At 65.2% G+C, this 55,654-nt stretch carries 59 protein-coding genes (2 of these 59 running past the window's edge); 32 read left to right on the plus strand and 27 right to left on the minus strand.

Going from position 1 to position 55,654, the window contains the following annotated elements:
• Window positions 1-1,249, minus strand: the beginning of a protein-coding gene (locus ACVWY6_RS10830; RefSeq protein WP_457537939.1) for an MMPL/RND family transporter. It extends 1,796 nt beyond the left edge of the window; the window shows 1,249 of its 3,045 coding nt (coding positions 1-1,249); it begins with the start codon at window positions 1,247-1,249; its stop codon lies beyond the left edge, outside the window.
• Between the two features lie 152 nt (window positions 1,250-1,401).
• On the opposite strand from ACVWY6_RS10830, the gene ACVWY6_RS10835 reads away from it, so the two are divergent.
• A complete protein-coding gene (locus ACVWY6_RS10835; protein WP_457538588.1) occupies window positions 1,402-1,893 on the plus strand; it encodes a PaaI family thioesterase in 492 nt (163 codons plus the stop codon).
• 82 nt (window positions 1,894-1,975) lie between these two features.
• The gene (locus tag ACVWY6_RS10840) at window positions 1,976-2,542 is read left to right on the plus strand and encodes a TetR/AcrR family transcriptional regulator (protein WP_457537941.1); all 567 of its coding nucleotides are present in this window, start codon (window positions 1,976-1,978) and stop codon (window positions 2,540-2,542) included.
• 31 nt (window positions 2,543-2,573) lie between these two features.
• Here the strand turns inward: ACVWY6_RS10840 and ACVWY6_RS10845 are convergent, their stop codons facing one another.
• The 10 genes from ACVWY6_RS10845 to ACVWY6_RS10890 form a co-directional block, all read right to left on the minus strand.
• Window positions 2,574-4,154, minus strand: coding sequence for an FAD-dependent oxidoreductase (locus tag ACVWY6_RS10845; protein WP_457537943.1), 1,581 nt, complete (start codon window positions 4,152-4,154; stop codon window positions 2,574-2,576).
• Window positions 4,154-5,092, minus strand: a complete 939-nt coding sequence (locus tag ACVWY6_RS10850) for an AurF N-oxygenase family protein (protein WP_243404405.1) — start codon at window positions 5,090-5,092, stop codon at window positions 4,154-4,156. Before ACVWY6_RS10850 ends, ACVWY6_RS10845 begins: the two co-directional genes overlap by 1 nt.
• Before the next feature lie 99 nt (window positions 5,093-5,191).
• Entirely contained in the window at window positions 5,192-7,903 is a 2,712-nt protein-coding gene (locus ACVWY6_RS10855; protein WP_457537945.1) for a fumarate reductase/succinate dehydrogenase flavoprotein subunit, read from the minus strand.
• An 8-nt stretch (window positions 7,904-7,911) separates the two neighbouring features.
• Window positions 7,912-8,691, minus strand: coding sequence for an ABC transporter ATP-binding protein (locus ACVWY6_RS10860; protein ID WP_457537947.1), 780 nt, complete (start codon window positions 8,689-8,691; stop codon window positions 7,912-7,914).
• Window positions 8,688-9,545: an ABC transporter permease gene (locus tag ACVWY6_RS10865; RefSeq protein ID WP_457537948.1), complete on the minus strand. Its 858-nt coding sequence runs from the start codon at window positions 9,543-9,545 to the stop codon at window positions 8,688-8,690. Before ACVWY6_RS10865 ends, ACVWY6_RS10860 begins: the two co-directional genes overlap by 4 nt.
• The gene (locus tag ACVWY6_RS10870; RefSeq protein WP_400725584.1) at window positions 9,545-10,984 is read right to left on the minus strand and encodes an ABC transporter substrate-binding protein; all 1,440 of its coding nucleotides are present in this window, start codon (window positions 10,982-10,984) and stop codon (window positions 9,545-9,547) included. Before ACVWY6_RS10870 ends, ACVWY6_RS10865 begins: the two co-directional genes overlap by 1 nt.
• Window positions 10,985-11,045: 61 nt before the next feature.
• The gene (locus ACVWY6_RS10875; RefSeq protein ID WP_023962513.1) at window positions 11,046-11,273 is read right to left on the minus strand and encodes a 4Fe-4S dicluster domain-containing protein; all 228 of its coding nucleotides are present in this window, start codon (window positions 11,271-11,273) and stop codon (window positions 11,046-11,048) included.
• Window positions 11,274-11,278: 5 nt separating this feature from the next.
• Window positions 11,279-12,019 carry a GntR family transcriptional regulator gene (locus tag ACVWY6_RS10880; protein ID WP_457537950.1) on the minus strand — a complete coding sequence of 247 codons (741 nt, stop codon included), beginning with the start codon at window positions 12,017-12,019 and terminating at the stop codon, window positions 11,279-11,281.
• A gap of 169 nt (window positions 12,020-12,188) precedes the next feature.
• On the minus strand, window positions 12,189-12,803 hold the full coding sequence (locus tag ACVWY6_RS10885; protein ID WP_457537952.1) for a DUF998 domain-containing protein: 615 nt from the start codon (window positions 12,801-12,803) through the stop codon (window positions 12,189-12,191).
• 116 nt (window positions 12,804-12,919) lie between these two features.
• Window positions 12,920-13,657 carry an SDR family NAD(P)-dependent oxidoreductase gene (locus tag ACVWY6_RS10890; RefSeq protein ID WP_031333423.1) on the minus strand — a complete coding sequence of 246 codons (738 nt, stop codon included), beginning with the start codon at window positions 13,655-13,657 and terminating at the stop codon, window positions 12,920-12,922.
• Window positions 13,658-13,816: 159 nt separating this feature from the next.
• Between ACVWY6_RS10890 and ACVWY6_RS10895 the strand changes: the two genes are divergently transcribed.
• From ACVWY6_RS10895 to ACVWY6_RS10905, 3 genes are all read left to right on the plus strand, one after another.
• Window positions 13,817-14,098, plus strand: coding sequence for a DUF3253 domain-containing protein (locus ACVWY6_RS10895; protein WP_457537954.1), 282 nt, complete (start codon window positions 13,817-13,819; stop codon window positions 14,096-14,098).
• A gap of 84 nt (window positions 14,099-14,182) precedes the next feature.
• A complete protein-coding gene (locus ACVWY6_RS10900; protein ID WP_457537956.1) occupies window positions 14,183-14,770 on the plus strand; it encodes a carboxymuconolactone decarboxylase family protein in 588 nt (195 codons plus the stop codon).
• 69 nt (window positions 14,771-14,839) lie between these two features.
• Window positions 14,840-15,499, plus strand: a complete 660-nt coding sequence (locus ACVWY6_RS10905) for a response regulator transcription factor (RefSeq protein WP_099382049.1) — start codon at window positions 14,840-14,842, stop codon at window positions 15,497-15,499.
• Between the two features lie 35 nt (window positions 15,500-15,534).
• Here ACVWY6_RS10905 and ACVWY6_RS10910 read toward each other — a convergent pair whose 3' ends face one another.
• Window positions 15,535-15,903, minus strand: coding sequence for a response regulator (locus ACVWY6_RS10910; protein ID WP_457537958.1), 369 nt, complete (start codon window positions 15,901-15,903; stop codon window positions 15,535-15,537).
• Window positions 15,904-16,074: 171 nt separating this feature from the next.
• Here ACVWY6_RS10910 and ACVWY6_RS10915 point away from each other — a divergent pair, with 171 nt between their 5' ends.
• The 7 genes from ACVWY6_RS10915 (at window position 16,075) to ACVWY6_RS10945 (ending at window position 24,951) form a co-directional block, all read left to right on the plus strand.
• On the plus strand, window positions 16,075-17,934 hold the full coding sequence (locus ACVWY6_RS10915) for a sensor histidine kinase (protein WP_457537960.1): 1,860 nt from the start codon (window positions 16,075-16,077) through the stop codon (window positions 17,932-17,934).
• A gap of 147 nt (window positions 17,935-18,081) precedes the next feature.
• Entirely contained in the window at window positions 18,082-18,903 is an 822-nt protein-coding gene (locus ACVWY6_RS10920; protein ID WP_030170109.1) for an alpha/beta fold hydrolase, read from the plus strand.
• Between the two features lie 50 nt (window positions 18,904-18,953).
• Window positions 18,954-19,694, plus strand: coding sequence for an alpha/beta fold hydrolase (locus tag ACVWY6_RS10925; RefSeq protein ID WP_457537961.1), 741 nt, complete (start codon window positions 18,954-18,956; stop codon window positions 19,692-19,694).
• Between the two features lie 91 nt (window positions 19,695-19,785).
• Window positions 19,786-20,622, plus strand: coding sequence for an NmrA/HSCARG family protein (locus tag ACVWY6_RS10930; protein ID WP_457537962.1), 837 nt, complete (start codon window positions 19,786-19,788; stop codon window positions 20,620-20,622).
• Window positions 20,619-22,328, plus strand: a complete 1,710-nt coding sequence (locus ACVWY6_RS10935) for an MFS transporter (protein ID WP_457537964.1) — start codon at window positions 20,619-20,621, stop codon at window positions 22,326-22,328. The genes ACVWY6_RS10930 and ACVWY6_RS10935 overlap by 4 nt, the downstream gene beginning before the upstream one ends.
• Window positions 22,325-23,449 carry an FO synthase gene (locus ACVWY6_RS10940; protein ID WP_457537966.1) on the plus strand — a complete coding sequence of 375 codons (1,125 nt, stop codon included), beginning with the start codon at window positions 22,325-22,327 and terminating at the stop codon, window positions 23,447-23,449. The genes ACVWY6_RS10935 and ACVWY6_RS10940 overlap by 4 nt, the downstream gene beginning before the upstream one ends.
• Window positions 23,446-24,951, plus strand: coding sequence for a flavin-containing monooxygenase (locus ACVWY6_RS10945; RefSeq protein WP_457537968.1), 1,506 nt, complete (start codon window positions 23,446-23,448; stop codon window positions 24,949-24,951). Before ACVWY6_RS10940 ends, ACVWY6_RS10945 begins: the two co-directional genes overlap by 4 nt.
• A gap of 8 nt (window positions 24,952-24,959) precedes the next feature.
• On the opposite strand, the gene sigJ is transcribed toward ACVWY6_RS10945, so the two are convergent.
• Together sigJ and ACVWY6_RS10955 are read right to left on the minus strand one after the other, a co-directional pair.
• Window positions 24,960-25,877: an RNA polymerase sigma factor SigJ gene (gene sigJ / locus ACVWY6_RS10950; RefSeq protein WP_457537970.1), complete on the minus strand. Its 918-nt coding sequence runs from the start codon at window positions 25,875-25,877 to the stop codon at window positions 24,960-24,962.
• A 31-nt stretch (window positions 25,878-25,908) separates the two neighbouring features.
• On the minus strand, window positions 25,909-26,487 hold the full coding sequence (locus ACVWY6_RS10955; RefSeq protein WP_457537972.1) for a TerD family protein: 579 nt from the start codon (window positions 26,485-26,487) through the stop codon (window positions 25,909-25,911).
• A gap of 82 nt (window positions 26,488-26,569) precedes the next feature.
• Here ACVWY6_RS10955 and ACVWY6_RS10960 point away from each other — a divergent pair, with 82 nt between their 5' ends.
• The 3 genes from ACVWY6_RS10960 (at window position 26,570) to ACVWY6_RS10970 (ending at window position 28,793) form a co-directional block, all read left to right on the plus strand.
• Window positions 26,570-27,364: an SDR family NAD(P)-dependent oxidoreductase gene (locus ACVWY6_RS10960; RefSeq protein ID WP_457537974.1), complete on the plus strand. Its 795-nt coding sequence runs from the start codon at window positions 26,570-26,572 to the stop codon at window positions 27,362-27,364.
• A 159-nt stretch (window positions 27,365-27,523) separates the two neighbouring features.
• Entirely contained in the window at window positions 27,524-28,270 is a 747-nt protein-coding gene (locus ACVWY6_RS10965) for a DUF222 domain-containing protein (RefSeq protein ID WP_457537975.1), read from the plus strand.
• 217 nt (window positions 28,271-28,487) lie between these two features.
• Window positions 28,488-28,793: an HNH endonuclease signature motif containing protein gene (locus ACVWY6_RS10970; protein WP_457537977.1), complete on the plus strand. Its 306-nt coding sequence runs from the start codon at window positions 28,488-28,490 to the stop codon at window positions 28,791-28,793.
• A gap of 31 nt (window positions 28,794-28,824) precedes the next feature.
• On the opposite strand, the gene ACVWY6_RS10975 is transcribed toward ACVWY6_RS10970, so the two are convergent.
• The 4 genes from ACVWY6_RS10975 to ACVWY6_RS10990 form a co-directional block, all read right to left on the minus strand.
• Entirely contained in the window at window positions 28,825-29,700 is an 876-nt protein-coding gene (locus ACVWY6_RS10975; RefSeq protein WP_457537979.1) for a 5-oxoprolinase subunit C family protein, read from the minus strand.
• Window positions 29,697-30,308: a 5-oxoprolinase subunit PxpB gene (gene pxpB, locus ACVWY6_RS10980; protein ID WP_457537981.1), complete on the minus strand. Its 612-nt coding sequence runs from the start codon at window positions 30,306-30,308 to the stop codon at window positions 29,697-29,699. The genes ACVWY6_RS10975 and pxpB overlap by 4 nt, the downstream gene beginning before the upstream one ends.
• Window positions 30,305-31,063 carry a LamB/YcsF family protein gene (locus ACVWY6_RS10985; protein WP_457537982.1) on the minus strand — a complete coding sequence of 253 codons (759 nt, stop codon included), beginning with the start codon at window positions 31,061-31,063 and terminating at the stop codon, window positions 30,305-30,307. The genes pxpB and ACVWY6_RS10985 overlap by 4 nt, the downstream gene beginning before the upstream one ends.
• Window positions 31,064-31,237: 174 nt before the next feature.
• Window positions 31,238-31,444, minus strand: a complete 207-nt coding sequence (locus ACVWY6_RS10990; protein ID WP_457537983.1) for a DUF2510 domain-containing protein — start codon at window positions 31,442-31,444, stop codon at window positions 31,238-31,240.
• 172 nt (window positions 31,445-31,616) lie between these two features.
• Between ACVWY6_RS10990 and ACVWY6_RS10995 the strand changes: the two genes are divergently transcribed.
• Window positions 31,617-32,036: a CoA-binding protein gene (locus tag ACVWY6_RS10995; protein ID WP_023962541.1), complete on the plus strand. Its 420-nt coding sequence runs from the start codon at window positions 31,617-31,619 to the stop codon at window positions 32,034-32,036.
• 12 nt (window positions 32,037-32,048) lie between these two features.
• Here ACVWY6_RS10995 and ACVWY6_RS11000 read toward each other — a convergent pair whose 3' ends face one another.
• Window positions 32,049-33,098, minus strand: coding sequence for a hypothetical protein (locus ACVWY6_RS11000; RefSeq protein ID WP_457537984.1), 1,050 nt, complete (start codon window positions 33,096-33,098; stop codon window positions 32,049-32,051).
• 100 nt (window positions 33,099-33,198) lie between these two features.
• On the opposite strand from ACVWY6_RS11000, the gene ACVWY6_RS11005 reads away from it, so the two are divergent.
• Window positions 33,199-33,951, plus strand: coding sequence for an alpha/beta fold hydrolase (locus tag ACVWY6_RS11005; protein WP_457537985.1), 753 nt, complete (start codon window positions 33,199-33,201; stop codon window positions 33,949-33,951).
• A 12-nt stretch (window positions 33,952-33,963) separates the two neighbouring features.
• Here ACVWY6_RS11005 and ACVWY6_RS11010 read toward each other — a convergent pair whose 3' ends face one another.
• Complete coding sequence (locus ACVWY6_RS11010) at window positions 33,964-35,190, minus strand: cation:proton antiporter (protein ID WP_457537986.1); 1,227 nt, start codon at window positions 35,188-35,190, stop codon at window positions 33,964-33,966.
• A 6-nt stretch (window positions 35,191-35,196) separates the two neighbouring features.
• Window positions 35,197-35,655 (minus strand): acyl-CoA thioesterase, encoded by a 459-nt coding sequence (locus ACVWY6_RS11015; protein WP_457537988.1) that lies wholly within the window; start codon window positions 35,653-35,655, stop codon window positions 35,197-35,199.
• Between the two features lie 140 nt (window positions 35,656-35,795).
• Here ACVWY6_RS11015 and ACVWY6_RS11020 point away from each other — a divergent pair, with 140 nt between their 5' ends.
• The gene (locus ACVWY6_RS11020; RefSeq protein ID WP_457537990.1) at window positions 35,796-36,908 is read left to right on the plus strand and encodes a zinc-binding dehydrogenase; all 1,113 of its coding nucleotides are present in this window, start codon (window positions 35,796-35,798) and stop codon (window positions 36,906-36,908) included.
• Window positions 36,909-37,001: 93 nt separating this feature from the next.
• Here ACVWY6_RS11020 and ACVWY6_RS11025 read toward each other — a convergent pair whose 3' ends face one another.
• Window positions 37,002-37,634 (minus strand): NUDIX hydrolase, encoded by a 633-nt coding sequence (locus ACVWY6_RS11025; protein ID WP_457537992.1) that lies wholly within the window; start codon window positions 37,632-37,634, stop codon window positions 37,002-37,004.
• Between the two features lie 64 nt (window positions 37,635-37,698).
• Here ACVWY6_RS11025 and ACVWY6_RS11030 point away from each other — a divergent pair, with 64 nt between their 5' ends.
• The 3 genes from ACVWY6_RS11030 (at window position 37,699) to ACVWY6_RS11040 (ending at window position 40,176) form a co-directional block, all read left to right on the plus strand.
• A complete protein-coding gene (locus ACVWY6_RS11030) occupies window positions 37,699-38,667 on the plus strand; it encodes an ADP-ribosylglycohydrolase family protein (protein WP_457537994.1) in 969 nt (322 codons plus the stop codon).
• Window positions 38,664-39,173, plus strand: coding sequence for an O-acetyl-ADP-ribose deacetylase (locus ACVWY6_RS11035; RefSeq protein WP_457537996.1), 510 nt, complete (start codon window positions 38,664-38,666; stop codon window positions 39,171-39,173). Before ACVWY6_RS11030 ends, ACVWY6_RS11035 begins: the two co-directional genes overlap by 4 nt.
• A 79-nt stretch (window positions 39,174-39,252) precedes the next feature.
• Entirely contained in the window at window positions 39,253-40,176 is a 924-nt protein-coding gene (locus ACVWY6_RS11040; RefSeq protein ID WP_457537998.1) for an oxygenase MpaB family protein, read from the plus strand.
• 9 nt (window positions 40,177-40,185) lie between these two features.
• On the opposite strand, the gene ACVWY6_RS11045 is transcribed toward ACVWY6_RS11040, so the two are convergent.
• From ACVWY6_RS11045 to ACVWY6_RS11055, 3 genes are read right to left on the minus strand one after another with little or no spacing between them, the layout of a single operon-like run.
• Entirely contained in the window at window positions 40,186-41,415 is a 1,230-nt protein-coding gene (locus ACVWY6_RS11045; protein WP_457538000.1) for a CynX/NimT family MFS transporter, read from the minus strand.
• Window positions 41,412-42,119: a FadR/GntR family transcriptional regulator gene (locus ACVWY6_RS11050; RefSeq protein WP_457538001.1), complete on the minus strand. Its 708-nt coding sequence runs from the start codon at window positions 42,117-42,119 to the stop codon at window positions 41,412-41,414. The genes ACVWY6_RS11045 and ACVWY6_RS11050 overlap by 4 nt, the downstream gene beginning before the upstream one ends.
• 60 nt (window positions 42,120-42,179) lie before the next feature.
• On the minus strand, window positions 42,180-43,640 hold the full coding sequence (locus tag ACVWY6_RS11055; RefSeq protein WP_457538003.1) for a PucR family transcriptional regulator: 1,461 nt from the start codon (window positions 43,638-43,640) through the stop codon (window positions 42,180-42,182).
• Window positions 43,641-43,692: 52 nt separating this feature from the next.
• Here ACVWY6_RS11055 and ACVWY6_RS11060 point away from each other — a divergent pair, with 52 nt between their 5' ends.
• The 9 genes from ACVWY6_RS11060 (at window position 43,693) to ACVWY6_RS11100 (ending at window position 53,212) form a co-directional block, all read left to right on the plus strand.
• Window positions 43,693-44,682, plus strand: coding sequence for an isopenicillin N synthase family dioxygenase (locus ACVWY6_RS11060; RefSeq protein WP_457538005.1), 990 nt, complete (start codon window positions 43,693-43,695; stop codon window positions 44,680-44,682).
• 181 nt (window positions 44,683-44,863) lie between these two features.
• Window positions 44,864-45,859 carry an isopenicillin N synthase family dioxygenase gene (locus ACVWY6_RS11065; protein ID WP_038254560.1) on the plus strand — a complete coding sequence of 332 codons (996 nt, stop codon included), beginning with the start codon at window positions 44,864-44,866 and terminating at the stop codon, window positions 45,857-45,859.
• The gene (locus ACVWY6_RS11070; RefSeq protein ID WP_457538006.1) at window positions 45,859-46,134 is read left to right on the plus strand and encodes a 2Fe-2S iron-sulfur cluster-binding protein; all 276 of its coding nucleotides are present in this window, start codon (window positions 45,859-45,861) and stop codon (window positions 46,132-46,134) included. The genes ACVWY6_RS11065 and ACVWY6_RS11070 overlap by 1 nt, the downstream gene beginning before the upstream one ends.
• 16 nt (window positions 46,135-46,150) lie before the next feature.
• On the plus strand, window positions 46,151-46,561 hold the full coding sequence (locus ACVWY6_RS11075; protein WP_457538008.1) for a VOC family protein: 411 nt from the start codon (window positions 46,151-46,153) through the stop codon (window positions 46,559-46,561).
• Window positions 46,562-46,652: 91 nt separating this feature from the next.
• Window positions 46,653-47,972 carry a uracil-xanthine permease family protein gene (locus ACVWY6_RS11080; RefSeq protein ID WP_023962574.1) on the plus strand — a complete coding sequence of 440 codons (1,320 nt, stop codon included), beginning with the start codon at window positions 46,653-46,655 and terminating at the stop codon, window positions 47,970-47,972.
• Window positions 47,972-49,393 carry a dihydropyrimidinase gene (gene hydA / locus ACVWY6_RS11085; RefSeq protein ID WP_457538010.1) on the plus strand — a complete coding sequence of 474 codons (1,422 nt, stop codon included), beginning with the start codon at window positions 47,972-47,974 and terminating at the stop codon, window positions 49,391-49,393. The genes ACVWY6_RS11080 and hydA overlap by 1 nt, the downstream gene beginning before the upstream one ends.
• A gap of 78 nt (window positions 49,394-49,471) precedes the next feature.
• A complete protein-coding gene (locus ACVWY6_RS11090) occupies window positions 49,472-50,491 on the plus strand; it encodes a TIGR03842 family LLM class F420-dependent oxidoreductase (protein ID WP_030170222.1) in 1,020 nt (339 codons plus the stop codon).
• 25 nt (window positions 50,492-50,516) lie between these two features.
• A complete protein-coding gene (locus ACVWY6_RS11095) occupies window positions 50,517-51,830 on the plus strand; it encodes a M20 family metallo-hydrolase (protein ID WP_457538012.1) in 1,314 nt (437 codons plus the stop codon).
• The gene (locus ACVWY6_RS11100) at window positions 51,827-53,212 is read left to right on the plus strand and encodes an aminotransferase class III-fold pyridoxal phosphate-dependent enzyme (RefSeq protein ID WP_457538014.1); all 1,386 of its coding nucleotides are present in this window, start codon (window positions 51,827-51,829) and stop codon (window positions 53,210-53,212) included. Before ACVWY6_RS11095 ends, ACVWY6_RS11100 begins: the two co-directional genes overlap by 4 nt.
• Window positions 53,213-53,270: 58 nt before the next feature.
• Here the strand turns inward: ACVWY6_RS11100 and ACVWY6_RS11105 are convergent, their stop codons facing one another.
• Window positions 53,271-54,143, minus strand: coding sequence for an aldo/keto reductase (locus ACVWY6_RS11105; RefSeq protein WP_457538015.1), 873 nt, complete (start codon window positions 54,141-54,143; stop codon window positions 53,271-53,273).
• Between the two features lie 156 nt (window positions 54,144-54,299).
• Between ACVWY6_RS11105 and ACVWY6_RS11110 the strand changes: the two genes are divergently transcribed.
• Entirely contained in the window at window positions 54,300-54,758 is a 459-nt protein-coding gene (locus tag ACVWY6_RS11110) for an NUDIX domain-containing protein (RefSeq protein WP_457538017.1), read from the plus strand.
• Between the two features lie 19 nt (window positions 54,759-54,777).
• Here the strand turns inward: ACVWY6_RS11110 and ACVWY6_RS11115 are convergent, their stop codons facing one another.
• Window positions 54,778-55,278, minus strand: coding sequence for a MarR family winged helix-turn-helix transcriptional regulator (locus ACVWY6_RS11115; RefSeq protein ID WP_457538018.1), 501 nt, complete (start codon window positions 55,276-55,278; stop codon window positions 54,778-54,780).
• Between the two features lie 61 nt (window positions 55,279-55,339).
• On the opposite strand from ACVWY6_RS11115, the gene ACVWY6_RS11120 reads away from it, so the two are divergent.
• Window positions 55,340-55,654, plus strand: the beginning of a protein-coding gene (locus tag ACVWY6_RS11120; protein ID WP_023962587.1) for an FUSC family protein. 795 nt of this gene lie beyond the right edge of the window; only the first 315 of its 1,110 coding nucleotides appear in the window; it begins with the start codon at window positions 55,340-55,342; its stop codon lies off the right edge, out of view.

A 55,654-nucleotide genomic window follows, 5' to 3' on the forward strand; every position in this document is an offset into this window, starting at 1 on the left:
ATCCGCGCGTGGAGTCGTTGGCGTAGAGCTGGACCGACTCTTCGTCGTAACTGACGCGCAACAGGGGAACCATCGCTGCCAACGCGATGAGAACCACCATCGACACCGCCACCAGCGGGCCCGAGTGTCGAATGATCGTCGCACCACGGCGGCGCCATCGTCGCTCGGTCGATGCCTTGGGTTCGATGTGACCGCGACGCCCGGCCACGGACATCAGCGCGGGTGTGAGGGTCACCGAGATCGCCATTGCCAGCAGTACCCCGATCGCGGTCGGCGGGCCCGCAGTCTTGAACATCCCGACCTCGGCGAAGATCATGGCACCCGCAGCAGCAGCGATTGTCAGGGCTGAGGCAACCAGGATCGGGGAGACCCGTGCGCTTGCGGTCGCAACGGCAGTGTCTGGGTCTTCACCAGCGCGCCTGGCGTCGTGGTAGCCCGCGATCTGAAAGATCGCGTAGTCGGTTCCGGCGCCCAGTACCAGCGCCGTCATGATGGCGATCGAGAAGTTCGAGATCGACATCAGTTCATTCGCGCCGAGGTACGAGACGATGGGCCGCACGGCGCCGAGTCCGAAGCCGATGGTCGCCAACGGGATCAGGGCTGTGATCAGTGATCGGTAGGCGATCAGCAGCATCAACGTGATCAGCAGTACCGACACTCCCGTGATGATGAGCAGCGACAAATCGATCGAAGAGAAGAGATCGGCAAGGGTGGGCGAGGCACCCGTGTAGTACACCGACAGCCCGTCGGGTTTGGGAATGGAGTTGATCGTCGAACGGATCGCGACCGTGCTGTGGTGTGCACGCGTGCTGCCGACGTCGCCTTCAGCGACCACCAGGACGTTGACGGCCTTGCCGTCCGGACTGAGTGCGGCGGTGCGGGTGGCGGGATTTCCGTACATGTCTAGGACGTAGGCGACGTTTTCGTGATCACCGGACAGAAGCTCTACGAGGCGGCGGTAGTAGTCATCATCTGCTGTGGTGATCCCGCCGTCATCAGCCAGAACCACACTGCCCACAGCAGTCGACGCGGGAGCGCCGAAATCCGTCGACATGTCGCGCAGCGCGTCGACGGACGGCATGTGTTCGGGCAGGAACGCGGCCGATTTCTCCGACACGGTCTGCTCTATCTGAGGGACTGCCAGGTTCAGCCCGACCACCAACGCAACCCAGAAGCCGATCACCCACCACCTGCGGCGTGCGCAGAACGCGCCGGTGTTCCGGAAAAAGGCGTTGGGACCGTGTGACATTGCGGGAGACCTCTTAATAAGTCAATGACCGTTGTTATGTTGTATGGCATAGTAGAGCACGGAGGACGCCGGATCGGAAGTCCTCGTTTGGGCGACCTGCTCGTCGATCAGGGACAAGGGAGAACAAAGTGGCGAACGACAACTTCGCAGAAATGACCGGACTGGAAGTGCTGCAGTGGATCAAAACCGCTGACTTGCAGGACGTTCCATCGATCGGGCGGCTGCTGGGCATGAAGTTCACCGAGGTGGATCTGGGCAAGGTCACGGTGGAGCTCACCACCGCGCCAGACTTCGCCAATCCACTCGGGAGTGTGCATGGGGGTATCGCGGCGACCCTGCTCGACTCAGTGATGGGTTGTGCCGTGCACACAACTCTGCCGGCGGGGGTCGGGTACACAACCTTGGAGTTGGGCGTGAATTACATTCGCTCGGTGTCGACGCAAGGCCGCACGCTGACAGCGACCGGCGAGATCATCCACGTGGGCAAAACCGTTGCGACAGCTCAGGGAAAGGTGCACGACGACGAAGGGCGCCTGGTCGCGCACGCGACCACAACATGTCTGATCCTCAACCCGCGCAAGAACGCCGAAGCGGCAGGATCAGCCGTGGTTGCCACTGCCGGTGCACCTGACGGGCCGTCCTGACCGAACGATCCCGAACTCTGCGCCGTAGCCGTTACGTAGTATTCATTACGACATATGGCTGGCTGCGTCGCGGAGGAGAACAGTGGAGCGTCAGGGCACGCGTGAACGGATGCTGATCGGCGCCGTCGAGGTGATGCGTGAGCGTGGAGCCGCCGGTGTCACCGTGGATGCGGTGCTCGAACGCAGCGGATCGCCGCGTGGCTCGGTGTACTACCACTTCCCGCAAGGGCGTCAGCAGATCGTCGCCGAAGCGCTCGACTATGCCGGCACCACCATCAACGGCGTCATCGAATCGGCTACCAAGCGCGGCTCCATCGCTGCCATCGACACCTTCGTTCGCTGGTGGACCGATCTGCTCGAGACCAGTGACTTTGCCGCGGGATGCCCGGTCGCTGGGGCCGCGGTGGGCGCGGGGCCGGCCGACGCCGAACTGGGGGAGGCGGCGGCGCGCTGGTTCAACGCGTGGATGCTCGGGCTCGAGCGGGTGATCGTCAACGAAGGTGTGTCACGAGCCCGCGCCAAACGTCTCGCCACACTGACACTGTCCGCGCTCGAAGGCGCGGTGATGTTGAGCAAGTCGACCAAATCGACAACTCCCCTCAAGCACACGGCAACCGAGTTGAAAGCCCTGCTGAAAACCCTCACCTGAACTCGAGGTCTCCGAAGGGTACGACGCTCACTCACCGCTTGCGTAGCCCCGCCGCCTTCACCATGTCGGGTACAGACGTGAACTTCACCCGCGGGCGGTTGAGCTCTTCACCTCGCCGCCGTTCGGCGCGGTCGATGGCTCGCACGCCCCGGTAGCCGATCACCGCAGCCTTGCGTTGGCGCAGCAGTGCGTCGAAGTGCTTCTGGCCGTGCGATCGGCCGGACAGCTGGCCCTTCTCCGCGTCGATCAAGAACTCGTCCACCGTCGCTTCGGCGCACACCTTGTTGGCCCCGATGCCACCGGTCGGCCCGCGTTTTGCCCAGCCGAGCACATAGCTGCCCGGGATGACGTGACCGTTTGTGTCGAGTAAGCGGCCATCAACATTGGGGAACACGCCGCGTTGCTGGTCGAACGGCAGGCCGGCGATCGGGGTGGAGCGGTAGCCGATGGATCGCACCACGAGGTCGGCAGCGATGACGTGGGAAGTGGCGCCGGTACGAACCCGGACGCCGCTCACCCACGAATCACCGAGAATCTCCTCGGGAGCCGAGTGGAACCGGAAAACGATGCGACGAGCGGTCGGGTCGGCCACCCCGCTGTCGTCGGAGATGACGCCGGGATCGTTCTCCACCACCACGTCCACACCCGGAATAGAGTTCAGCGCTCGGTATTCGGCCGCGGAGTAGGCAGCGCCGGCCTGGTCGCGGCGGCCGAGTAGCACCACCTCGCGCACATTTTGGCGCCGCAAGACCTCCAATGCCCGGTCGGCGATGTCGGTGGTCGCGAGAAGTTCGGGAGGCGAGACGAGGATCCGGGCCACGTCCAGTGCCACGTTGCCGGTGCCGACAACCACAACGCGTCCGGTGTTGTTGTGGCGCAACACCTGAGCATCGGCGACTGCCGGTGCGGCGTTGTACCAGGCAACCAGATCGGTGGCCGAGGTCGAGCCGTCCAGGTCCTCACCGGGGATGCCGAGCTGCCTGGAGTCGCTGGCCCCCACCGCATAGAAGACCGCGTCGAAATGGTCGGCCAGCTCGGCAGGTGAAACCTGGCCGGCCACAGTGTCTTCGCCGACCTCCACGTTGGTGACCAGGGTGACCCGCGGGTCGCGGTACAGGATGTCGAATCCCCGTAGCACCTTCTTGGTGCCGGGGTGATCAGGTGCCACGCCGGCGCGTACCAGGCCACCGGGGGTGGGCAACTTGTCGATCACCGTGATGTCAGCGGTGGTGCGGTCCAGGAGGCTACGCAACGCGTAACCGCCGGAGGGGCCGGTCCCGACCAATGCAATGCGCTGGCCTGCAGGCAATTTCGGGATGACTGGGTAGGTGATCGGTGTCCACCCGGAGGTCACGTCAGTGTTGTCGCGGTAGTACGACGCGTTGATGTCGATGAACACCTTGTCGCGGGTACCCAGCTTGTCGGCGGGGTAGATCGCGTCCACGGGACAGGCGTCGGCGCAGGCGCCGCAGTCGATACAGGCTTCTGGATCGATGTGCAGGATGTCGGAGCTGCCGAACCCGCGTTCCTCTGGTGTCGGGTGAATGCAGTTGACCGGGCACACGGACACGCATGCTGCGTCGCTGCAGCAGGTTTGGGTGATGACGAACATCAGAGCATGTGGACTTTGCGATAGACGCGGGCAGCGGGTTTGGTGAGCAGACCCGCCTCGTCCAGGAAGCTCATCAGGTGTGCGCAGCTGCTTCGAACCATCGAGTGGAAATGTTCGTTGGATCGGCGGGTGGCAACAGCCCGTTTGGCGTCGAGGCCGGCGTCGGCGTACGCCCGCGGACGGATCATGCTCGTGAAGATGAACGCGGCAGCGATGGACACCACCAGTGCGCTCCACTGCCGGCGCAACCAGCCGACACCCTTCATCGCATCCCGGACCTCTTCGCGCGCGAACTTCATGTGCCGCGACTCTTCGAGGACGTGGATCTCGTTGACGGTGCGGATGAACGGAAGCACCTTCTCGTCACGCATGCAGCCGCGCTGGAAGACGTCGAGGATCTCTTCTGCCACCAGGATTCCGGTGTACGCGATCTCGGAACGCGCCGTGCGCATGAAGACCTTGCCCATCCATCCGACGAACTTGGACGGGTGGTAGGACTTGCCAACCATCTTCTGCGAGGCCTTCGCGAACATGATCGAATGCCGGCATTCATCGGCGATCTCGGTGAGCGCGAACTGGAACTCCGGGTCGTGGTAGTCGCCCAGGTACTGATCCCGGATCACCATCTCCTGCAGGATCATCTCGAACCAGATGCCGATGTTCATGATCGACGCGAACTCGTGTCGGGTCAGCGCCACGCGCTGCGGTTCGGTCAGCTCATCCCAGTAGTCGGTGCCGTACAACGACGACCACTCGGGACTGCATCCGTATTTGTCCGGGTCCATCGGCTGGTCCCAATCGATCTCGGTCATCGCGTTGCGCGACAGTCGAGCCGCCGAGGCGAGCAGACGCTTGGACACCTCGTCGGTGCCCTGATCGTGCATGCTCACCACGTTGTCGTGGGTCGACTGGTGTGCTTGCGCCGCGTTCACAGACATCGGAGAACCTCCACAAACTAAGACAACGGACATTGATACGACAATGTGCGTTGTCACGCTAACACGCAGGTGCGCGTCTGGAAAGGGTCGCGGCAGAAATCAGTGCGCGGCGACCACCCGCCGGACTGCGGCGCGCACGTCGGCATCGGTGTCGTCGGCAGCCGCGTCGAGCACCACCCGGACCTCGGGATCGTCGGACCAGTGGCTGAGTGTGAGGGCGGCGGCCTTCCGCACGTCGTTGTGGGGATCGGTGATCGCGGCCGACAACACTTTGATCGCCGCGGACCCCGGTGCCGAGACCAGGCCTCGCGCCGCGCCGACCCGCACCTGCCAGGCGGAGTCCTTGAGCGCTTTGACCAGCAGTGGACCGTCCACGGGAGCTTCTCCCAGGCGAGCCATCGCTTCGAATGCAGCCGCTCGCACCAGTGGATCGATGTCCTGGGCGAGAAAGCGGACCGCCTCGGCGCCCTTGGTTCCGACGGTCGCGAGCCCCGCGGCAACGGCGATGCGGACCTCTCGGTTGACGTCGCCGACAGACTCGGCGATCAGCGCAGATTCGTCCAGTGACACCAGTCCGCGAACGGCCTCGATGCGCACGCGGTGATCGCTGTCGGCGAGCGCGGCGGCGAACGTCTCCGCGGGTGCCGCGCGCAGGGCGCGTAGGAGGTCGAGGACCGTGGCCCGCACTGTGGCATCCACCGAGGTGAGCGTCGCGTGGAGGATCGTGATGAACTCATCGGTCGCGTCGAGCACTTCAACCAACTCTTGCAACCCCTGCGCGGCGAAGCGACGCACCTCGGGGGCCACGTCACTCAGCGCGTGTGCGATTGCGACATCAAAACCCTCCGGGGTGTTTTCGGTGAGGACCGAGATGGCGGTCTTCCGCACGGTGGCGTCGTCGTCGGCGAGGTACGACTCGAAATCATCGATACCGGCCGATCCCATCGCGAGCAGTTCGACGATCCGCGGCGAGGCCGCAGCGACCGACTGGCGGTCTTCGACACGCGCGAGCTCACGGACCGGACTCTCCACGCCCGCATGGGCAGGCCCGGTGACCACCTCGGGCTGCTCGATGGCGATGACGGAACGATCGGCGGGCGGGATGTGGTCGAGACCGTCCACCGGTACGAAGTAGGGCTCGACCGGCCGGCCCAGGAACTCCATGTCACCTGCGGCGTTTTTCCGGACGTTGAGGTGGTAGCCCCACCGGTCATCCTGTCGCTCGGGGATGTCGGCCCGCTCGTGATAGAGACCCCATCGACTTTCGGTGCGTGTCAACGAACTCCGGGCCGCCAGTTCAGCGCAGTCGCGGATGAACGACACCTCGGCGCAACGCATCAGCTCATGCGGTGTGCGCCCGCCCATCTCGTCTATCTCACCGCGCATCCGCTCGAATGACTCGATGGCGATGGCCAGTTTGTTCGCGGACTTCGGAGGTGCGACATAGTCGTTGACAAAGCGACGCAGCTTGTATTCCACCTGGGGCTGTGGGGGACCATCGGGGTGTCTCAACGGCCGGTAGATCAAGTCGTGCGCCTCGGCGAGCTGGTCGAGTGGCAATGCCGTCGGCATCGCGCGGTCCCGGGCGGTGTCGCTGGCGTGCTGGCCGGTGAGCTCGCCGTACACGAAGGCGCCGATCATGTAGTTGTGCGGTACGCATGCCAGATCGCCTGCCGCGTACAGCCCGTCGACGGTGGTGCGGCCGTTCTCGTCCACCCACACCCCGGATGCGGAATGTCCGCTGCACAAACCGATCTCGGAGATGTGCATCTCGATGTCATGGGTCCGGTAGTCGTGACCGCGGTTGGCGTGGAACGTGCCGCGGGTCGGCCGTTCGGTGGTGTGCAGGATCGATTCGAGTGCATCGAGTGTCTCGTCGGGCAGGTGGCTGACCTTCAGATAGATCGGCCCGCGGGCTGATTCGATCTCGGTCTTCACCTCCGCCATCATGTCGCCGGACCAGTAGTCGGAGTCGACGAATCGCTCACCTTCGGCGTTCACCTGGTAGCCGCCGAACGGGTTGGCCACGTAGGCGCAGGCGGGGCCGTTGTAGTCCTTGATGAGTGGGTTGATCTGGAAGCACTCGATCCCGCTGAGTTCGGCGCCCGCGTGGTAGGCCATCGAGTACCCGTCGCCCGCGTTGGTCGGGTTCTCGTACGTGCCGTAGAGATAGCCGGATGCCGGTAGCCCGAGCCGCCCGCACGGGCCGGTCGCCAGGATCACCGTCTTGGCGGCAATCTCCACGAATTCACCGGTGCGCGTGTGCAATGCAGCCGCGCCGACGGCCCGGCCGTCCTCGGTGAGCACGCGTACGGGCATCAGCCGGTTCTCGATGGTGATGTGCTCACGCATGTCCTTCTTGCGCAGCACTCGGTAGAGAGCCTTCTTGACGTCCTTGCCCTCGGGCATGGGGAGCACGTACGAACCGGAGCGATGGACTCGGCGCACCGCGTACTCACCGTGTTCGTCCTTCTCGAATTTCACGCCGTACTTCTCGAGGCGCCCGATCATCGCGAAGCCACGAGTCGCCGTCTGGTACACGGTCTTCTGGTTGACGATGCCGTCGTTGGCCCTGGTGATCTCGGCGACGTATGCCTCCGGCGTCGCCTTGCCGGGGATGACGGCGTTGTTCACGCCATCCATACCCATGGCAAGCGCACCCGAGTGCCGCACGTGCGCCTTGTCCAGCAGCAACACCGATGCGCCGTTCTCCGCGGCGGTCAGGGCAGCCATCGTCCCGGCGGTGCCGCCGCCGATCACCAAGACGTCGCATTCCCGGCGATCTCGGTCAGCTATGTTCGGGATGTCCATGTGGTCCTTCAGTTCTCGAGTGCGGCGGTGATCCGCGCGCGCAGTTGGGCGGTCGCCGTGGCATCCCGGTGGTCGGGGTCGCGCGGACGCGGCACGTCGACGATGTCGCGGACCGGGCGTCCGGCGCGCCCGAACACCACAACCCGGTCGCCGAGCAGCAGCGCCTCGTCCACGTCGTGGGTCACGAACACCACGGTCGCGGGATGCGATGCCAGCGTGTCGATCAGCAACGCCTGCATGGTCGACCGGGTCTGGGCGTCGAGCGCGCCGAACGGCTCGTCCATCAGCACCGCCCTCGGTGCTCCGGCCAGTCCGCGGGCGAGTTGGACTCGCTGACGCATACCGCCCGAGAGCGACTTCGGGAGGTAGTCGGCGAAATCGGCCAGCCCGATCTCGTCCATCCACCGCTCCGCCTGGGCCTTGCGGTCTCGACGCGGGACCCCGCGGAGGGTGAGCGCGAGCATGATGTTGCCGCGCACGGTGCGCCACGGGTGCAGGGCGTCGTCCTGGAAGACCATGGCCCGATCACGAGAGGTCTTGCGTACGGGCTCCGCGTCGGCGAGCACTCGGCCACCCGATACGGGCAACAGTCCGGCAATCGCCCGCAGCACAGTGGATTTGCCACATCCCGACGGACCTGTGAGGACCAGGATCTCACCCGATTCGATGGTCAGGTCGAGTCCGTCCACCACGGCGTCGCCGCCATAGTCGAGTCGTACATCGTCGAGTTCGAGACGAAGCCCGGTTGTCGGGATCAGGGAGGTAGTGGAGCTGACGGTGCTGGTCATCGGGTCTCCTGAGCTCGGGGAAGCCACCGGGTCAATCGGCGGCCGATCAACTCGATGCCGCCCGAGGTGAGGGCGCCGAGGATGCCGATGGTGAGCATGCCGACAAACACCTGCGGGTAGTCCACCACCGTGTACGCCTGCCACGTGCGGTAGCCCACACCGAGCCGGCCGGAGATCATCTCGGCGGAGATCAGGCAGATCCACGCCACGCCGATGCCCACCGACAGTCCACTGAAGACGCCGGGGGCAATGCCGGGCAACACCACTCGCAGGATCACGTCGCGCTTGCGTCCGCCCATGGTGAGCACGGAATCTTCCCAGATGGTCGGCAGTGCCCGCACCGCGTGCCGGGTGGCCACCGAGATCGGGAAGAACGCGGCGACGAACGTGATGAACACCATGCCGGCTTCGTCGGTCGGCAATACCAGGATGGCCACCGGCACCAGGGCGATGGCGGGGATGGGACGCAGAACCTCCGTGAGGGTGCCAACCGTGTTGGTGGCAATACGAGAGCGGCCCAACAGGATTCCGACCGGAACGCCGACTCCGACGGCGAGTGCGAAACCGGCGCCGATCCGGATCAGCGACTGACCGAGGTCGAGGTAGTACTCCTCGGTGCCCAGACTTGTCCAGAATGCCTGCGCGATGTCGGTGACCGACGGCACCGTGTCGAACCGGGCCCACAGCACTACGTCGGCGGTGGTCAGGAACTGCCAGAGTCCTGCGGCGGCAACGAGGACCAGGATGCGAAGTGGCCAGACGGTCAGCCAATGGCTTCTGCCCCGGGCAGACTTCGGTGCTGTCACTGAACGTGTCTGGATGTCCAGCGCCGGGGTGACGGTGGCGGTGGCCATCAGATGACCTCCGCGACAGCCTGATCGTACGACGCCGGTACAGCCCCGGGATGGGTCTTGATGTACTCGTCGGCACTGTCCTGGGTGGTGAACGGCACGAACTGTGTTCCGTCCCGCAGCCACACCGCCTTGTCGGCAAACCATCGGGTTCCGAGCAACGGGTCCGAGATATACGCTGCACGAACAGATTCGCCTTGTGACTGGGCTTGCCGGATTGCTTTGAGCAGGCAAGTCGGGCCGGCCGCCGGCTGCGTGTTGTCGCTGCCGTCGAGCCACAGTTCTGCTGCATCGGCCGGGTCGACGTCGGTGTTGCACACCGGGTCACGGCCACGGATCTGCGACGCATTCTGGGTGGATGCCAGTGACTCTGCGTAGTTCTGACCGGTTGCGGTGAATGCCTGCTCCAGGGGAGCGGTGTTCACAAACGTGTTGAGGTCGAGCTCGTGTTCGAAGCTGCCGATCGACTTGAGGTAGGGCTGGTCGCCCCGAAGCGCCTCCACCAGTTGCGGTTTGACTGCAGGGTTGAAGTCGGTGCCGCCGGGGCCGTTGTAGAGGTAGACCACCTCGGCGGGCAGGCCGCTGTCCTTGGCGACCAGGTTCGCGGCGGCGAGCGGAGCGTCGATCAGAGACTTGGTGGAATCCAGTTGTGCCTGCAGGAAAGCAGCCACCACATCCGGGTGCTCGTCGGCGAACGCAGATCGGGCAACAACACCGTGCAGCGTGGGAACGCCGAGCTGGGCGCCGTCGTACAGGAGCCGCGCCTTGTCCTGGAACACCAGCAGGCCCGGCCAGGCGACGAACTGTGCCAGCGCATCGACCTTGTTCGATTCGAGCGCGGACGCGCCGACCTGGGGCTGCTGATTCTGCACGTTGACGGCGTCGTTGGGGTTGATGCCGATGCGGTCGAGCGCCTGGACCAGGGTTCCGTGTCCAGCCGAACCGACGCTGGCCGAGACGCTCTTGCCGCGCAGATCAGCGATGGTCGTCGCATCTGAATCAGGTGACACCACAACCATGTTCAGTGAGCCCCTGGGGCTCGAGCCGGTGACCGACAACATCTCGGTGCGTGTTGCGTCATTGGCGTTCGCCCGCGACCCGTTGATGAGCAGCGGGTAGTCACCCATCGACCCGATGTCGATCTTGCCTGCGATCATCCCGGTGGTGATCGGAGCGCCGGTGTCGTAGTCCTGCCATTCGACGCTGTACTTCTGGCCGGTCCGCTCGGTCACCTCCTCCAAGCGCTTCTCGAAGTTTCCCTCGGCGCGAAGCAAGGTCCCGGCCGTCACGGTGTTGATGGTTTTGGACTGGTACCCGACGACCACGCGAATCGCATCGCTGTCACCGGAACTGTCGAGTGAACAGGCCGCTGACGTCAGCACGATTGCAGCGGCGGTGAACAGCGTGCCCAATCGGGCGCGTCGAGACGCGGTTGATCTCATCGAGGTTTCCTTGTGGTGCGAAAGGGTGGGGTGCGAAAGGTGTTGGGCTGGTGGGAATGAGTCAGCGGAGCAGGTACGGCATGTTCACGGTGACCGCTCCGGTGGGACACCGGACCGCGCAGGGGCCGCAGTACCAGCATTCGTCGACATGCATGAAGGCCTTGCCGCTCTCGGGATTGATGGCCAGTGAATCAAGGGGACACACCTCGACGCAGAGCGTGCAGCCCGTGATGCACAGGGATTCGTCGATGGTGACCGGGACGTCGGCTCGGGCGTTGACTTGGCTCACTGGTACTACTCCTGTGTTCGGCGGGCTGTGCTGCGCAGACAGACTCGGTCGCTGCGCATTCGGATGTATTCGAGATCGACGGGTCGGTCTTCGGCTTGTAGGTGGGTGAGTCTTTCGAGCAGCAACATGGCTGCGCCCGAGGCGATCTCGAGGTGAGCCGCAGAGTGTGGGTCGGCGTTCACCGCTTCGACGGTCATCGTGGCGCGGCCCAACCTTTCGCCCGCGATCTGCTCGAGCAGGGCGAAGACGTCGTTGTGTTCCAGATCGTGCTGGATCAGCGGGATGCCCAGGTCGGGAACGAGGTAGGTGACGTCGAGGCTGATCGGTTCGTCATCGAGAAACCGCAGCCGTTCGATGTAGACGGCCTGCTCACCGTCGTCGAGCGCCAATTTGCGTGCCACGGCGCGGGGAGGGTCCACCAAGGTCGCCACTTTGACGGTGTTGCGGACCTCGCCGTGCATGAGGAACGTCTCCTTGAGTCCTTGCAGGGCGTCCAGACCGTGTTCGAGTTGTCGCGCCACCACATGGGTGCCGACACGAGGAGAGCGTTCGATGAGTCCTTCGTCGCGCAGGATGGTCAAGGCATCACGGATGGTGTTGCGAGATACGCCGAAGTCGGCGATGAGGGTGGGTTCGTCAAGTGATCCGGCGACGTCTCCGTCGTGGACCTGGCGCCGCAGAATATCGGCGACCATGCGCGCGTTGTCGGCACGTAGTCGCGTGCCGCCAGGGGGCCTCATCTGCATGAATGGCACCATAACGCCCGTATTTCGGGGTCCGGCCTGGCCGAATGCGCCGCTGTGGTCGGCCGTTCGGAATGCGCCAGGTGCCGCCCGGTCGACTGCGCCGTGACCTGGGCTGCTGCGGCGCCGAGGGGCCAATTCGCCACCTGGGCGAGCCGTCCGGGGATTTAAATCAGCGGGGTGTAAACGTTTCGGTGGGAGTGGCCCGCGGGCCGTTCAACCCACTCGAACCCGCACTGACCTGCGTTCCTCGGCGCCGCAGATCGACGGCCACCACCAGCGGCCACAGCATCTCGGCGGTGAAGTTGATCCTTTCGGCGAGTCCCAGCCGGTCGCCTCCGCCGGTCTCCAGAACCGTCCACCCCAGCAGTGCGCACAGGATGAGCGAGGCCGTCGCCGCCACGGCCGGGCGAATCGTCGGGGCGGAAGACGGCGCGCGCGAGATCGCCAGCAGAGGCCACAGGCAGAACAGGACCGCTGAACCTCCGGCCGCGAGGAGATGGAACGTGGGTGCGACGTCCACCGGTGACAACGCCACTGCGATCCCACACGCGCCTGCCCCCGCCAACGCGATCCGCGTCGGTGTCCTGATTCCGGTCAGACCAGCGCTCGTAACGATCTGGCAGGCCCCGCTCAGGGCGATCCCGACAGCCATCACCCAGCCGCCGCCGGAGATCGTGGCCAGGTCGCTGAGCGTCTGTTTCGTGGCGTCGTACTCCTCGGTGATGATCATCGCGGCGATCACCGAGGAGCCGATCAGCAGGACGGGAGCAGCGGCAGCGCTCACCAGTGCCCAGAGCGGTACGGCCGATCGTGGTACTCGCGGCGGTGCCGGCAACTGTCCGCCTTTCTGCGATCACAGGTTCGGGGCTCTCACCTTGCACCCACCAACCCCGACACCGGCTACCAGCGTACGGGTCCGGCCGCGTCGATGAAGGTGCCCGACTCGGCATCGTCGGGAAGCGTCGCCGCACGCAGCACAACGGCTGCTGCCTCCTCCGCGGTCAACGGCGCCTGTGTCCGGTTGCCGGGGGCGAGATCGGTCTGCACATGACCCGGGCACACCGACGTGACCTTGACGGTGGTGCCGGCCAGCATCTTCGCCAGCCCGATGGTGATGCTGTTCACCGCCGCCTTGGACGCCTGATAAGCAGGAACGACCATCGAGTAGTACTGCGACTGAACATCTTTCTGATCAGCCAAGGAGCCCATGGTGCTCGATACATTGACGATGCGGCCGCCGGCACTACGCCAGATGAGCGGCAGCATCGCCTCGACCACATTGAGGACCCCAAGGGTGTTGACACTGAAGGTCTTCGCGGCGGCCGACGGGTGACTGAAGTTGATCTCGGCCGGCTGTGTGGCCTCGGGCAGGACACCGGCGTTGTTCACCAGAACATCGAGCCGGTCATGGCGGTTGGCGAGTTCGTGAGCCGCGCATCGAGCACTTTCGAAGGACTCCACGTCGAGGACCAGGCTTTCCGCGCGCAGGCCCTCCTCGCGTAGATCGGCGGCCAGGGACTCGATCCGCCCGCCGTCGCGGCCACTGATGATGACGGTGTTCCCTGCGCGGCCCAGTGCCCACGCGGTGGCAAGGCCCAGGCCCCGACTCGATCCGGTGACCAGCGCGACTTTTGACATGATGACCCCAACTCTCTGTGTGACAACCACTTTCACGCTCCGGTGGAGCGCGACATCAGTTCATCTCACGACAGCTCGGGGGTGCTGGCGGGAATCGGACCTCGCGTCGCGGGGGAGGGGGACGTTGACGGTGGGCCACCGCGACGGGAAGCTGGGCAGATGGCCCACACGAACGGCGGGGCGCCGGACGGCACCAATGACGTTTCCCTCACGGCGAAGATCCGTGACCTGCTGAGCGCGAGGTCGCCGGATTCGAGTATCTGCCCGTCGGATGTCGCGCGAGCGGTTGCCCCTGATGACTGGCGCCCGCTGATGGAACCGGTGCGCGCGGTCGCGCGCCAGATGATGGCGGACGGCGAAGTCCAGATCACCCAGGGCGGTGACGTGGTCGACGATCCGGCGAACGTCCGAGGTCCAATCCGCATTCGCTGGACCCGCTAGGCGCGCCTGTCACGTTGTGCGCTGCTGTGTCGTCCTCCAGGTAGGGGCGCACGGTGCGCTCGCCTGAAACAGGAGGTTCCTCACGTGGCACGTATTCCAGCAGTCAACCCCGATGACGCCGGTCTGATGGTGAAGGGGGCGTATCGGTACGCGGCCCGCAGGTTCGGCTCGGTGCCCGAACCGTTTGCCGTGACCGCCCATCACCGCGGCCTGTTCCTGGCATCGGCGATACACGAGACGGCCGTGGAGAAGGCATCGAAGGTGTTGCCGTCGAACATCCGGGAAATCGCGGTGTTCCGTACGGCATGGACGATTGGGTGCTCGTGGTGCGTCGACTTCGGCACCATGCTCCAGCGTCTCGACGGTCTCGATATCGACCGCTTGCGCGACATCGCCGACTATCAGAGTTCGCCGCACTACAGCGACGACGAACGGGCCGCGATCGCCTACTCCGATGCGATCACCGCAACGCCGACCACGGTCACCGACGAGCAGGTGGCCGATCTGCGTGAGCGTTTCGGCGACGCCGGAGTCGTGGAGCTGACCTATCAGATCGGGCTGGAGAATCAGCGCGCGCGGATGTACTCAGCCCTCGGTATCACCGACCAGGGATTCTCGACCGACTCCTGCCGGGTGCCGTGGGCCGATCCCGACACGGAGGTGTCGGGCTGACTTCGTCGCGCGTCTGACCAACCGGGCACACTGGTGCAGGCAGGTGGCGCGATCTACGAAGGGACTCACATGTCGGCCGGACTCTCCGTGGTGATCGCCGACGATGATGTGTTGCTGCGGGCGGGCCTGTCGAGCCTGCTGACGCAGGCAGGTCTCGACGTGGTCGGACAGGCCGGCGACGCCGATGAACTGCTCACGCTGGTTCGGGCCGAACCGCCACAACTGGCCATCATCGACATCCGGATGCCACCGTCGCACACCTCGGAGGGTCTCGACGCCGCGCTGCAGATCCGCAAGGAGTTCCCTTCGGTGTCGATGCTCCTGTTGTCGGCCCACGTGGAGGTCGACCACGCTCTCGAGTTGCTCGACGGGGGCCGGGGGATCGGTTACCTGCTCAAGAGCCGGGTCACCGACGTCACCGATTTTGTCGACACCGTGGGTCGAATCGCGAACGGTGCGTCGGTGATCGACCCCGCTCTGGTGCATGAGCTGGTGGCCGCGCGACGTCGCGATGATCCGCTCGGTGCCCTCAGCGCACGGGAACGAGATGTGCTGACGTTGATGGCGGAAGGGCTCTCCAACGCCGGCATCGGGCGCAGGCTGTGGATCACCGAGGGCACCGTGGAAAAACATGTCCGCAGCATCCTGACCAAGCTGGATCTCGCCGATACAGCCGACGACCACCGGCGGGTCCGGGCAGTGATCATGTATCTCGATGCGATGAGCTGATCACCCACGGTCTCAAGGGGTTTGCCGACCCGGCGTCAGCTCAGAATGCGCATGATCGACTCGGCGGACAGCTCGAACTTCGGCAGGAACCCGATCGCCGAACTCGCCTCCACCATGTCGGCGAAATCCTCTTCGTCGTGGGTGGAGACGAGGATGACGGCGGGAATCGGGTCCGGCCGGGTGTCCAGTAGCGCTTCGACCACATCGAAGCCGCTTTCACCGCCGAGGTCGATGTCCACCAGGATCAGGTCGGGCCGGGTGTCGGCAGCCGTCTGTACCGCCGCGGCAAGTGTCGCGGCGGTGCCGACAACCGTCATGCCGGCAGCCTCCAGCAACCTCTGCGCCGCAGCGCAGAAGGCGACGCTGTCATCGACGATGAGGCAGCGATGGTCGGAGGGCTTCACCTCTTCGAGGGTGTCAGACGGATCCGCGCGAGGCATTCCCGCTAGCAGGAACATTTCGCCGCCGAAAGCGGCGCGGGCCGCAGTGGCCGGAGACGAGCCGCCTGGCCGACAACGGCACTATCATCGACGTGTGCTCGGACGAACAAGCAGGCTGCACCGCAGGTCTGCACGATGATCTCTGCGGTTCGGTCAGGAACAGAGTTCAGTACCGATCGCGGTTCTTGGCGCGACAGGCTCGCCACCACGGTGCTCCGGCCCAGCGCTCCACCTCTGGGGTGGGGTATCGCGATCGCGTGCGGCTTCATTGCCACCGAGATGCTCGTGGTGCATCTGCTCGAACAGATCGCCCCCAATTCCGCGTTCGGCGCGGTCTTCCTGTTCGGTGTCCTGGTCGTGTCGGCCGGATGGGGTTTCGGCCTCGCGCTTGTCACATCGGTGGCCAGCGCGACGGCCTACGCGTACGTGCATGTTTCGGAGAACAGTGAGAGCCTGGTCCCCGCCGTGGTGGTGTTCTCGACGCTGGCGATACTGACCAATGTGCTGGTGGGCCAGTCCCGGCTTCGCGCAGTCGAATCCGATCAACGCCGGCGGGAAGCCGACCTGCTGGCCGCGTTTGCACGCACCATGCTCCGTGAGTCGATGTCACCGGAGATGTTCGAGAAGGCCAGCTCTCGGCTGTCCGACGTACTCGAACTGCCGCCGCCGCATGTGGTCCTCGGCCCGGCTGAGACGACTCCGGCATCAGATCAGCAGCGAATTCTGCTGCGCGACAACGGCCTCGATCTCGGCGCCCTGCTGGTGCCCGCCACGCTCGATGCCGCGGATTCGCGCCGTGTCAGGCGGATCGTGCCTGCCCTCGAAGCGCTGCTGGCCGCTGCCCGTGACCGGGAACAGCTCCATGAGCAGACGGTCAGACTGGCGCGTCAGCAGGCCGCGCTGCGCAGGGTTGCGACCCTGGTGGCCCTGCGTGTGGAGCCCGACGACGTATATCCGGCCGTCGCGCGGGAACTCGGGTCCGGACTGGGTGCCGAGCACGTGTCGGTGGTGCGGTTCGAGGACGGGCACGGTGTTGTGCTCGCGGCCTGGGACGACGAGCGCAACGAGAACCGCCTCACTCCCGGTGAGCGGCTCGAACTGGGTGGGAACAACATCTGCACCATTGTTCTGACCACCGGGGAACCAGCGGCCATCGATTACACCGCCGCCACCGGCCCGATTGCCGATCGCATGCACCAACGGGGACTGGTCTGTGGGCTCGGAGTGCCGATCACCATCGACGGCGACGTCTGGGGCGCGGTGGTGGTCGCGTCGTCAGACCGTGCACCCCAGTTCGAGATCCAGACTCGGATGACCGATTTCGCCGACCTGGTGGCCACCGCGGTCTACAACTGCGAGACCCGGGCTCAACTCACCCAGTCGCGTGCACGTGTCATCGCAGCGGCCGACCAGGCGCGTCGGACCATCGAACGCGACCTCCACGACGGCGCCCAGCAACGCATCGTCTCCCTGGGCATGGAGTTGAGGGCTGCGCAGGCGGCCGTCCCCACGGACCGGGAGGACCTACGACTTCGGCTGGACCGCAGCGTCGATGCGCTCACGCACGTACACACCGATCTTCAGGAACTCTCGCGCGGCATCCATCCTGCGATCCTCTCTCGGGGTGGGCTAGGCCCGGCACTCAAGACCCTCGCCCGCCGATCACCGGTACCGGTGTCCCTGTCCATCGACATCCCGTGGAGACTGCCCGACCCGGTGGAAGTTGCCGCCTACTATGTCGTGGCCGAGGCGTTGACCAACACCGCGAAGTACGCCAACGCCTCCGAGGTCACGATCACTGCGGTGATCACCGATGAAGTTCTCGACCTCACCGTGTGCGACGACGGAGACGGTGGGGCAGACACCGGCGCGGGATCAGGTCTGATCGGCCTGCAGGATCGAATCGAAGCCGTCGGAGGAACATTCACCGTGTCGAGTCCGGTGGGTGAGGGAACGAACCTCACCGTGCGGATACCCGTCGCACGCGACGCCTGACACCTGAAGCCTCACGCCCACTACCGGCTAGCCGGTAGTGGCACCTCCCGTCACCATCCCCCGGGTTTGGACGCCAGCAGCGTCGACACAGCTGCCGCAGTGGACGAATGTTGATGTCACCACGTCGAAGCGACCACAGGAGACACCATGCCGTACATCACCACCACCGACGGAACCGAGATCTACTACACCGAGCAGGGCAGTGGCCAGCCGGTCATCCTGAGCCACGGATGGCCGCTGTCGTCGGACGCCTGGCAGCTCGAACTCAAAGTGCTCGCAGACGCCGGCTACCGGGCCATCGCCCATGATCGCCGCGGCCACGGCCGGTCGTCGAAGACCTACCAGGGCAACGACATGGACACCTACGCAAAGGACCTCGCCGAGCTCGTCGAGGCGCTCGATCTGCGCGACCTGATCCTCATCGGACATTCCACCGGTGGTGGCGAGGTGGTCCGTTACGCAGCGCAGCACGGCGGTGACCGGGTGGCCAAGGTGATCACGGCCGGCGCCGTCCCGCCGATCATGCTGAAATCCGATAGCAACCCCGAAGGCACTCCGATCGAAGCCCTGGACGACATCCGCAACGGTGTACTGACCGACCGCTCGCAGTTTTACCAGGACCTGAGCGTGCCGTTCTTCGGTGCCAATCGCGACGGCGCCGACGTTTCTCAGGGCGCAAAGGACGATTTCTGGCGTCAGGGCATGCTGGTGAACCTCGCCGCTGCCTATGACTGCGTGAAGGCGTTCTCCGAGACCGACTTCACCGAGGACCTCAAGGCCCTCGACGTGCCCATCTTCATCGCTCACGGCGACGACGATCAGATCGTCCCCATCGCCGCTGCGGCCGAGAAGACCATCAACCTCGTCAAAGACGGCACCTTGAAGGTGTACCCCGGTGCCCCGCACGGCATTTACGGCGAGTACCAGAAGGCCCTCGACGCAGACATCCTCGAGTTCATCGCCAAGTAGCAGCATCCAGGCCCAACCCTCTCAGCACTTCTAGACAACGGAGTTCGTTCATGTCTGCAAAACCCACCATCGTTCTCATCCACGGTGCATTTGCCGATGCCGCCAGCTGGACCCCGGTGACCCGCCGTCTGCTCGACAAGGGCCACACCGTTCTGGCGCCCCCGGTGCCCAACCGCAGTCTGCTCGGCGACTCGGCGTACATCCGCTCGTTCGTCGAGCAGATCGACGGCCCGGTTGTACTCGTCGGCCACTCGTACGGTGGCGCCGTGATCACCGTTGCCGGTGCCGCCGACAACGTCGTCGGCCTGGTGTATGTCTCCGGGTACGCACTCGAAGAAGGCGAGAGCCTCGGCGAACTGCAGGGCCGGTTCCCGGATTCCGACCTCGCGGCCAATCTTGTGTACACGCCGTTCCCGATCGAGGGTGCCGATCCCGGCACCGACGTCTCGGTCAAGATCAGCGCGTTCCCGGCCGTCTTCGCCGCGGGTATCCCGCAGGAGGACTCAGAGGTGCTTGCCGTCTCGCAACGACCACTGGCCGCCGCGGCCTTCGGTGAAGCAGCACCGGTCGCCGCTTGGAAGACCAAGCCCGCGTGGGGAATCGTCAGCAGTGACGACCACACGATCAACCCGGACGTCGAGCGTTTCGGGTACGAGCGTGCGGGCCTGAAGAAGGTTGTCGAACTCGACGCCCCCCACCTGGTGATGCTGGCCAAGCCGGCTGAGGTCGTCGCCCTCATCGAAGAGGCCGTCACCGCGGTGTCTCAGGAAAGCGCCGTCGCGAGCGCTTGATGCGCCAGCGCACCGCCCCCGGTAAACGTGCCGGGGGCGGTGCGCCCCCTTGGGTAGACGTCCACCATTGATCGACAGGAAGTCCGAGAAGATGAGCAGCCCCTATGTGGTGATCGGCGCCACCGGCGCGCAAGGTGGCGCAGTCGCGACAGCGTTGCTCGCGAGAGCGCTGCCCGTGCGGGCAGTGGTCCGGCGCCCGGAGTCGACCCGAGCCCGCCGGCTCGCAGATGCGGGTGCATCACTCGCTGTTGCCGACCTCGACGACCCGAAGAGCCTCGCCGCGGCGTTCGCGGGAGCCGCCGGTGTCTACGCTCTCACCACGCCGTTCGAACGTGGACCGGATGAGGAAGTCTCGCAGGGGTTCTCGATCATCGAAGCAGCGTCCACCGCCGGTGTTCCTCATCTGGTCTTCTCCTCGGTGGCCAGTGCTGATCGCCACACCGGGATCCCGCACTTCGAGAGCAAAGCAGTTGTCGAGGCGGCGTTGATGCGGTCGGGCGTTGCCAGCACGATCGTCGGCCCCACATACTTCTACGACAACCTCCTGGCCGGAATCGACCAGGTGCGTGGGGGAGTACTCGAGCTCGCGATCGGTGAAGATACTCCATTACAACAGCTTTCGCGTCGCGACCTCGGCGAGTTCGTCGCGACGGTCTTCGAGGACCCGGCGCGCCACGTGGGCCTGCGGATGGACATCGCGTCCGACGCGCCGACACCCGCCCAGATGGCGGAAGCGTTGGGGCGGCGGCTCGGCCGCACCGTTCGGTTGCGGACAGTCGATGCTTCCGACATCGGTTCGGCGGACATGCGGGCGATGTTCGGGTACCTAAACGACACCGGATATGCGGCCGACATCCCCGCTCTGCACACCACATACCCGGCAGTCGGGTGGCAATCGTTCACCGATTGGCTGGACGAAACACTGTGACCACCACTGCGGAGTCCGCGCCCCAGGTGTCCGCATGGGCGCCGTTGCGCAACAAGATCTATCGATATCTGTTCATCGCCCAGCTCGTCTCGAACATCGGTCTGTGGATGCAGACCGTCGGGGCCCAGTGGTTCCTGGTGGAGCATGGCAGCAGCGCCACCATCGTCGCGCTCGTCCAGACTGCGAGTCTGCTGCCGACGCTGTTCTTGGCCTTGCCCGCCGGTGGACTCGCCGATCTCCTCGATCGCAGGCGCCTGCTGATCGCGGTCAGTATCTACACCGCGGTCGCTGCGGGGGTCACCACATTCCTGGCCTGGACCGATGTGCTGACGCCTGTGATGCTGCTGGCGATGACGTTCCTGCTCGGATGCGGCTCGGCACTGTCGGCTCCGGCGTGGCAGGCCATCCAGCCAGAACTCGTTCCACGCGAACAGATCCCAGCGGCTTCCTCGTTGGGCAGTGTCACCGTGAACGCGGCCCGTGCGGTGGGTCCGGCGATCGGCGGAGTGGTGGTGGCCGCGGCCGGGCCGGCCGCGGTGTTCGCAATCAATGCCGTGTCGTTCCTCGCGATCATCGGTGCGCTGGTGTGGTGGCGGCGACCCGCCGACGCCCCAGGTGTAGACCGTGAGCGGCTGGGACGGTCGCTGGTGACCGGTCTGCACTACGTGCACGCCGCACCCATCGTTCGCCGGATCATGGTGCGATCGGCGGTCTTCGCCTTCCCGGCGTCTGCTCTTTGGGCTCTGCTGCCGCTGGCGTCGAGTGCGCACCTTCATTTCGGGGCATCGGGTTACGGCCTGGTACTGGGCATGCTCGGTGTCGGGGCAGTCGCCGGCGTCGCGATCTACCCGCGCCTGCGGAAGAAGTTGTCGCCCAACGCCTTGCTGGCGGCTTCGGCGATCGCGTACGGGGTGGGAGTGGTCGCGGTCGGCGTGTTGCCGGTGTGGGCGGTGTTGCCGCTGCTCCTTGTGGCCGGAGCTGCCTGGATCGCAACTCTCACCACGCTCAACGCAGCGATCCAGCTGTCGCTGTCGCACTGGGTGCGGGCCCGCGGGATGTCGATCTACTTGCTCGTGTTCATGGGTTCGCAGGCTCTCGGATCGTTTGTGTGGGGTGTGGTGGCGTCCCACACGAGCTTTGTCACGGCGTTGCTCATCTCGGCGGCCCTGCTTGTCGCCGCGGCGGCCAGCGTCACGGTAGTACCGCTGCGGCCCGAGACGGGGACACTGCCGCGAGGTGTGTCCACAGCCTGGCCCACTCCGATGGTGGTGTTCGGACCCGAACCCGATGACGGCCCTGTTGTCGTCTCGGTGACCTATCGCGTGCGGCCCGCAGAGCTGGACCAGTTCGATCAGGCGATGGCCGCCGTAGGGAAGGCGCGGCGGCGGACCGGCGGATACTCGTGGGGCCTGTACCGCCATGGCGCCGACTCAGACCTGCGGGTGGAACAGTTCACCGTTCCCTCGTGGAGCGATTACAAGCGGCAGACCACCGAGCGCTGGACGGAGTCGGACCACCAACTGATCACCGCGGCGTTGTCGCACACGGTGACCGGCGCAACCGAAGAAGAACGTCAACTGTTCGCGGTCGGGCCCCGGACCGGCCGCCATCCGGCGCGGGCTGGGGAGCACATCGACCAAGTCGGCGAACCGAACGGTACCGCTGAACGGGAGGAGTTGCGGCACGGTTCTACAGTCAAGGGATGAAGTTGCGATCGTCATGGGCCGCCGACCACCACATGCCGCCGGCCGTGGTGCAACCGGTCCTGCGACGGTTGGCTCGCGATCCCGGTTCGATCGACGACCTGGAGTGGAGCTATCTCCTGCAGGCCGACGGTCCTGACCTGGACGAACTGTGTGCGTTGGCCGATGCCGCCCGCCGCGAGACGACTGGTGATGACCTCACCTTTGTCGCCAACCGCAACTTCGAGACGGCAGCCGTGCTGGCCGACGGTGGCGGTGTGAGCCTGGAAGACCTTGTTGCGGAGGCCTGGGAACTCGGCGCGACCGAGATCTGCCTGCAGGGTCCTGTTCCGGCGACCGAGTCGGCCGCCGAATACCTGGAGCTGATCAAGAGGATCAAAGCGGTCGCGCCCGAGATCCATCTGCACGCCTACCGCGCAACAGAGGTGTTCGACGCCGCGACCCGACTCGACGTCACCGCCGGAGAGTTCCTCCGGTCGGCCCGCGAGGCGGGCCTCGACACCGTGCCCGGCACTGCCGCGCAGGTACTCGACGACCACGTGCGCCGCGCCCTCTCGCCCGACGGCCGCGGACTGTCGGTCGCCGCGTGGGTGGACACGATCATCACCGCCCACCAGATGGGTCTGAAATCGACCGCGACGATGCTCTACGGTCACATCGAGGACCCGATTCACCAGGTGGCCCACCTGCGTCTGCTGACCGACATCCAGCACCGCACGTCCGGCTTCACCGAACTCATCCTCATGCCGATGCTTCCCGAGAACGCCCCACCCCACGTCCGGGATCAAGCGGTCCAGGGCCCCACGCTCCGCGAGACCCGGGCAGTACACGCGGTGGCACGTCTGATGATGCTCGGCACCATCGACCACGTACAAGCGGCGTGGACCAAACTCGACGCCGACGCGCTGCGTGCCGTGCTCCGCGGTGGTGCCGATGATGTCGGGGGCGTCCTGATGGACGGAACGCTCCGGCCCGACGCCGGGCCCGAGAGTGGTAGACAGCTCTCGCCCGACGATGTGACGGAGTTGGGCAAGGAACTCGGCCGGACGCCGCGTCAGCGCACGACCCTCTACGAGGACCCACCCGCCGAGCGGGTCGAAGTGTTGCGACGGGTTTTCGCGTGACCTCACCGTCCTCATTGCCACACTGCGTCGATGTGGCGATCGTCGGTGCCGGGTTCGCGGGACTCGGCCTGGGTATCCGGCTGGCTCGGGCCGACCGGGAGAGCTTTGTCATCCTCGAGCGCGGCGATTCGGTGGGCGGCACGTGGCGGGACAACCACTACCCGGGCGTCGCATGTGACGTACCCGCACATGTCTACTCGTATTCGTTCCGGCCTCCCGGTGACTGGACCTCGCTGTTCGCGTCGGGGCCGGAGATCCACGAGTATCTGACCGGTGCGGTGGACGAGGAGGGTCTGACGCCGCACCTGCATCTGAACACCGATGTGGCACAGGCTCGATGGCTTCCGGATCAGCTCTGCTGGCTGGTGGTGACCAACGCGGGCGAGATGCGGGCCCGCGTGCTCGTCGTGGCGGTCGGCCGGTTGGCCGATCCGCTCATGCCTCAGGTCAGCGGCTCGGACACCTTCTCCGGCAAGGTTTTTCACACCGCCCAGTGGGATGACGAAGCTCCGATCGACGGCGCACGCGTCGGCATCGTCGGCACCGGGGCATCGGCGGTTCAACTCACGCCACACCTCGCTGAGCGTGCCGGGGAGCTCGTCGTCTTCTCCCGCAGCGCGCCCTATGTGGTGCCGCGAGGCAATCGGGAATACAGCGAACCCGAGCGTGTGCAACTGCAGGTGAAGGCCAACGCAGACCGCCTGAGGGAAGAGCTCTTCACCGAGGCCGACAAAGCATTTGCGCAGCGTCGGGGGCTCCGACCGGACATCGATGAGATCCGGGCCCGAGCGCTGGGACATCTGACTGCTCAGATCGGCGATCCGGATCTCCGACGGGCCCTGACGCCGGACTATGAAATCGGTTGCAAGCGAATACTTCTCAGTGACGAGTTCTACCCGGCGCTGACGAGGCCGTCGGTGACGCTGGAACCCTCTGCGCTCGCGGCGTTCGACGGTGACTCGGTGGTCGCGGCCAGCGGGCGTTCCTACGATCTCGACGTTGTTGTCATGGCCACCGGATTCGAGGCTGCCAGGCCCGCGTTCGCCGAGAGGGTCGCGGGTGTGGGCGGGGAACTGCTCTCCGACCATTGGGGCGAGGGCATGGTGTCGTACGCGTCCACCGCCGTCAGTGGCTTCCCGAACATGTTCGTATTGGACGGCCCCAATGCCGCTCTCGGCCACAACTCCGCGATCTACATGATCGAGACGCAGATCGACTACGTCCTGGGCGCGCTTGACCACCTATGGCGCAACAGCGGGCTGGCGCTCGAGGTGTCCGCGGATGCCGAGCGCGACTACACGCGGGAGATCGACGAGCGTAGTGCGTCGACGGTATGGCTCAGTGGTTGCAGCAGTTGGTATCTCGACCCCCAGAGCGGACGGTTGACCTTACTGTGGCCTGGTACCGGTCGCTCGTTCCGGGAACGCAACGGCACCTTCGATCCGCAGCGCTACGAGAAGGTCAGCGCGGTTGGTGTGGGCCAGGAGTGCCGGGTTTCCTGACCCTGTGCTCACCGGTCAGATGAGCGCACGTCCGGTACCGCCTTCAGCTTCGCGGGGTCGGCGATGTCGTAGATGGCCGCCACACGGCCGTCGCGGACCACAAAGCAACTGGCGCGAGCCGGGGATGCGCGACGGTCACCGGCCGCGTCCCATCCGGCGCTGTACGCGCCGAGTTCGCCGTTGACGAGCACCGGGATCTGCTCGGACAGGAACGACTCGCCGTACCGTCGGACCAGCCCCAGCAGGAATCGCGCGACGCCGTCGGCGCCGTGAATGGGCTTGACCGCTGTGGGGGTGGTGCGGTTCGCATCACCGACGATCATGGCGTCCGGATCCAGTGCAGCCACAACGGAATCGACGTCTTTCGAGGCCAGCGCAGCAACGAGGCGCTGCACCGCGTCGGTCTGCTCCTTCTCCGGGACCGACGCCGGCACTCCCGAGACGATTCTCCTGGCACGTGAGGCCATCTGGCGGGCCGAGGCCGCGTTCACGCCCAGGAGGTCGCCGATCTCGGCGAACGGCACACCGAAACCGTCATGCATCACGAATGCGACGCGCATCGGGGGAGCCAGGGTTTCGAGCACCACCATCGCGGCGTATCGGCTGTCTTCCGCGGCGACCACCGCCTGCAGTGGATCTTGTGAATGGGCGGAGGGTAGCGCGGTGACCACGGGCTCGGGAAGCCATTGGCCCACATACTGTTCTCGTCGAACCGCTGCCGACCGGAGCCGGTCGAGGCAGATGCGCCCGACCACGGTGGTCAGCCAGGCGCCGAGGTCGTTGATCGAGTCGACATCAACATCGGCCAGACGCAGCCACGATTCCTGCACGGCGTCTTCGGCGTCCGTGATACTCCCGGTGATTCGATATCCCACCGCGAGCAGGCGAGTGCGTTGATCCTGGAATCGATCCGCGAGACTCGGCATGGGGTGATCGTAGGCGGACGCCGGCCGGTTCTCAGCCGATGTTGACCCCGTAGTCGCGTGCGATACCGGCGAGCCCTGATGCGTATCCCTGGCCGACCGCCCGGAACTTCCATTCGCCGCCGCGCCGGTAGATCTCGCCGAACACCATGGCGGTCTCTGTCGACGCGTCCTCACTGAGGTCGTAGCGTGCCAGTTCTCGCCCGTCGGCCTGGTTGACCACTCGGATGAAAGCGCCGTGCACCTGGCCGAAGCTCTGACCGTGGATATCGGCCTCGTGGATGGTTACCGGAAAGATGATGGAGTCGACGTCCGGCGAGAGGGCCTTCAGATCGACGGTGATCGTCTCGTCGTCGCCCTCGCCTTCACCGGTGCGGTTGTCGCCGGTGTGCTCGATGGCGCCGTCGGGGGAACGCAGGTTGTTGTAGAACACAAAAAACGAGTCGTTCAGCACCTTCCGGTTCGCGTTGATCGCAAGGGCACTGGCATCGAGGTCGTAGTCGACACCGGTGGTGGATCGGACATCCCATCCGAGTCCGACGCTCACCGCGGTCAGATTGGGTGCTTCCTTGCTCAGCGAGACGTTTCCGCCTTTGGCCAGGCTCACAGACATGGGCATCCTCCTTGGAGCGGGTTCTTTGGCTTGCAAACCATCCCCTCCAAGAGTACCGATCGGCGCGTCTACAGTCGGCAGTATGCGTATCGATCTGAGCGGTAGAACAGCATTGGTGACAGGTTCGAGCCAGGGCATCGGAAAGGCAATCGCCAAGGGACTCGCCGAGGCGGGAGCGCGCGTTGCGGTGAACGGTCGAGACGCCGGGAAGGTGCGCGACGCGGTGGCGGAACTGATCGCGCAGGTACCTGAAGCCGATGTCATACCGTTGGCTGCCGACGTCACCACCACCGACGGTGTGGACACGTTACTCGTCGCCCTTCCCTCGGTCGACATCCTGGTGAACAATCTCGGCATCTTCGGGTCGCAGCCTGCGCTGGACATCTCCGACGAGGAATGGCGTCGCTACTTCGAGGTGAATGTGCTTGCCGCAGTGCGACTCATCCGCACCTATCTGCCGTCGATGATCGATGGTGGGTGGGGACGCATACAAAACATCGCAAGCGACTCGGCAATCGTGATCCCCGCCGAGATGATCCACTACGGGATGTCGAAGACGGCACTGCTCGCCGTGAGCCGTGGGTTCGCGAAGGAAGCAGCAGGCGCCGGCGTCACCGTGAACTCGGTGATAGCGGGGCCAACCCACACCGGTGGCGTCGAGGACTTCATCTATCAACTCGTGGACAAAGACCTCCCGTGGGACGAGGCCCAGCGCGAGTTCATGCGTCTGCACCGTCCACAATCATTGCTGCAGAGGTTGATCGAGCCCGAAGAGATCGCGAACATGTGTGTCTATCTCGCGTCTCCGCAGGCTTCGGCGACCACTGGTGCCGCCGTACGAGTAGATGGCGGTTACGTGGACTCCATCGTTCCCTGAACACGGGGTTCGGCGGGTGGTGTGCCTGAGTGCACACAAGTCGTGATCTGATGGCCGGATGTGACGTCTGGGCTGAACTTGTGTGCAACGGGCCCGCGAGAGTGTCTGCGCCAGAACGTGATCGATGGAATTGTCAGACCCTTGATTTAGAATTGGGTCATGTTGTTGGTCGAGGGGGGAACTCGAGCCATACAGTTGGCCGAGGATCTGAGAACTGTTCCGCGTGAGGTGAATCGCCGGTTCGCGCAGACGATCACCGATGTCGTCGAGCTGGCGACACTGCGGGTGAATGAAGAACTCGCCATCTCCGGGGACCTGGACAAGGCCGCACGCATACCGGTTGTCGAGGTGTCCCTGCTGCTCGACATTTCCCGCACGATGGCCGGCGTCTACATCGACAATGGTCTGCAACTCCGCGATCGCTTCCACGGGACACGTGCGGCGTTCGCAGAAGGCGACATCGGGTTCGTTCATGTACGCGAGATCGTCACCGCCCTACAAGCCCTGAGCGATGAACTGGTGGCAGAACTCGAACCCGAGGCGATAGTAATTGCGCAACAGGGACTCTCACGATCCGTACTGCGCAACGAACTGGACCGGATGGTGATTGCGGTCGACCCCGACGGGGCAGCAGAACGACGCAAAGCGATGGAACCGCACCGCGACTACCGCTCCTCCCGCGACCTCAACGGCCTCGCCCACATCTCCGCGACCATCACCGCAGCCGAGGCCGCCGAACTCGACGCGCAGATCAACGCGATCGCGGGCACGGTCTGCACCCGCGACCGTCGGCAACCCGGCCAACAATGCGCCCGACGCCGACGCGCAGGTTACTGGAAACCTTTGCTGACACCACGAACCTGCCCACAGCAGCAGATGACAGCGCACCCGCGGCCCGCAGATTGACCGGAACTGTATGCGGCCCCGCGTTGTCTGGACTGAGGAGCGAGGGAGCGCAGCGACTGAGTCGACGAGGGAAGACGACGCGCTGAGGGCCGCATACCCGCGAGCACCAGCGAGCAGACAACACTGTTGACACCGACAACCCGGCATCACCGCCCCGCCACCGGGACTTCTCCCACCCGACGGCCACGGCGGTCTCGCCGAACCACCACCAGGCGCGTTGACCTATCAACCGTCACAGGCGCTGCGCGAGATGATCATTGCCCGCGATGGCACCTGCCGAACTCCCGGATGCTCCACCCCGGCATCCGAATGCGAGATCGACCACATCATCCCGTTCAACCATGCCGACCCCCGATCGGGTGGCTGGACGATCGAAGAAAACCTCGGCGCCATCTGCCGCCCCGACCACAAACGCAAGACCCTCGGCTACTGGATCGCTCGAATGCACTCAGACCGAACCTTCACGTGGACAACTCAATACGGACAGACCTACGTCACCCGACCACATGGTCTGGGCCGCTAGGGCACGAGGTGCTGGCTGTCGCGCACGTCGGTCATCGAGCCCAATGGAGGCGCACCGACTGGCCGGGACGGATCTGGGCGGCGCGATCGACGTCCTCGTCGATCACCACGGCGACCACGGGATAGCCGCCGGTGACCGGATGATCGGCGAGGAACACCACCGGTTGGCCACTCGGAGGTACCTGAATCGCTCCTCGCACCATGCCCTCGCTGGGCAATTGACGATCGGGATCGCGGTGCGAAAGTCCAGGCGTCATGCCGCTCAACCGCATTCCTACCCGGTCGCTGTGATCGGATGCCTGCCACGTCGCATGTACCAGGTCATCGGCGTCGACAACCCATGTGTCGCGTGGACCGCGAATCGCGTGCAGTTCTACCTCGCCGGCCGCCGGCGCCGCAACGGGGGCGACGTCGACCTCCGGCAGCTCACCGGGCCGGGGCCCGATCTCGACCACCATTCCGGCTGCCAACGGGTTCGGCCCGAGCCCGGACAGGGTGTCGGTACTGCACGAACCCAACGTGGACTCTGCGGCGATGCCACCGCGGACCGCAACATACGCACGAAGTCCGGCACGTGCCATCCCGAGCGTCATCGATCCTCCGGCGTGCACCACAAACGGTGCGTTCATCCCGACCGGGCGAGGTCCTGAACCGTGATCGACCAGCACGTCCACGTCGGCACCGGTGACTGCGAGCCGCACCTCCTCCATGGCCCGAAGCGACAGCCCGCCGAGAGTCACCTCGAAGGCTGCTGCGTCCTCAGGGTTCGACAACAACCGGTTGCCGAGACGGTGCGACCGGCGATCGGCAGCACCGGACCGGCTCACGCCGAGGGAGGCGAGACCAGGCCGGCCACCATCTTGAATGGTGGTGAGTGGCCCGGTGGCCACAACCTCGAGCGCACTCACGAGACGCTCCGAAAACGTACAAAGGTGCCCGGCTGGAGCAGTGCAGGTGGGTCGCGGTCCACATCCCACATCGGTAGGTTCGTATGCCCGAGCAGTTGCCAACCGCCGGGGGACTGCCGTGGATAGATGCCACTGAACTCGCCCGCGAGTCCGACGGCGCCCGCCGGCACCTTGGTTCGGGCTTCGTCGCGGCGCGGGACCTGCAGGCGTGGGTCGCCGCCGATGAGGTAAGCGAACCCCGGTGCAAATCCTCCGAAGGCCACCTGCCATGGAGTGCTGGTGTGTGCGGTGACGACCTCGTCCGGGGACAGTCCGGTGAGGCGCGCGATGTCGTCGAGATCGGGCCCGTCGTAGACCACCGGCACTTCCACCGTTGTGCTGTCCCGACGAGCTTCCCCGGACGTCGGGGTGAGACGTTCGAGTGCAGCGCGCAGCGCGCCTGTTCTCCCCGGGCCATCTGTGGTCACCAAAACTGTTCTGGCGCCAGGGACCACGTCGACGACGCCGGGCAAGTTTGCCTCGTTGATGGCGACCGTCCAGCCGATCGCCTGATCGGTGGTCTCCGCCTCGATGAGCAGAGACCGATCGCCGTACGTCAGGACCATCATGAAAAGGGCTTTACCTCAACACCATTCGCAGCGAGGATGTCTCGGACGGTGCGAGCCATCTGGACCGCGGCAGGGGAGTCGCCGTGTACGCACACCGAATCCACATCGATTTTCACGCTGGAACCGTCAACTGCCTCGACCACTCCGTCGCTGACCATCCGGAGTACTCGCTCGGCCACTGCGCCGGGATCGTGGAGGACCGCGCCGGGTTCACGCCGCGACACCAGCGTCGCAGATGGGGTGTAACCGCGATCTGCGAATGCCTCGCGGATCACCCGCAGCCCCCGCTGTTCGGCCAGCTCGAGGAGCCGCGAGCCCGGTAGCCCGAGGATTGCCAGTCCCGGATCAACCGCGGCCACCGCATCGACCACCGCTGAAGCGTGCTCTTCGTGGTGAACGGCCGTGTTGTACAGCGCGCCATGGGGTTTGACGTACGTGACCGATCCACCTGCCGCTACGGCAAGTGCTTGTAACCCGCCGATCTGGTACACCACGTCGTCGGTCAATTCGGTCCGCGACGCGTCGACGAATCGTCGGCCGAACCCCGCGAGGTCACGATAGGCGACCTGGGCGCCGATCCGGACGTCTCGTTGCACCGACCACCGCGCGGTGCGGGCAATGGTGCTGGGATCGCCGGCATGAAACCCACACGCGATGTTCGCGCTGGTGACCAGGTCGAGCATGGCCTCATCGTCGCCGAGTTCCCACCGGCCGAACGATTCGCCGATGTCGCTGTTGAGATCGATGGTGGTCATAGGTCACCGAGTTCGGAAGCTTCGAGCAGTCCGAACCGCCCGCCTTTGTCGACCCCGACGGCAGCCGCTTCTGCCATGGAGATCTCCTTGTTTGTTGAACTGTGCCGGCGGCGTTGTACCTCGCGCCTCATTCTCGCCGGGCTCACCGGTTCATCCACGTCGACCAGCGATCGGTCAGTAGTCGTCTTCCTTGTTCGGCCGCGTCCGGTCGGTCCATCCCGAGCCGTCGTGATAGCGCTCGAGGCTCGGGTCGTGCTCATCTGGATACCAATCGGCCGGAGTCGGTGGTTTCCTCGCTCGGGCCGCCTGAATCAGGGCGATGATCACGCCCACGACCACTACGACGATGACTATCACCAAGATGATCTGCCAGGGCTCCATCGTTTGAGTATGTCGTGCCGCGGGGCTCGGCGTGCGGGGTCCTGGACAGGGACCGCCGGAAAATGGAACCTCGGGGCAAGTGCATCTGGGAAGAAACCGATTCGATGGCCCGTTTGACCGAGGGAGGCCGGGCGGACGTCGCGGCCGTACCCGTGAACCCTAGGATTTCACCATGTCGAACACCGATGATGTCGTCGAACAAATCCTGAGCAAGTACGACACGATCACCGTGGTGGGGGCCAGTGCCGACCCTGCCAAGGCGGCGCACACCGTGCCCGCCCACATGCAGAACCACGGCTGGCGGATCATCCCGGTGAACCCCAAAGCCGACGAACTCTTCGGGGAACCCGTCTACCGAACACTGGCCGACATCCCCGAACAAATCGGGCTCGTCGACGTGTTCCGTCCCTCAGACCAGACGGCGGAGATCGCCCGGCAGGCTGTGGCCGCCGGGGCCACGGCACTGTGGCTTCAGCTGGGCATCGCCTCGGCTGAGGCTCGCGAGATCGCAGAGAATGCGGGTCTGCTGTATGTGGAAGACCGCTGCCTCATCATCGAACAACGGCGACTGGGCGTGTCGGCGCCACGCTGACCCGTAAGGCGCCTATGAGTAGCGCACGATCCGCGAAAGGCGCTTGGCGTCGGTGAGCATGGTCTCGATGATCGCGCCTGCCACGGTGTCGAACTCCTCTGCTGCGCGGTTCAATCGCTCGGATCCCAGCTCGTCCTCGGCCGCGGCGACATACTCGTCCGAATCGTCGTCGACCACAACGCTGATCACCCATTCGAGCTTTGCCAGCTGACGGTCTACCTGCTCCACACCGGCTCGGTAGCGGGTGAACGCCTCCAGTCGCTGGACAAGCACGCCGAGCCGTTCGTCGTGCACCTGCGACCGCGCAGCGTGGATGGCGGTGAGCTCGGGGTCGTCGCCGAGGTCGTCGGGCGGACCGGCCCCCAGTTTGTCGACGGAGGCACGCAACCGCGCGCAACTGCGACTGATCTCCGCCACCTCGGCATCGAGGTCGACCCTGATCATCTTGTTGTCGAGGATGTCGTGCTTCCAGGAGCGGCTCTGCTCGATCGCCGTCGCCGTCGAACACGCCAGGTAGGCGAGCTTGCCGATGGGATGCGCCCGCATCTCGTCGATGGTTGCCTGGTCGTGCGGCGACAACGTGGATTGGCGCAGCTGTCGTCGCAGTGGTCGCGGGTAGTTGTTCTCGTCGGTGTGGACGGCCCAATCGTCGATCTGTCCGGAGTCGCGGTCGAGGAGAAGATCGATGTCGATGCGGGGCTGGTCGCCGCGCCACGTGTCGACGGCGATGAAGGCGAACCGGATGGCAATCGACTCGCCGGGTCGCGTCCCCCCTTGGTGGTCGATCCAGTACGGCGTGGCCGTGGTCTTGGCCAGATCGGCCAGTCCGTCGCCGCTTTCCGGCCTACGTCGAACCGGCTTGGGCTGTTCGAACCCGGTGACCGGCGGGGCGCTCGAGGTGGGTTCGGAAGTGGCGTCGACCTGAGGTGAAGCGCGCCTCTCGGACTCCGCACGGAACTTGCCCGCCCAGTCGATCGACTTGATCCATTCGGTCCCCACCAGCACCAGTGCACTCGTGGCAAAGACCAGCACGAAGCCGATGATTGCCGAGATGTACACCATGCTCACCCATTATCCGCACCGGCGAAGCGTGGCGCACGGAACCGGTGATGCGGGTGGGCGCGGCAGGCGCGTTGGTAGTCGGTTGACTACCGTGGCGTCGGTGGACACGCTGACCCGGCCATCCGGTGCCGAATCGATCACCCTCGCGGTGCGAACGTCGGGTCCGGTGACAGATCGGCCGGTGGTGCTGGTGCACGGAATGGGCGGTGATCATCAGACATGGCGTCCGCTGGCCAGGCAATTGCGAGCGCTTGGCCGAACGGTGATCACGTACGACCAGCGCGGTCACGGCAGGAGTTCGCGATCGGGCGACTACCTGCTCGACGACTTTCGTGATGACCTGGCCTTTGTCCTCGACGACCTGGGGGTGGGTGAGGTCGATGTGGTCGGGCATTCGCTGGGCGCCCACACCGTGGCGAGGATGGCGATGGCTGCGCCCGATCGGATCCGCCGGTTGGTGCTCGAGGAGATCCCGCCCATGCCCCGTGGACAGGCCGACCTGGACGAGAACATCGCCCCGTCGGCGGGAGGGTGGCCTGAACGGCTCCGAGGTGCCTGGTCGTTCGCCCGCTACCCGAGCCCGGTGATCCGGTTCGACCACCGGATGCCCCAACTCGTCGCGACCCAATTCCAGGTGATCGACACCGACTGGTGGGATTCGCTCAACGCGATCACCGCGCCCGTACTGGTCATCTCGGGTGGTGAGCGAAGTTTCTTGCCGCCCAGGCACCTACGCAGTGTGTGCGAGGCCTTGCCCGACGGCCACTTCACCGCAATCGAGGCCGGCCACAGCGTGCACCGCGACCGCCCGTCGGAATACAACCGCCGGGTTCTCGATTTTCTCGCAGGCTAGACGCGCCCGCTTTCACCGTCGACCCTCCGGACTGATGTCCGACGACGTGCGGAGTCTCTTGCGCCGGGCGCCGATCATCGACGCCGTGAACGGCAGCGCCAACACGGTGACCGCACCTGCGGTCACCAGCACCGATGCGTTCGCTTCGGTCATCTCACCGGCCGCCACGGCAACGCCTGTCACCGCCACGATCAGAGGCAAACCGGTCGCCGAGTACAGGCCCAGTTGCGCGCGCTCGGCGATGGAAAAGTGCGGTTCGGTGCCCGATTGCCCACGATCCCATCGGGTGGCGATGAAGACGGGGACGCCGCGCACTGCGATGATCAGGAGTACCAGCACCACCAGAAGACCGGGTTTCGAGAACACCGCCGCGATGTCGATACCCATGCCGGATGTGATGAAGAAGATGGGGATCAGGAAGCCGAAAGCTATTCCGTCCAGCTTGGTTTCCAGTGACTCATGTCCCTCGGGCAGCAGCCGCCGCAGGATGAATCCCGCTGCGAATGCCCCCAGCACCGTGTCCAGCTCGAACTCGTAGGCCAGCACCATCAGTCCCACGAGCAAGAACATCGTCACCCGCACGGTGGTCTGGGCGGTGGTCTCCGCGCCCGCAGACACCAACTTCCTCAGCCAGGTCTGTTGCCGCAGAACGCGGTCCGACACCAGTCCGACGGCAACCGCAGCGATGGTGAACAGGATGAGGACAACCGTGGATTGGAGCGACCCGCGAGTGCCGAGCAATACCGCCATCGCGATGACCGGACCCACTTCACCGAACGCCCCGTGGTTGAGGACCGTCTGTCCCAGTCGGGTGTCGAGCAGTCCGCTATCACGGAGGATGGGGAGCAGCGTGCCGAGCGCGGTGGAGCACAGCGCGATGGCCACTGCGCTCTCGGCGGTCAACAGGCCTGTGGCACCCAAGGCGAACGTGGCGCCGAAGGCAATCGCCAGGCAGCACATCCAGGTATAGAAGGCCCGACGACCCTCTCGGCCAACAAGTTCCGATGTCTTGACCTCGTATCCCGCGAGCAGGAACAGCATTCCGAGACCGAGTTCGCGGAGCATCTCGATCTCGCTGCCCTCGACGGCCCAATCGAGGGCATGAGGCCCGATCAGGATCCCGCCGACGAGAAGGAGCACAACCTCGGGTATCCGCTTGCCTGGGACCAGCCCGGCGACGAGCGGTGCGAGCACCGCGCACCCCACGATCCAGAAGAACGAGGTGACCACGGTTCCCATGTCGTGTCAGCTCTCTGCGGAGGAACCGACGAGATCGGCGATCACCGTACGGATGGAAGGTGGGATGTCGACTGGTTTGCGCGACGAGCGGTCAACGTACACATGTACAAATCGTCCGGTCGCGGCGATGGCATGGTCGCCGTTCGGGCCGCTACGGAAGATCGCCAACGCGTAGACAACGCTGCGGGAGCCGAGGCGTTCCACCGAGATGCCCACCAGCAGTTGGTCGGGGAAACTCAACTCGCGCAGGTAGTTGCACGACGTCTCGGCCACGATCCCGATGGCCGGCAGGTCACGGATGTCGGTGCCCGTGGCCGACATCAGCCAGGCGTTCACCGCGGTGTCGAAGTACGAGTAGTACGTCACGTTGTTGACGTGACCGTAGTGGTCGTTGTCGTGCCAACGGGTCGGGACCGGCCACAGCACGGGATAGTCGTCGGGCGATGGATGTGGACCTCTGGTCACCGGCCTCGAATCTCCGTTCTCGGGGCTTGCCCTATCGTGGTCGACGTTGTCATGGAACGACCGGTTGGCTGGTTGTCCCGGATAGAGACTACGAGGTGCCTGGTGGATCTGGGCTGTTGCCGAGGTGGAAAGGCGCGCACATGTTGATCACCGGAGCAGTTCTCGAGGAGATCGGGCGGGCGCGACCCTACGCGCAGTCCACACCTATCGCGGTGCGCGAGCTGGAGCTGCAGTCGCCCGGCCCGACCGAGCTACTCGTCCAGATCGAGGCAGCAGGCGTCTGCCATTCCGATCTGAGTGTGGTGGACGGCAATCGGGTGCGACCGGTCCCGATGCTGCTGGGTCACGAGGCAGCCGGCATCGTGCGTGAACGGGGCTCAGAGGTCGCCGACATCGAGGTCGGCGATCGCGTGGTGATGTCGTTTCTGCCGCGGTGCGAGCACTGTGAGGGTTGCGCGGCGGGCGGGCGGCTCCCATGCGTACCGGGATCGGTCGCGAACAACGCCGGCGAGATGCTCCACGGCGGCCGCCGACTCTCGTCACCCGATGGCAGCGGACCAATTCACCACCATCTGGGTGTCTCGGGGTTTGCCACTCACGCGGTGGTTGATGCCGCGTCAGCGGTTGCCGTGGGCAACGACGTGCCCGCGGACATTGCCGCCGTCCTGGGTTGCGCGGTTCTCACGGGTGGGGGAGCAGTGCTCAACGCCGCCAAGCCCTCACCGCAGGATTCGATCATGATCGTCGGCCTCGGCGGTGTCGGCATGGCGGCGCTGATAACCGCTGTGGCGCAGGGGGTCTCGAGAATCGTCGCGGTGGACACGTTGAACGACAAGCTCGAGTTCGCGCGTGAACTCGGCGCGCATGAGATCCATACGCCGCAAGACGTGGTGGACCAGGGTGTGAAGGCGACGTACGTCATCGAATGTGCCGGTAACGCCAGGGCTTTCGAGACCGCGTTCGCGGCCACCTCGGCGGGCGGCACCACGGTGACGGTGGGCCTCCCCGCCCCGGCTGCCAGATCGAGCATCTCGCCGTTGACGATCACCGCCGAGGCGCGAACCATCATCGGCAGCTATCTGGGGTCGGCCGTGCCGAGCCGCGACATCCCCCGGTACGCACAGATGTGGCGCGAGGGGCGCCTGCCCGTCGAACAGCTCATCTCTTCGCGCATCCGGCTCGACGAGATCAACGACGCGATGGACCAACTCGCCGATGGCAAAGCCATCCGTCAAGTGATCATGTTCGACTGACCGACTCGCCGCGTTTCCTCCGATTGCAGCGACGTCCTCCGGTTGCAGTCGGAGGATGTGACTGGAGCCGGAGGGTGTGGGCGCCGAGACCCGTCAACGCCGAACGCGGAAGAGTTCGGCAGGGCGTCCCGTGTCGGCTGTGGCCCGTTCGCCAGTGCCCTCCAGCGCCCCGATGAAACGACGGCGGAAAGTGTCTTTGACCAAAGTGGCGCCAGAGATCGCCTCGTGCAGGCGCCGCAATTCCAAGAGGGTGAACTGGTCGTCCAGTAGTCGGTCAGGGTCGGGATGGTCTGAGTAACGAGCCCGAATATCCTGCACCGCTTGCGAAACCATGGTGTTGTGGTCGAAGGCGAGGTCGACCTTCGGCGTCTGGCCGGTGATCCTCACAAGCAGCGCATCGTCGGGCAGACGCCGGCGTGCCACCGCCGCGCCGTGCGCCATGGACAGCACCCACCCGCGATCGTCTCGTGACGGATCGTCGTACATGCCGAGTTGATGGAAACCCAGGCCGCTGATGCCTGCCTTGGTCCGCAACGCGCGGCTCGCCGCGTCGGCGAGGGTCTCGCCGGGATGCAGAAACGTGCCGGGCAGTGCCGGGCCGCGCCCGGATTCGACGGCCAGCACCGCGAGTTCGTCGTCGATCACGGTCAGCACGGCGACATCGACTGCAACCGAGGGTCGCTCGTAGTCGCTCAAGGCTTTGCCCGTGTCATCCCGCCACATCATGCCTTGATGTTAGCGCAAGAGTGAGCTAACCTTTAGCTCAACTTTGATCTAAGGAGAGTACGCGATGATTCTCGACAACCAACAGCTCGAACGAGCACTGGGAGTGCTGCTGGGCACCGCAGCGGGAGACGCACTCGGTGCGGGGTACGAGTTCACCCAACCCGCAGCGCATACCGAGATTCGGATGAAGGGCGGCGGTCCGTTCGACTGGGCCCCGGGCGAGTGGACCGACGACACCTCGATGGCGATCTGCGTGACCGACGGACTGTCGAACGGTCACGCCGATCTCGATGCGATCGCCACATCGTTTGTGCGCTGGTACGACTCCGGCCCACCTGATATCGGGACGCAAACCCGGGCAGTACTCAGTGGCCGGGACCGGTCTGCGGCCGCGATGACGGACAGGGCTGCGCGGCTGACCGGACGCACCGGCGGCAACGGTTCCCTGATGCGCACGGCGCCAGTGGCCCTGGCGTTTCTCGACGACCCCGGGGGCTGTGTGAACTTCGCCGGTGCGATCAGCGACCTCACGCACTACGACGAACGCGCACGAGAGGCGTGCCAGATGTGGAGTTGTGGAATCCGGCACGCGGTGCTGGCCGGCTCGCCCGACGGGGTACGACTCTTCCTGGAGGGCGCGCCGTCGTCAACCCGTGCCTATTGGGAACCGCTGCTCGACATCGCCGAAACCGGTTCTCCCGCAGACTTTCCGAACAACGGGTGGGTGGTGCACGCTCTGCAGACGGCGTGGTGGGCGCTGACGAAGTCCGCCCGCGACCTGCCCACGACGTTGGAGTACTGCGTACGCGCGGGTAACGACACCGACACCACCGCGGCCATCGCAGGCGGACTGGTGGGAGCCTGCCGAGGAGCCTCGGCGATCCCATCGGAGTGGAAGCCCCTCCTGAACGGATATCCCGGCCACACCGCCGACGACCTCGCCGCGACCGCCCGCCGGATCGTCGGCGCGACAACCACTTCTGCTGCGCCCATCAACGACAGGGGTGCGGCGACACGAGGGGGCGAACAATGACCATCATCGACGTCGTCAACGGCGACATCACCACCACACGAGCCGACGTGATCGTCAACGCGGCGAACTCCTCGCTGCTCGGCGGGGGTGGTGTCGATGGCGCCATCCACCGTGCGGGCGGATCGGACATCATCGACGAGTGCAGGCTCCTCCGGGCGACAACACTCCCGGACGGCCTCGCTGTGGGAGCGGTGGTGGCGACCACGGCAGGCAGGCTCTCGGCGAAGTGGGTGATTCACACGGTGGGGCCGCGCTACTCGATCCGTCATGATCGGTCGGCTGACCTGCGGGCGTGCTACCAGCGCAGCTTGCTGCTGGCCCGGTCATTGGGGGCGACATCTGTCGCCTTCCCCCTGATCTCCGCGGGCGCATACGGATGGCCCGTTGCCGACGCGGTGTCTCGTCAGGTGCAGGCCATCACCACGGCCGAAGTGAACGTGGACTTGGTGACGCTGGTGGCCTTCTCGCGTGAAGTCGGCGATCTGACCAGGCGATACGTGGGATAACCGGCTAGGCGAATGAACACTCGGTAGCGAGGTTAAGCTGTCAGACTAGGTCATAGTGACCGGCACCACAGGAGGCCTCATGAACCGGTACGCAGTGCGCACCAAGACCAGCCAGCTCGACCCCGAGAAAGACTTCGAGGAGATCAACCGCCTGCTGGCGACCATCGAGTTTCCTTGGGACATCAATCAGGCGTTGAGTTTTGCGCTGTTCCGGACGTATGCCGTCCCGTCGGTGGGGCAGCTGTTGTTCGACACCGGAGAGTTCACCGACAAAGTCCAGAAACGCTACGACGACACCACCCTGCTCCTCGACGGCGTGCTCGAACACGGACTCGACAGCAAGACCGGGCGGACGAGCATCCGCCGCATCAATCAGATGCACGGCGCCTACGACATCTCGAACGACGACATGCTTTATGTGTTGGCGACATTTGTGGTGACCCCGGTGCGCTGGATCGAGGACTACGGCTGGCGGCAGCTCAATCACAACGAGGTGGTGGCAGCCACGAACTACTATCGCCGTCTCGGAAATCTGATGGGGATCAAGCAGATCCCGGCCACCTACACCGAGTTCGCGCACTTCCTCGACGACTACGAGCAGAAGAACTTCGCCTACAACGATGGTGCGCGAAAGGTCGCCGATTCGACGCTGGCTTTGATGACCACGTTCCCGCCGAACGACAAGGCTCCGGCCTGGCTCATCAACATCTTCGCGCGCTCGTTGATGGACGACGCCCTACTCGACGCATTCGGTTACCGGCATCCGCCGCGGGTTGTCCGTGCGGTGTCGCGTGCGGCGCTTCGGGCACGGGGCCGGATCATCCGGTGGTTCCCGGTACGCAAGGCGCCGCTACATGCCCGCGACCTCCCGAACATCCGAACCTACCCTGATGGCTACGACGTCACCGCGCTCGGCACATTCCCCCGTGGATGCCCTGTGGCGCACGGCGATTCGTCTCCGGTGGCTTCGGGGCAGGCAGCTGCGGCCACCCTCGCCAAGTGATCGGTCATGTCACGCAGGCATCTTGACGTCTTTTGCGGCGAGGAGAGCTGACAGCGCCTGAGGCACCAGGGCAAGACTCAGCACGCCCATGGCCAGCGGCCACGAACCGCTGACGTCATGCAAGGCGCCGATGGCCAAGGGGCCGGCTGCGGCGAGGCAGTAGCCCACGGCCTGTGCCATTCCCGATATCTGCCCTGTCTGGGCGGGACTCGAGCTGCGCAACACCATGAACAACAGCGCCAAACTGATCGACGCCCCCGGCCCGGCAGCCACACAGATCACCCAGAACGCGGTCCACTGGTCGGTACCGATGAGTCCGGCGAATCCGACCGCGCTCACCACGCACGCCAACAGGGTGATCACCCGCTGGCCGCGGAAATGCCCGGCGATGATGGGAACCAGCAGCGACATGAGCAGCGCGACGGTCTGGGCCAGCGCCAACAAACCGCCGGCTGCGGATTTGGCCATGCCCCCATCGATCAGGTACTCGGGAAGCCACGCGGTGAACGTGTAGAAGATCAGCGATTGTGCACCCATGTAGATGGTGATCGCCCAAGCGATCTTGTTGCGCCACAACGAAGGAAGTGCGGGTCGGGCGCCCATCCGGTGCTTGCGTGAGAGTTGCGGAATCCACAGGACGAGCCCGACGACGGTCAGCAGCGACCACGACGCCAAGGCGATGCGCCACTGGTCATCGACCGCCGTGTAGATGGGAACCGTCAGGCCCGCTGCCAGGGCCGCGCCGCCGGACAGTGTCATCGAGTAGAGACCGGTCATCAAACCCGATCGGTGCGCGAAGTCCCGTTTGATCAATGCCGGTAGCACCACGTTGCAGATGCCGATCGCGACGCCGGCCAACGCCGATCCGGCAAAGAGCGCCGGGACCGAGGGAACGAGACGGAGCAGGATTGCACTGAGCAACAGAAGCATTGCGCCGAACACCGTGCGTTCGATACCGAACCGGCGGGCGAGCCGCGGCGCGATCGGCGACACCAGTCCGAAGAACAACACCGGAAGGGTGGTCAGCAGCCCGGCCGTGGCACTGCTGAAGCCCTCAGAGGCCTTGATGTCGTCGACCAGGGGAGCGACGGCCACCACGGCAGGGCGTAAGTTCGCTGCCACCACCATGATCGCGAGGCCGGCGAAGATCGCCGCGGTGCGGCCGGGCCGTCGCGGGGACGTCGACGGAGGACCCACCGCGACAGCGGTACTGCCCGAATTCGTGAGAGGGCCAGTCATGAGAGGACCTCGATCGAGCGGTCGAGGTAGCAGGCGACAGCCGCCTCTGCCGCCGCCGGGTCGCGGTCCCGGATGGCTGCGACCACTTCGGCATGTCCGGTCGGATGTGGGTGTGATTGGGCGTCGGCCGCGATGACGGTCGCATGGGTGCGTGCCATCACCTCTGCGACTCCGGCATAGAGCTCACCGAGGAGCCCGTTGCCCGAGGCCGTGATGATGGCGGTGTGAAAAGCGATGTCCGCGTTGATGTACCGATCGAGGTCTTCGGCGTCGAATGCCTCGCGCATCTCGGTCAGGAGTCGTTCGAGTTCCCGTACGTCATTGTCGTTCCTGGTGGACGCTGCCGAGCGGGCGGCTTCGCGCTCGAGGGCGCGTCGCACCTGGAGCAGCTCCAGGATCTCGGAGTTCTCCACGCACCGGCCGATGGCAGCGGCCATGAGATTGCGGCTGCGCACGTATGTACCATCGCCGCGCCGGGGCTCCAGGAAGCCTGAATGTTCCAACGCGCGAACGGCTTCCCGTACCGTGTTGCGCCCGACGCCGAGCTGGGCCACCAAGTCGGGCTCGGCCGGGATCCTCGCGCCGACGGCCCACTCACCCGACCGGATCAACTCCTGTATGCGCTCCACGACGAGTTCGCTTGTACGTCTCGGCCGAGTGATGGACGCCGCCTCGGCGGGTACCTGAGTCATCTCCGTTCGCATGGAAAGAACCTAACATCCCATGTTTAAAGGGGCGAGCGGCCCATGGTCGGAAAGGGCGGGCTATTCGCCTTCGACGTTGTTGTCCAGCGAGAACATCGACAGCGCCGTGAAAATCGTCAGCCGCCGCTCCGGTTCATTCATTAAAGGGCCGGTGATCTGCTCGATCCGGGCAATCCGGCTTCGGAGCGTGTTGGGGTGGATGTACAGCTCACGTGCGGATTCGGTGATGTTGCAGTCGGTGGACCGCAGCACCCGCAGGATTCGCCGTTGATCGAGACCGTCCGGTGTCGGACCGGCAACCGAGCCCAGTGTCTCGGCGACAAAACTGCGGCGTGCGTGTTCGGGCAGTTGGTACAGCAGGCCGAGCACACCCAGGTCGCGGTATCTGGTCACCCGGTTGATCGCGCCGACGCGTCTGCCGACCGCCACGGCACGGCCGGCCTGCCGGAACGAACTCGGATAGCTGCGTGGATCGTCGACCTCGTCGCTTGCGCCGACCGCCAGCGGAACCTGCACCGACCGATACAACGCACGGGCCAGGGCATCGAAATCGATTGTCGCACGGATCATCACGACCACGGTGCCAGAGTTGACGATGGTGATCGAGTCGGGATCGAAGCGCAGGGCCACGGGGGTCATCGCCGTTCTGAGCTGCTGCAGCCCGTTCAGGTCCACCGAGATGCCGAACGGTTCGATGCCCAGACAGACGACGCGATGGCGCGGGAACAGCGACAACCGCCGGCTCTTGCGCAAGCTCATCTCGCGCTGCACGAGGTCGTCGCCCAGGATGTGTTTGAGGTTGCGGGCGATTTCCGCGGCGGCTTCGTCGGTGGCTGTGTCGGCGAGCCTGGCGTGCAGGCGAAAGACGGGCGCGAGCGTCGACAGGATCAGGAGTTCGTCCGGCGTGAGGGCGTAGTCGCGGCGGACTTCCAGTACGGGTCCGCCCACCGACGCCGCAGACAATCGCACCGAGGTGACGTCGGGATCGGCCGGGCCCGCGACGTCGGAGAGGTGTAGGTCGGCGCCGAGGAACCGGCCCAGACGGTCGAGCAGCTTGTCGAGGTCGTCGGCTGCGGCAAGGATGTCGTCGGGAACGGACGCAGCGCGTGGCCCGGTCTCGGAACGAACCTCGCCCGATTGCTGCAGCTGCCGTTCGAACGACACGACGAGATCGGCATGCGGCACCAGTGCGCTGTTCCACAGCAGGCACACACCCGCCCGCTCGGCGCGAGCCACCAGCTGCCGCGGCGGATTGACCGGGCGGATGGGGCTGACGAGTACTGCCACAGGTTTCTTCACCAGCACCGGGTCCAGGATCGGCAACAGATCTGGAAGTGGGCCGCTGGGCCGGGTGGGCTTCCATTCCACCGTCACAACGGCCTGGTCGAGCGTGAGGCGGTCCCGTGTATCGGCCAGGTCGATCACCGACGTGATCGAGGTGTCGATTCCGGCGGGTGAGGTGGCCATCTGGACGCCGGTGACCCCGGCGAGCCCAGCCGGTGTGGCTCTCCCGTTCGGCACGTCGATCCTCCTCTGGGAACCACACTGCAGGTTCGTCAGGCAGAGTAGTCGCGTGCTCGCCATCCCGCTGGTCGACCTGTTCGAAGCCTCCCGCGACCCCGAGTCGAGGGCGCGTCAGATCGAGCTGCTCGACACCGCCTGCTCGCGCACCGGCTACGCCTTGCTCACCGGTCACCGCATCCCGACCTCGTTGCTCACCGAGCTGTACAGCGTGAGCAGGCAGTTCTTCCTCTTGTCCGACGAAGAGAAAGCAGCCGTGAGGCAGCCGGCGCCTGAGCAGGTTCGCGGCTGGACGGGACTCGGTTCCGAGGGGATGGCCTACTCGCTCGACGAGGAATCGCACGGCGACCTCAAGGAGAAGATGGACATCGGCCCGGTGTCGGGCCCGACGGTGGGGCAGCCCGGCGCCGGCCCGATGGCCTATCCGAATCTGTGGCCGCGTTTTCCCGAGCGGTTCCGAGCGGTGTGGGAGGACTACTACCGCCACATGCAGCGGGTCGGCGCCGAACTGCTGTCGCTGGCGGCAGAGGGGTTCGGTCTGCCGCCGGATCATTTCGCGCCGATGTTCGACACCGAGATGAGCATGCTCCGCGGGCTGTACTTTCCACCCCAACCCGAACCGCCGCTGGCCCACCAGGCACGCGCCGGCATCCACACGGACTACGGCGCGTTCACGGTGGTCTCCGCGGAGTCGTCGCCGGGAGGCCTTCAGGTGCTCGACCCCGACGGCGAATGGCTGGAGGTCACCACCACTCCGGCCACGCTGGTGGTGCTCACCGGTGACCTGCTCGCGGAATGGACCGGTGATCATTGGCCGGCCACCTTGCACCGCACGGCCAATCCGCCGCGGTCGGTGGCGTTCGACAGCTCGCGCCTGAGTTTCGCCTTCTACCAACACCCCAATTTTGATGTGTCGGTTGCGGCCTTACCTCCCTTTGCGGCATCCGATCCGACGGCCGTACCGGACCCACTGCGTGCCGGCGACCACCTTGCCGAGAAGTACGTACGGCAGACCACATTCGGCCGGCGCACCGCCGATTGACACCGATCGCGGTGTTACGTCTCGAGTGCGGCAGGAAACGTCCACGTAATCCACTGTTACGCATGTGTTTCCGATGTGGTGATGTGACAGGTGGCGGCGCGAACTATCGGTGATCGGTGCTCTTGTTGGCTGCATGCATCGCAAACAGACTTGAAGCAGACGACAAGTGAGGAGCCTGCAGATGTCTGTAGTACCGGTGATCGACATTTCCGCACTGCACGGAGACGACGACAACGCCAAGGCCGCGGTGGCGGCCGAACTCGACCATGCATGCCGGGAGATCGGGTTCTTCCAGATCACCAACCACGGAATCGACGCCCAGGTGATCGCCGACATGTACCGCACGTCCGACGAGTTCTTCTCGCTGCCCGAAGCCGAGAAGCGGCATGTCGCGCAGCCGAGCCCGGACACCGTGCGCGGTTACTCGTCCATCGGGGAGCAGGCGTTCTCCTACAGCGAGGATGTCCACCAGCCGCGTGACCTGCACGAGAAGTTCGACGTGGGCCCAGTCGACTTCGATCGCGACAACCCCTACTTCTCGGTGGAGAACGCAGGTCCGCACTTCCTGCCCAACCAGTGGCCGCAGCGTCCGGCGGAGATGGAACAAGCCTGGAGCACGTACTTTCGCGCGATGAACGACCTCTCCCGCAACCTGATGAGTGCCTTCGCCCGCGGACTCGGACTCGACCCCGACTACTTCGTCGACACCATCGACAAGGACATCAGCATGCTCCGGGCCATCAACTACCCGCACATGACCACACCGCCCCAGCCGGGTCAGATGCGCGCAGGCGCCCACACCGACTACGGCAGTCTGACCATCGTCAGGCAAGAAGAGGCGCCCGGTGGACTCGAGGTGTTCACCATGGACGGGGACTGGATCCCGGTGCCGGTTGTCCCGGGCGCACTGGTGGTCAACATCGGAGACCTGATGGCGCAGTGGACCAACGACCAGTGGACGTCCACCCGGCACCGCGTGCGCACGCCGCGGCCCGACGCGACCGGCGACACCCGCCGGATGTCCCTGGTGTTCTTCCACCAGCCGAACTACGACGCGATGATCGAATGCCTGCCCACCTGCCTCGCGCCGGGGGAGGAGCCGAAGTACCGGCCGATCAGCTCCGGTGACCACCTCACCGAAAAGTTTGCCAAGACGATCGCCCTCACGCCTCGCTGATGTCGGGCTCGAGCTTCGAGATCGAGCTGCGGCGCACCGGACGGGTGGTGACGGTACCGGCCGACCGGTCCGCGTTGGCCGCGGTCCGCGACGTGGTGCCCACCGCCGAGTTCAACTGTCTCCAAGGCGAGTGCGGTGCATGCGTGGCCACGGTGCTCGAAGGCACCCCTGACCACCGCGACACCGTTCTGTCCGAGCGGGCAAAAGCCGCAGGCAAGCGAATCATCCTCTGCGTCAGCCGATCCCTCTCGGATCGACTGGTGATCGACCTCTGATCGAAAGGCCCCGACAATGACGACAACCAGCCTGTCGTTTGCCAGTGTGTTCAGCGCGGACATCGAGAAGCTCAGCACCTTCTACCGCGAGCTGCTCGGACTCGACGAGGTACTCGAGCTGCGCTCGGAGCACTTCCGGGGACTGCGCATCGGCGGCACCATCCTGGGTTTCAGTGCCCCGACTGCCTATTCGATGCTCAATCTCGTTGCCCCGAAACATGATCAGGACGGGGTGAGCAGCTTTCTGACGTTCGAACTACCCACCGATGCCGAGGTCGACGCCGTCACCGCGGCCGCAACGGCGGCCGGGGCAACCTGCGTGAAAAAGCCTGACCGGACGTACTACGGGGCGTGGCAATCAGTACTGCTCGACCCCGACGGCAACGCCTTTCGGCTCAACCACCTGACGCTCGAACAGCCTTCCTGACGTTCTCTCCATCCCGCCCCACCTCGACAGTGCCGTCGAATCATCAGATCCGCACGGGCGCAGGACTTCTCTGCGCCGAAAGGAAGCCCGCATGTCCATATTCGACTGGCAACTCAAAACCGGTGACGCCGTCGTGGCGCCCCACGAACGCCTCAGCTGGCCGCGCACCGTCGGCATCGGACTACAGCACGTGGTCGCGATGTTCGGCGCGACATTCCTGGTCCCGGTCCTCACCGGTTTCCCGCCGGCCACCACGCTGCTGTTCTCCGGTATCGGGACCATCCTCTTCCTCATCATCACGCGTAACCGGCTACCCAGCTACCTGGGTTCGAGCTTCGCGATCATCGCCCCCACGATCGCGGCCGGCGCCTCACACGGCCCGTCCGGTGCACTCGGCGGAATCGTTGTGGTCGGTGCGTTGCTGATGATCATCGGTGTGGTGGTCCACTTCGTCGGCATCGGCTGGATCGAAGCGTTGATGCCCCCGGTGGTGACTGGCGCGATCGTGGCACTGGTCGGTTTCAACCTGGCTCCCACAGCCAAGACCAACTTCGAAGAAGACGCCATCACCGCCTTCATCGTGCTTGTGCTGCTGCTGTTGTCGTTGGTGCTCTTTCGGGGATTGCTCGGTCGACTGGCGATCTTCACCAGCGTGGTGATCGGTTACTTCATCGCCCTGGCGCGCGACAAGGTCGACACCGATCCCATCGGTCAGGCGGATTGGTTCGGTCTGCCCGACTTCACCGCACCCACCTTCCACCTTTCGGTACTGCCGATGTTCATCCCGGTGGTGCTCGTTCTGGTCGTCGAGAACATCGGGCACGTCAAATCCATCAACACCATGACCGGCATCAACAACGACCACCGGATCGGGCGGGCGCTGGCGGCCGATGGCCTCGCGACCGTGCTGGCCGGTAGCGGTGGTGGTTCTGCCACCACGACGTACGCCGAGAACATCGGCGTCATGGCCGCAACCAAGGTGTATTCCACCGCGGCCTACTGGGTGGCAGGAGCCGCAGCCATCCTGCTCGGCCTCTCGCCGAAGGTGGGTGCGGTCATCGCGTCCATTCCGCCGGGTGTTCTCGGCGGTGTGACCACCGCGCTGTATGGCCTCGTCGGTATCCTCGGCGTCCACATCTGGGTCACCAACAAGGTGGACTTCTCCAAGCCCATCAATCAATTCACCGCAGCAATCGCGCTAGTCATCGGCATCGCCGACTTCTCGTGGAAGATCGGTGATCTGAGTTTCGGTGGCATCGCTTTGGGCGCCATTTCAGCGGTGGTGATCTACCATGTGATGCGTCTGGTCGGACAGTGGCGTGGCACCGTGGTGGTGGACGAACGAGTGCCTGCCACAACCGGGCCCACCGATCCCGAACGTCCGCACAGCGCGGAGAAGCAGGAGATCTGATGGCGATCACACTCATCCGCGGCGGCACGGTGGTGTCCTCGACCGGCAGACAACTCATCGATGTGTTGATCGACGGCGAGACGATCGTCGCGCTCGTCGAACCGGGCGCCACTGCGCTGGGCGCCGATCTCTCCGCCACCGCTGACACCGTCATCGACGCCACCGGCAAGTACGTCATCCCCGGCGGTGTGGACGCGCACACCCATATGCAGATGCCATTCGGTGGCACCACCGCGTCGGACACCTTCGAAACAGGTACCCGTGCAGCGGCTTTCGGTGGCACCACCACCATCGTCGACTTCGCCATCCAGACACCCGGGGAGCGCTTGCAGGACACCCTCGGCGCGTGGCATGACAAAGCGGCGGGCAACTGCGCGATCGATTACGGGTTCCATCAGATCATCGGCGATGTCAACGACGAATCCCTCTCGGCGATGAGCGAACTGGTGGCCGAAGGGGTTACCAGCTTCAAATTGTTCATGGCGTACCCGGGCGTCTACTACTCCGATGACGGCCAGATCCTGCGGGCGATGCAGAAGTCCGCCGACACCGGCGCACTGATGATGATGCACGCCGAGAACGGCATCGCCATCGACGAATTGGTGGCCCAGCACCTCAAGCGTGGAGAGACCTCCCCGTACTTCCACGGCGTCTCACGGCCGTGGCAGCTCGAGGAAGAGGCCACGCACCGGGCCATCATGCTCGCCGATGTCACCGGAGCGCCGCTCTACGTGGTGCACGTGTCCGCCCGGCAAGCACTCGAGCAGATCGCGACCGCACGTGGCAAGGGCGCCAACGTGTTCGCCGAGACATGCCCGCAATACCTGTACCTCTCGCTGGAGGAACAACTCGGCGCCGCGGGCTTCGAGGGTGCGAAGTGGGTGTGTTCGACGCCGCTGCGCTCACGTGCCGAGGGTCATCAAGACGAGCTGTGGAAGTTCATCCGGACCGGCGATGTGTCCGGTGTCGCGACCGACCACTGTCCGTTCTGCATGGTGGACCAGAAGGAGCTCGGAATCTCCGACTTCTCGAAGATCCCCAACGGAATCGGCGGTGTCGAACACCGGCTCGACCTCATGTACCAGGGTGTGGTCGACGGACGCATCAGCCTGGAGCGGTGGGTGGAGGTGTGTGCCACCACGCCGGCCCGCATGTTCGGGATGTACCCCCGCAAGGGAGTGATCTCCCCGGGAGCCGATGCCGACGTGGTGATCTATGACCCGGCAGGTCACACGAGCATCGGTCTGGGCAAAACGCACCACATGAACATGGACTACTCGGCCTGGGAGGGTTTCGAGATCGACGGCGCCGTGCAGACGGTGCTCTCCCGGGGCAAGGTCATCGTCGATCACGGTAGCTACCTCGGTGCCAGGTCAGACGGGCGGTTCGTCCGCCGCGAGCTGTCGCAGAACCTGCTCTGACACGGCGGCTCCACCGGCATTTTCCGACAGCGGTCCCGGTAACGGTCAACCACCGCACTCAACGATTGGAGACACCGCATGGATTTCGGTGTTGTCATGCAATGCAATCCGCCGGCATCGCGGGTGGTCGAACTGGCCGTCTCGGCCGAAAACCGTGGTTTCAGCCACGTGTGGACCTTCGACTCCCACGTGTTGTGGCAGGAGCCGAACGTGATCTACAGCCAGATCCTTGCGGCCACCCGCAATGTGATCGTCGGTCCGATGGTCACCAATCCGCTCACGCGGGACGCAACGGTGACCGCCTCGACGTTCGCCACGCTCAACTCGATGTTCGGAAATCGCACAGTGTGCGGTATCGGCCGGGGCGACTCGGCCGTGCGGGTGCTCTCGGGCAAGCCATCCACACTGGCGACTTTGCGCGAAAGCATCGATGTCATCAAGGAACTCGGCAACGGGCGTAGTGCCACGATCAACGGCACGTCCGTGCGCTTCCCTTGGGCGGGCAAATCGCGTCTCGACGTGTACGGCGCCGGGTACGGACCGAAGGCGCTCGAGATGATCGGTCAGGTCGCCGACGGGTTCATCCTGCAACTCGCCGATCCCGCCATCGTCCGATGGACGGTGGAACGGGTGAAGCAAGCAGCCGAGGCGGCGGGGCGTGATCCCGCGGCGGTATCGATCGTGGTTGCCGCCCCGGCGTACGTCGGAGACGATTTGGACCACCAACGCGATCAATGCCGCTGGTTCGGCGGAATGGTGGGCAACCACGTCGCAGACCTCGTCGACAAATACGGCGGTGACGGTGCGCAGGTACCGTCGGCCCTCACCGACTACATCAAGAACCGGCAGGGTTACGACTACAACGAACACGGCCGAGTGGGCAACAGCCACACCGCATTTGTGCCCGACGAGATTATCGATCGGTTCTGCATCCTCGGTCCACCGGAGCGTCACGTCGAGCGACTGGAGGAACTGCACGCCCTCGGCGTCGACCAGTTCGCCGTCTACCTCCAGCACGACGGTAAGGACTCCACACTCGACGCGTACGGCGAGACGATCATTCCCGCCCTCGCGCCCACAGTCGCTGCGCGGTCATGACCGGCGCGCACCAGAAAGGACCGTCATGACATCTTCCGAATCGCACGCCTCGGGGTCCGTTCGGGTCGAACCGACGCCGGCGTCCGACACCGCCTTCCTCGACGACTTCGCCACCATGTCGACCTTCGGTGCCACCACGGCAGGCGGTGTCGAACGTCAGGCCGCGACAGCTGCCGATGCCGACAACCGGCGCTGGCTTGGCCGGTGGCTCACCGATCGTGGGTTCACCGTTCTCTATGACCGCGTCGGCAACATGTTCGGCCTCTACGAACTCGTACCGGGGGCGCCCTACGTGCTCGCGGGTTCGCATCTGGACAGTCAGCCACGCGGCGGACGCTTCGACGGTGCGTACGGTGTGCTGGCCGCCGCCCACGCGATGGACAGGCTGCGCCGTCACTACACCGACCATCCGGAGCGAGCCTTGTACAACCTGGCGGTGATCAACTGGTTCAACGAGGAGGGCTCCCGTTTCAAGCCGTCGATGCAGGGCAGTGGCGTCTTCACCGGGAAGATCGCCCTGCAGGCTGCCCTCGACACCACCGACGCCGACGGGACCACCGTGGCGCAGGCGTTGGGCGCGTGGGACATGCTCGGCGACAGCGACGTCTTCACCGTCGGTGACCACCACACCGCCGGCGGCCGCGCTGTCGCGTCGTACGCCGAGATCCACATCGAGCAGGGCCGCGAGCTGGACAAGGCCGGTGTGCTGATGGGTGTGGTGCCCTCCACCTGGGGAGCCAACAAATACGAGATCTCGGTGCTGGGCGCTCAATCCCATACCGGGGCCACCGCCATCGCCGACCGTCAGGATGCCCTGTACGGAGCAGCGAAAGTGGTTGTGGCACTGCGCGAACTCGCCGATGAGTACGGTGATGACCTGCACACGTCCTGTGGTCAGCTGACCGTGTACCCCAACTCGCCGGTGGTGGTCGCCCGCGAGGTGGACATGCATCTCGACCTGCGGTCGCCGTCCGATGAGTTGCTCGAGGAGGCCGACGCCAAGTTGACCCGGGCGTTCGCCGAGATCGAGGTGGCCGCCGACGTCAAGATCGAGCGACGATTTGCACACACCTGGAAAGGCCATACCTATCAGCCCGAGGGCGTGGCGCTGGCCGAAGACGTGATCGATGCCCTGGGGCACAGCCACATGCAGGTGCGCACCCGTGCAGGCCACGACTCGACCAACATGAAGGACATGGTTCCCACCGTGATGTTGTTCATCCCGAGCGTCGACGGGGTATCCCACGCCGAGAACGAATTCACGCACGACGGCGATCTCACCGCGGGGGTCGACGTGCTGACCGAGACCGTGGCGCGGATGGTGGAAGGCAAACTGTGACCGATACATTCGAGAACACACCGTTCGGGGGCCGAGACACATTCGACGAGGCCCGCGAGGCCGGCCGCCGCGCCCACGAACTCGACCGCGCCCACGTCTTCCACTCATGGTCGGCGCAGGCCCAGATCTCACCGATGACGATCCTCGCGGCGTCGGGTTCACACATCTGGGACGGCGATGGCAACCGGCTGTTGGACTTCTCCTCGCAGATGGTGAACACCAATGTGGGACACCAGCATCCGAGAGTGGTCGAGGCCATCGCCGAACAAGCACGGACGCTCTGCACCATCGCACCCCAGCACGTCAACGTGGCACGGTCCGAAGCTGCACGCCTGATCGCCGAACGCACCCCCGGTGACCTCGACCGCATCTTCTTCACGAACGGCGGCGCGGATGCCGTCGAACATGCGGTGCGGATGGCGCGACTGCACACTGGACGGCGCAAGGTGCTGACCCGCTTCCGGTCCTATCACGGTGGCACCGACACCGCGATCAACATGACCGGCGACCCACGTCGCTGGCCGAACGACTACGGCGCCGCGGGAGTGGTCCACTTCTTCGGCCCGTTCCTGTACCGCACGCAGTTCCACTCGGTCGACGAGCAGCAGGAGTGTGAGCGCGCGCTCGAACACCTCGAGGCCGTCATCTCCATGGAGGGTCCACAGACCATCGCCGCGATCGTCCTCGAACCGGTGCCCGGAACCGCGGGGATCATGGTCCCACCGCCGGGGTACCTGGCCGGTGTGCGTGAACTCTGCGACCGGTTCGGCATCGTGATGATCGCGGACGAGGTGATGGCGGGGTTCGGTCGGACGGGGGAGTGGTTCTCCATCAACCACTCCGGAGTGGTACCCGACCTCATCACGTTCGCCAAAGGAGTGAACTCGGGGTACGTGCCGCTCGGCGGTGTCGCGATCAGCGGTGCGATCGCCGAGACGTTCGCCGACCGTGTGTACCCGGGCGGGTTGACCTATTCCGGCCACCCGTTGGCGACAGCGGCTGCGGTCGCGACCATCAACGCGATGACCGAGGAAGGCATCGTCGAGAATGCAGCGGCCATCGGACGCGACGTCCTCGGGCCCGGGCTCGCCGAGCTGGCGGCACGACATCGCAGCGTCGGAGAGGTGCGTGGGATCGGCGTTTTCTGGGCGGTGGAGCTGGTCAAAGACCAGGGCACCCGAGAACCGTTGGCGCCGTATGGTTCCACCAGCGCAGCCATGAACGACGTCATAGGCGCGTGCAAGAAGGGTGGGCTATTGCCGTTTGCCAACTTCAACCGCCTGCACATGGTGCCCCCGTGCACGGTGAGCCCGGCCGAGGTCGCCGAAGGCCTGGAGATCCTCGACGCCGCACTCACCGTCGCCGACGCGTTGGTCGGCTGACGGCGAGCGGCCGGTCAAAATCGGCTGGTGTGCTGTCCGGCGTCGTTACCCGGTCCGCTTACTCCTCGACAGCGGCGGTGAGTGCATTGATGTCGTCCTCGGACAACTCGATACCGGCCGCGGCCATGTTGTCTTCCAGGTGGTCGACGCTGGACGTCCCCGGAATGGGCAGTATCACAGGCGATTTCGCGAGCAACCAGGCGAGCGCGAGCTGCGAGGGGGTGGCTTGCTTCTGTTCGGCGATGGCGGCGAGCTTGCTGCCGGGGCCGGCGAGTTCGCCGGTGGCGAGCGGGAACCAGGGGATGAAGCCGATGTTCTCGGCGGTGCAGTGGTCGAGGAGCGGTTGCGCACTGCGGTTGGCGAGGTTGTACAGGTTCTGCACGGTGGCGATCTCGGCGATCTTCTGTGCCTCGATCAACTGGTCGACGTTGATCTCGGAGAGGCCGATCTGATTGATCTTGCCCTCCTCCTGCAGCAGCTTCAGTTCGCCGATCTGGTCGGCGAGATCGACCTTCGGATCGATGCGGTGCAGCTGGAACAGAGGGATCCGCTCGATGTCGAGGATGCGCAGACTCATCTCGGCCTGCTGGCGTAGGTATTCGGGCCTGCCGACCGGCCGCCAGTCACCCGGACCGCTGCGCGTCAGGCCTGCCTTGGTCGCGATGACGAGGTCATCGGCATAGGGGTGGAGGGCTTCCTTGATCAGCGGTTCCGCGATCGCCGGGCCGTAGGAGTCGGCGGTGTCGATGAGGTTGACCCCTAGATCCACGGCTCGACGCAACACCTTCACGGCTTCTTCGGGGTTCGCGGGCGGTCCCCACACGCCGGGCCCGGTCAACTGCATCGTTCCGTAGCCGAGTCTGTTGACATTCAAGGATCCGCCGATGGCGAATTGTCCGGATTGCTGTGCGGCTGTGGTGTTGCTGGTCATATAGGCACTCCCGATTGGAGATCGAAGACTGGATTGGACGGGTCATTTCACGGTAGACCCGATCGGCGCGGGGCGCTTCTGGGGTTCATGGCGTCCGAGGTGTCGCGGGCTAGCCTGGTGCTCTGACGTCCGAACGAACACCGTGAAGGGATCCGAGTGCCGAAGCTCAGTGCCGGGATCATGCTGTACCGCAGTCGTGATGGACGCACCGAGGTGCTGATCGCGCACCCTGGTGGTCCGTTCTGGGCCCGCAAAGACGAAGCGGCGTGGTCCATCCCGAAAGGGGAGTACACCGAGGACGAAGAGCCCCTGGACGCCGCTCGCCGGGAGTTCCGCGAAGAGCTCGGTCTGGACGTACCCGGCGGTGAGGTCGCAGAACTCGGGGTGATCAAACAGTCGGGTGGAAAGATTGTCACCGCGTTTGCGATCGGGGCCGACCTCGACATCACCGGCGCGGTGAGCAACGAGTTCGAGATGGAATGGCCGCCGCGGTCGGGGACGATGAAGTCGTTTCCCGAAGTCGACCGGGTTGCCTGGTTCGACGTGGAGACCGCGCGCGTGAAATTGCTCAAGGGGCAACGCCCGTTTCTGGATCGGCTGCTCGACCTGCTCTGAGAATGCGAACTGCGGCGGGTCAGTCCGGCATGGCGCGCGACACCTTGCGCAGCAGCTGAACAAGAGTGGCGCGCTCTTTCGCGGTGAGTCCGGCGAGCACCGCGGTGTCTCGGGCCAGTCGCCTTGGGAACTGGGCGTGGACCAATTCTCGGCCGGTGTCGGTCAGCTCCAGCAACACCACCCGGCCGTCACGGTCGGATTTCCTGCGCGCCAGTAGACCGAGCTCGGCGAGGCGCTCGGTGAGTTTGGTGATGGATGCGCCGCTGAGCTTTGTCGTCGACACCACCTCGCTGGCACGCAGCGGGCGGTTGGCGCGGGCCAGTGCGCCCAGGATGTCGAACTCCGACCGGGTGATGGCATGGGCGTCCAGATCGCGGTCGAGTTGGTGGGCGAGGACCGACGAGATCCGGTTGATCCGTCCGATCACTTCCACGGGTTCGGTGTCGAGATCGGGATATGTCCTGGCCCATTCCTGCCGAACCCGCTCGACGACGTCCGACGGCTCATTCTCTTCGACCACCGGCACAGCTTATCGGCCCCAGGTATTTAGTTCACTAGTAAAATAGTGATAAATTACTTTGGTGCCTCTTACCGTTCCCGTCATCGACCGTGTCCACCGGAGCAGGTCGGCGCTGCTGCACTCGGTTGATCCGCAGACCTGGCGGTCCGCCGTGGTCACCGTCGAGACCGGCAACACTGCGATTGCTTCGGCAGTCCGGGTGGGACTGGCGGTGGCCTTGGTGCTGGTTGTCGGTGGGCTCACGGGCCACCGAGACGTCGCGGGATTCGCCGCGCTGGGTGCCCTCACCTCGGCCTTCTGTCGCCCCGATCCTTTTCGGCTTCGTCTGCCCCGACTGGTGGTGACGGGGGTGATGGTCACCGGGTACGTCGCATTC

The organism is Williamsia sp. R60 (genome assembly GCF_054063855.1).

Bases quoted from the DNA above. Each gene is read 5' to 3' on its own strand.
- ACVWY6_RS10835 (WP_457538588.1), top strand. From the start codon at position 1,402: ATGACCGGACTGGAAGTGCTGCAGTGGATCAAAACCGCTGACTTGCAG.
- ACVWY6_RS10845 (WP_457537943.1), bottom strand. From the start codon at position 4,154: ATGTTCGTCATCACCCAAACCTGCTGCAGCGACGCAGCATGCGTGTCC.
- ACVWY6_RS10850 (WP_243404405.1), bottom strand. From the start codon at position 5,092: ATGTCTGTGAACGCGGCGCAAGCACACCAGTCGACCCACGACAACGTG.
- ACVWY6_RS10855 (WP_457537945.1), bottom strand. From the start codon at position 7,903: ATGGACATCCCGAACATAGCTGACCGAGATCGCCGGGAATGCGACGTC.
- ACVWY6_RS10860 (WP_457537947.1), bottom strand. From the start codon at position 8,691: ATGACCAGCACCGTCAGCTCCACTACCTCCCTGATCCCGACAACCGGG.
- ACVWY6_RS10865 (WP_457537948.1), bottom strand. From the start codon at position 9,545: ATGGCCACCGCCACCGTCACCCCGGCGCTGGACATCCAGACACGTTCA.
- ACVWY6_RS10870 (WP_400725584.1), bottom strand. From the start codon at position 10,984: ATGAGATCAACCGCGTCTCGACGCGCCCGATTGGGCACGCTGTTCACC.
- ACVWY6_RS10880 (WP_457537950.1), bottom strand. From the start codon at position 12,019: ATGCAGATGAGGCCCCCTGGCGGCACGCGACTACGTGCCGACAACGCG.
- ACVWY6_RS10890 (WP_031333423.1), bottom strand. From the start codon at position 13,657: ATGTCAAAAGTCGCGCTGGTCACCGGATCGAGTCGGGGCCTGGGCCTT.
- ACVWY6_RS10895 (WP_457537954.1), top strand. From the start codon at position 13,817: ATGGCCCACACGAACGGCGGGGCGCCGGACGGCACCAATGACGTTTCC.
- ACVWY6_RS10905 (WP_099382049.1), top strand. From the start codon at position 14,840: ATGTCGGCCGGACTCTCCGTGGTGATCGCCGACGATGATGTGTTGCTG.
- ACVWY6_RS10915 (WP_457537960.1), top strand. From the start codon at position 16,075: ATGATCTCTGCGGTTCGGTCAGGAACAGAGTTCAGTACCGATCGCGGT.
- ACVWY6_RS10920 (WP_030170109.1), top strand. From the start codon at position 18,082: ATGCCGTACATCACCACCACCGACGGAACCGAGATCTACTACACCGAG.
- ACVWY6_RS10925 (WP_457537961.1), top strand. From the start codon at position 18,954: ATGTCTGCAAAACCCACCATCGTTCTCATCCACGGTGCATTTGCCGAT.
- ACVWY6_RS10930 (WP_457537962.1), top strand. From the start codon at position 19,786: ATGAGCAGCCCCTATGTGGTGATCGGCGCCACCGGCGCGCAAGGTGGC.
- ACVWY6_RS10940 (WP_457537966.1), top strand. From the start codon at position 22,325: ATGAAGTTGCGATCGTCATGGGCCGCCGACCACCACATGCCGCCGGCC.
- sigJ (WP_457537970.1), bottom strand. From the start codon at position 25,877: ATGCCGAGTCTCGCGGATCGATTCCAGGATCAACGCACTCGCCTGCTC.
- ACVWY6_RS10955 (WP_457537972.1), bottom strand. From the start codon at position 26,487: ATGTCTGTGAGCCTGGCCAAAGGCGGAAACGTCTCGCTGAGCAAGGAA.
- ACVWY6_RS10960 (WP_457537974.1), top strand. From the start codon at position 26,570: ATGCGTATCGATCTGAGCGGTAGAACAGCATTGGTGACAGGTTCGAGC.
- ACVWY6_RS10965 (WP_457537975.1), top strand. From the start codon at position 27,524: ATGTTGTTGGTCGAGGGGGGAACTCGAGCCATACAGTTGGCCGAGGAT.
- pxpB (WP_457537981.1), bottom strand. From the start codon at position 30,308: ATGATGGTCCTGACGTACGGCGATCGGTCTCTGCTCATCGAGGCGGAG.
- ACVWY6_RS10985 (WP_457537982.1), bottom strand. From the start codon at position 31,063: ATGACCACCATCGATCTCAACAGCGACATCGGCGAATCGTTCGGCCGG.
- ACVWY6_RS10990 (WP_457537983.1), bottom strand. From the start codon at position 31,444: ATGGAGCCCTGGCAGATCATCTTGGTGATAGTCATCGTCGTAGTGGTC.
- ACVWY6_RS10995 (WP_023962541.1), top strand. From the start codon at position 31,617: ATGTCGAACACCGATGATGTCGTCGAACAAATCCTGAGCAAGTACGAC.
- ACVWY6_RS11000 (WP_457537984.1), bottom strand. From the start codon at position 33,098: ATGGTGTACATCTCGGCAATCATCGGCTTCGTGCTGGTCTTTGCCACG.
- ACVWY6_RS11010 (WP_457537986.1), bottom strand. From the start codon at position 35,190: ATGGGAACCGTGGTCACCTCGTTCTTCTGGATCGTGGGGTGCGCGGTG.
- ACVWY6_RS11020 (WP_457537990.1), top strand. From the start codon at position 35,796: ATGTTGATCACCGGAGCAGTTCTCGAGGAGATCGGGCGGGCGCGACCC.
- ACVWY6_RS11025 (WP_457537992.1), bottom strand. From the start codon at position 37,634: ATGATGTGGCGGGATGACACGGGCAAAGCCTTGAGCGACTACGAGCGA.
- ACVWY6_RS11030 (WP_457537994.1), top strand. From the start codon at position 37,699: ATGATTCTCGACAACCAACAGCTCGAACGAGCACTGGGAGTGCTGCTG.
- ACVWY6_RS11035 (WP_457537996.1), top strand. From the start codon at position 38,664: ATGACCATCATCGACGTCGTCAACGGCGACATCACCACCACACGAGCC.
- ACVWY6_RS11040 (WP_457537998.1), top strand. From the start codon at position 39,253: ATGAACCGGTACGCAGTGCGCACCAAGACCAGCCAGCTCGACCCCGAG.
- ACVWY6_RS11045 (WP_457538000.1), bottom strand. From the start codon at position 41,415: ATGACTGGCCCTCTCACGAATTCGGGCAGTACCGCTGTCGCGGTGGGT.
- ACVWY6_RS11050 (WP_457538001.1), bottom strand. From the start codon at position 42,119: ATGCGAACGGAGATGACTCAGGTACCCGCCGAGGCGGCGTCCATCACT.
- ACVWY6_RS11065 (WP_038254560.1), top strand. From the start codon at position 44,864: ATGTCTGTAGTACCGGTGATCGACATTTCCGCACTGCACGGAGACGAC.
- ACVWY6_RS11070 (WP_457538006.1), top strand. From the start codon at position 45,859: ATGTCGGGCTCGAGCTTCGAGATCGAGCTGCGGCGCACCGGACGGGTG.
- ACVWY6_RS11075 (WP_457538008.1), top strand. From the start codon at position 46,151: ATGACGACAACCAGCCTGTCGTTTGCCAGTGTGTTCAGCGCGGACATC.
- ACVWY6_RS11080 (WP_023962574.1), top strand. From the start codon at position 46,653: ATGTCCATATTCGACTGGCAACTCAAAACCGGTGACGCCGTCGTGGCG.
- hydA (WP_457538010.1), top strand. From the start codon at position 47,972: ATGGCGATCACACTCATCCGCGGCGGCACGGTGGTGTCCTCGACCGGC.
- ACVWY6_RS11090 (WP_030170222.1), top strand. From the start codon at position 49,472: ATGGATTTCGGTGTTGTCATGCAATGCAATCCGCCGGCATCGCGGGTG.
- ACVWY6_RS11095 (WP_457538012.1), top strand. From the start codon at position 50,517: ATGACATCTTCCGAATCGCACGCCTCGGGGTCCGTTCGGGTCGAACCG.
- ACVWY6_RS11105 (WP_457538015.1), bottom strand. From the start codon at position 54,143: ATGACCAGCAACACCACAGCCGCACAGCAATCCGGACAATTCGCCATC.